The 57,671-nt window shown below is 40.8% G+C and carries 52 protein-coding genes, 1 pseudogene and 1 riboswitch (1 of these 54 running past the window's edge); of the genes and pseudogenes, 45 read left to right on the plus strand and 8 right to left on the minus strand.

The features are described from left to right. The coding region (locus BLT15_RS07475; RefSeq protein WP_143423039.1) for a hypothetical protein at positions 1-181 on the minus strand (181 nt) is incomplete at its 3' end. A gap of 265 nt (positions 182-446) precedes the next feature. On the opposite strand from BLT15_RS07475, the gene recD2 reads away from it, so the two are divergent. Next, on the plus strand, positions 447-2,642 hold the full coding sequence (gene recD2, locus BLT15_RS07480; RefSeq protein ID WP_089760325.1) for an SF1B family DNA helicase RecD2: 2,196 nt from the start codon (positions 447-449) through the stop codon (positions 2,640-2,642). 33 nt (positions 2,643-2,675) lie between these two features. Then, positions 2,676-4,001 carry a mechanosensitive ion channel family protein gene (locus tag BLT15_RS07485; RefSeq protein ID WP_159429863.1) on the plus strand — a complete coding sequence of 442 codons (1,326 nt, stop codon included), beginning with the start codon at positions 2,676-2,678 and terminating at the stop codon, positions 3,999-4,001. 120 nt (positions 4,002-4,121) lie between these two features. Here the strand turns inward: BLT15_RS07485 and tatC are convergent, their stop codons facing one another. Together tatC and tatA are read right to left on the minus strand one after the other, a co-directional pair. Next, the gene (tatC, locus tag BLT15_RS07490; RefSeq protein ID WP_089760329.1) at positions 4,122-4,829 is read right to left on the minus strand and encodes a twin-arginine translocase subunit TatC; all 708 of its coding nucleotides are present in this window, start codon (positions 4,827-4,829) and stop codon (positions 4,122-4,124) included. An 83-nt stretch (positions 4,830-4,912) separates the two neighbouring features. Next, a complete protein-coding gene (gene tatA / locus BLT15_RS07495) occupies positions 4,913-5,107 on the minus strand; it encodes a twin-arginine translocase TatA/TatE family subunit (protein WP_089760331.1) in 195 nt (64 codons plus the stop codon). A gap of 238 nt (positions 5,108-5,345) precedes the next feature. Between tatA and mtrB the strand changes: the two genes are divergently transcribed. The 7 genes from mtrB to BLT15_RS07530 are packed head-to-tail and all read left to right on the plus strand — an operon-like array spanning position 5,346 to position 11,934. Next, positions 5,346-5,564 (plus strand): trp RNA-binding attenuation protein MtrB, encoded by a 219-nt coding sequence (gene mtrB, locus BLT15_RS07500; protein ID WP_089760333.1) that lies wholly within the window; start codon positions 5,346-5,348, stop codon positions 5,562-5,564. 16 nt (positions 5,565-5,580) lie between these two features. Further along, a complete protein-coding gene (aroA, locus tag BLT15_RS07505; protein ID WP_089760335.1) occupies positions 5,581-6,882 on the plus strand; it encodes a 3-phosphoshikimate 1-carboxyvinyltransferase in 1,302 nt (433 codons plus the stop codon). Positions 6,883-6,884: 2 nt separating this feature from the next. Then, positions 6,885-7,925, plus strand: coding sequence for a 3-deoxy-7-phosphoheptulonate synthase (gene aroF, locus BLT15_RS07510; protein ID WP_089760336.1), 1,041 nt, complete (start codon positions 6,885-6,887; stop codon positions 7,923-7,925). A 39-nt stretch (positions 7,926-7,964) separates the two neighbouring features. After that, the gene (locus BLT15_RS07515) at positions 7,965-8,894 is read left to right on the plus strand and encodes a prephenate dehydrogenase (protein ID WP_089760338.1); all 930 of its coding nucleotides are present in this window, start codon (positions 7,965-7,967) and stop codon (positions 8,892-8,894) included. A gap of 6 nt (positions 8,895-8,900) precedes the next feature. Next, positions 8,901-10,070, plus strand: coding sequence for a chorismate synthase (gene aroC, locus BLT15_RS07520; RefSeq protein ID WP_089760340.1), 1,170 nt, complete (start codon positions 8,901-8,903; stop codon positions 10,068-10,070). A gap of 17 nt (positions 10,071-10,087) precedes the next feature. Then, on the plus strand, positions 10,088-11,185 hold the full coding sequence (aroB, locus tag BLT15_RS07525) for a 3-dehydroquinate synthase (protein WP_089760342.1): 1,098 nt from the start codon (positions 10,088-10,090) through the stop codon (positions 11,183-11,185). An 8-nt stretch (positions 11,186-11,193) separates the two neighbouring features. Next, positions 11,194-11,934: a hypothetical protein gene (locus tag BLT15_RS07530; RefSeq protein ID WP_234985547.1), complete on the plus strand. Its 741-nt coding sequence runs from the start codon at positions 11,194-11,196 to the stop codon at positions 11,932-11,934. A gap of 4 nt (positions 11,935-11,938) precedes the next feature. Here the strand turns inward: BLT15_RS07530 and BLT15_RS07535 are convergent, their stop codons facing one another. After that, positions 11,939-12,601: an HD domain-containing protein gene (locus BLT15_RS07535; RefSeq protein WP_159429864.1), complete on the minus strand. Its 663-nt coding sequence runs from the start codon at positions 12,599-12,601 to the stop codon at positions 11,939-11,941. Positions 12,602-12,722: 121 nt separating this feature from the next. On the opposite strand from BLT15_RS07535, the gene BLT15_RS07540 reads away from it, so the two are divergent. The 3 genes from BLT15_RS07540 to BLT15_RS07550 all read left to right on the plus strand — a co-directional run bounded on the left by BLT15_RS07540 (position 12,723) and on the right by BLT15_RS07550 (position 15,326). Then, positions 12,723-13,502: a YdcF family protein gene (locus tag BLT15_RS07540; RefSeq protein WP_089760346.1), complete on the plus strand. Its 780-nt coding sequence runs from the start codon at positions 12,723-12,725 to the stop codon at positions 13,500-13,502. A gap of 23 nt (positions 13,503-13,525) precedes the next feature. Then, positions 13,526-14,578 (plus strand): nicotinate-nucleotide--dimethylbenzimidazole phosphoribosyltransferase, encoded by a 1,053-nt coding sequence (gene cobT, locus BLT15_RS07545; RefSeq protein ID WP_234985548.1) that lies wholly within the window; start codon positions 13,526-13,528, stop codon positions 14,576-14,578. A gap of 79 nt (positions 14,579-14,657) precedes the next feature. Further along, positions 14,658-15,326, plus strand: a complete 669-nt coding sequence (locus BLT15_RS07550; RefSeq protein WP_089760348.1) for a hypothetical protein — start codon at positions 14,658-14,660, stop codon at positions 15,324-15,326. Positions 15,327-15,605: 279 nt separating this feature from the next. On the opposite strand, the gene BLT15_RS07555 is transcribed toward BLT15_RS07550, so the two are convergent. Next, positions 15,606-16,748 (minus strand): baeRF3 domain-containing protein, encoded by a 1,143-nt coding sequence (locus tag BLT15_RS07555; protein ID WP_089760351.1) that lies wholly within the window; start codon positions 16,746-16,748, stop codon positions 15,606-15,608. 273 nt (positions 16,749-17,021) lie between these two features. On the opposite strand from BLT15_RS07555, the gene BLT15_RS07560 reads away from it, so the two are divergent. The 10 genes and pseudogenes from BLT15_RS07560 (at position 17,022) to BLT15_RS07605 (ending at position 29,863) form a co-directional block, all read left to right on the plus strand. Then, positions 17,022-17,825, plus strand: a complete 804-nt coding sequence (locus tag BLT15_RS07560; RefSeq protein ID WP_089760353.1) for a methyltetrahydrofolate cobalamin methyltransferase — start codon at positions 17,022-17,024, stop codon at positions 17,823-17,825. Positions 17,826-18,039: 214 nt separating this feature from the next. Then, positions 18,040-19,428 (plus strand): TldD/PmbA family protein, encoded by a 1,389-nt coding sequence (locus tag BLT15_RS07565; RefSeq protein ID WP_089760355.1) that lies wholly within the window; start codon positions 18,040-18,042, stop codon positions 19,426-19,428. Continuing rightward, positions 19,421-20,767, plus strand: a complete 1,347-nt coding sequence (locus BLT15_RS07570; protein WP_159429865.1) for a TldD/PmbA family protein — start codon at positions 19,421-19,423, stop codon at positions 20,765-20,767. Before BLT15_RS07565 ends, BLT15_RS07570 begins: the two co-directional genes overlap by 8 nt. An 80-nt stretch (positions 20,768-20,847) precedes the next feature. Next, entirely contained in the window at positions 20,848-23,016 is a 2,169-nt protein-coding gene (locus BLT15_RS07575; protein ID WP_089760359.1) for an InlB B-repeat-containing protein, read from the plus strand. A 79-nt stretch (positions 23,017-23,095) separates the two neighbouring features. Continuing rightward, positions 23,096-23,461, plus strand: coding sequence for an ArsR/SmtB family transcription factor (locus BLT15_RS07580; RefSeq protein ID WP_089760361.1), 366 nt, complete (start codon positions 23,096-23,098; stop codon positions 23,459-23,461). A gap of 189 nt (positions 23,462-23,650) precedes the next feature. Then, a complete protein-coding gene (gene polA / locus BLT15_RS07585) occupies positions 23,651-26,278 on the plus strand; it encodes a DNA polymerase I (protein WP_089760363.1) in 2,628 nt (875 codons plus the stop codon). Next, positions 26,271-27,098 (plus strand): bifunctional DNA-formamidopyrimidine glycosylase/DNA-(apurinic or apyrimidinic site) lyase, encoded by an 828-nt coding sequence (gene mutM, locus BLT15_RS07590; protein ID WP_089760366.1) that lies wholly within the window; start codon positions 26,271-26,273, stop codon positions 27,096-27,098. Before polA ends, mutM begins: the two co-directional genes overlap by 8 nt. Before the next feature lie 18 nt (positions 27,099-27,116). Then, positions 27,117-27,716, plus strand: coding sequence for a dephospho-CoA kinase (coaE, locus tag BLT15_RS07595; protein ID WP_089760368.1), 600 nt, complete (start codon positions 27,117-27,119; stop codon positions 27,714-27,716). Between the two features lie 120 nt (positions 27,717-27,836). Further along, positions 27,837-28,848: pseudogene (locus BLT15_RS07600) on the plus strand (ABC transporter ATP-binding protein). Between the two features lie 25 nt (positions 28,849-28,873). Continuing rightward, positions 28,874-29,863 carry an ABC transporter ATP-binding protein gene (locus BLT15_RS07605; protein WP_089760370.1) on the plus strand — a complete coding sequence of 330 codons (990 nt, stop codon included), beginning with the start codon at positions 28,874-28,876 and terminating at the stop codon, positions 29,861-29,863. Position 29,864: 1 nt separating this feature from the next. On the opposite strand, the gene hflX is transcribed toward BLT15_RS07605, so the two are convergent. Next, entirely contained in the window at positions 29,865-31,055 is a 1,191-nt protein-coding gene (hflX, locus tag BLT15_RS07610) for a GTPase HflX (protein ID WP_234985549.1), read from the minus strand. 137 nt (positions 31,056-31,192) lie between these two features. Here hflX and BLT15_RS07615 point away from each other — a divergent pair, with 137 nt between their 5' ends. The 7 genes from BLT15_RS07615 (at position 31,193) to BLT15_RS07645 (ending at position 37,827) form a co-directional block, all read left to right on the plus strand. Further along, positions 31,193-31,531, plus strand: coding sequence for a metal-sensitive transcriptional regulator (locus BLT15_RS07615; protein ID WP_345788689.1), 339 nt, complete (start codon positions 31,193-31,195; stop codon positions 31,529-31,531). A gap of 49 nt (positions 31,532-31,580) precedes the next feature. Next, complete coding sequence (locus BLT15_RS07620; protein ID WP_089760375.1) at positions 31,581-32,582, plus strand: M23 family metallopeptidase; 1,002 nt, start codon at positions 31,581-31,583, stop codon at positions 32,580-32,582. A 95-nt stretch (positions 32,583-32,677) separates the two neighbouring features. Continuing rightward, on the plus strand, positions 32,678-33,367 hold the full coding sequence (locus tag BLT15_RS07625; RefSeq protein ID WP_089760377.1) for a response regulator transcription factor: 690 nt from the start codon (positions 32,678-32,680) through the stop codon (positions 33,365-33,367). After that, a complete protein-coding gene (locus BLT15_RS07630; protein WP_234985555.1) occupies positions 33,351-35,189 on the plus strand; it encodes an ATP-binding protein in 1,839 nt (612 codons plus the stop codon). Before BLT15_RS07625 ends, BLT15_RS07630 begins: the two co-directional genes overlap by 17 nt. A gap of 26 nt (positions 35,190-35,215) precedes the next feature. Then, positions 35,216-37,006 carry a chloride channel protein gene (locus BLT15_RS07635; RefSeq protein ID WP_089760381.1) on the plus strand — a complete coding sequence of 597 codons (1,791 nt, stop codon included), beginning with the start codon at positions 35,216-35,218 and terminating at the stop codon, positions 37,004-37,006. A gap of 125 nt (positions 37,007-37,131) precedes the next feature. Further along, positions 37,132-37,569 carry an OmpH/Skp family outer membrane protein gene (locus BLT15_RS07640; RefSeq protein ID WP_159429866.1) on the plus strand — a complete coding sequence of 146 codons (438 nt, stop codon included), beginning with the start codon at positions 37,132-37,134 and terminating at the stop codon, positions 37,567-37,569. Positions 37,570-37,626: 57 nt separating this feature from the next. Continuing rightward, entirely contained in the window at positions 37,627-37,827 is a 201-nt protein-coding gene (locus BLT15_RS07645; protein ID WP_089760385.1) for a DUF6485 family protein, read from the plus strand. A 298-nt stretch (positions 37,828-38,125) separates the two neighbouring features. On the opposite strand, the gene BLT15_RS07650 is transcribed toward BLT15_RS07645, so the two are convergent. Further along, entirely contained in the window at positions 38,126-39,691 is a 1,566-nt protein-coding gene (locus tag BLT15_RS07650) for an aldehyde dehydrogenase family protein (RefSeq protein WP_089760387.1), read from the minus strand. A 213-nt stretch (positions 39,692-39,904) separates the two neighbouring features. Continuing rightward, a riboswitch (molybdenum cofactor riboswitch) is annotated at positions 39,905-40,018 on the plus strand. Positions 40,019-40,089: 71 nt separating this feature from the next. On the opposite strand from BLT15_RS07650, the gene BLT15_RS07655 reads away from it, so the two are divergent. Genes BLT15_RS07655 through BLT15_RS07700 form a run of 10 tightly spaced genes read left to right on the plus strand, consistent with a single transcriptional unit; the run spans position 40,090 to position 51,743 of the window. Then, positions 40,090-40,689: a hypothetical protein gene (locus BLT15_RS07655; RefSeq protein WP_089760389.1), complete on the plus strand. Its 600-nt coding sequence runs from the start codon at positions 40,090-40,092 to the stop codon at positions 40,687-40,689. A gap of 39 nt (positions 40,690-40,728) precedes the next feature. Next, entirely contained in the window at positions 40,729-42,024 is a 1,296-nt protein-coding gene (locus BLT15_RS07660; protein ID WP_089760392.1) for a molybdopterin molybdotransferase MoeA, read from the plus strand. Further along, a complete protein-coding gene (locus BLT15_RS07665) occupies positions 42,014-43,960 on the plus strand; it encodes a molybdopterin biosynthesis protein (protein WP_089760395.1) in 1,947 nt (648 codons plus the stop codon). The genes BLT15_RS07660 and BLT15_RS07665 overlap by 11 nt, the downstream gene beginning before the upstream one ends. After that, the gene (gene moaA / locus BLT15_RS07670) at positions 43,953-44,954 is read left to right on the plus strand and encodes a GTP 3',8-cyclase MoaA (protein ID WP_234985550.1); all 1,002 of its coding nucleotides are present in this window, start codon (positions 43,953-43,955) and stop codon (positions 44,952-44,954) included. The genes BLT15_RS07665 and moaA overlap by 8 nt, the downstream gene beginning before the upstream one ends. Positions 44,955-44,958: 4 nt before the next feature. After that, positions 44,959-45,909: a cyclic pyranopterin monophosphate synthase MoaC gene (gene moaC / locus BLT15_RS07675; RefSeq protein WP_089760397.1), complete on the plus strand. Its 951-nt coding sequence runs from the start codon at positions 44,959-44,961 to the stop codon at positions 45,907-45,909. Then, entirely contained in the window at positions 45,906-46,385 is a 480-nt protein-coding gene (locus tag BLT15_RS07680; RefSeq protein WP_089760398.1) for a MogA/MoaB family molybdenum cofactor biosynthesis protein, read from the plus strand. Before moaC ends, BLT15_RS07680 begins: the two co-directional genes overlap by 4 nt. A gap of 17 nt (positions 46,386-46,402) precedes the next feature. Beyond that, entirely contained in the window at positions 46,403-48,211 is a 1,809-nt protein-coding gene (locus BLT15_RS07685; protein ID WP_159429867.1) for an aldehyde ferredoxin oxidoreductase family protein, read from the plus strand. 33 nt (positions 48,212-48,244) lie between these two features. Beyond that, complete coding sequence (locus BLT15_RS07690; protein ID WP_268762235.1) at positions 48,245-48,475, plus strand: MoaD/ThiS family protein; 231 nt, start codon at positions 48,245-48,247, stop codon at positions 48,473-48,475. 19 nt (positions 48,476-48,494) lie between these two features. Continuing rightward, a complete protein-coding gene (locus BLT15_RS07695) occupies positions 48,495-50,861 on the plus strand; it encodes a glycoside hydrolase family 65 protein (RefSeq protein WP_089760405.1) in 2,367 nt (788 codons plus the stop codon). Positions 50,862-50,864: 3 nt separating this feature from the next. Then, positions 50,865-51,743 (plus strand): DMT family transporter, encoded by an 879-nt coding sequence (locus tag BLT15_RS07700; RefSeq protein WP_089760407.1) that lies wholly within the window; start codon positions 50,865-50,867, stop codon positions 51,741-51,743. Between the two features lie 168 nt (positions 51,744-51,911). On the opposite strand, the gene BLT15_RS07705 is transcribed toward BLT15_RS07700, so the two are convergent. Then, the gene (locus BLT15_RS07705) at positions 51,912-52,331 is read right to left on the minus strand and encodes a divergent PAP2 family protein (protein ID WP_089760409.1); all 420 of its coding nucleotides are present in this window, start codon (positions 52,329-52,331) and stop codon (positions 51,912-51,914) included. 149 nt (positions 52,332-52,480) lie between these two features. Here BLT15_RS07705 and BLT15_RS07710 point away from each other — a divergent pair, with 149 nt between their 5' ends. The 6 genes in view from BLT15_RS07710 to rsxE are tightly spaced (at most 59 nt apart) and all read left to right on the plus strand, a layout consistent with a single transcriptional unit that may run on beyond the window. Beyond that, positions 52,481-53,818 (plus strand): bifunctional folylpolyglutamate synthase/dihydrofolate synthase, encoded by a 1,338-nt coding sequence (locus BLT15_RS07710; protein ID WP_089760410.1) that lies wholly within the window; start codon positions 52,481-52,483, stop codon positions 53,816-53,818. Further along, a complete protein-coding gene (locus tag BLT15_RS07715) occupies positions 53,819-54,343 on the plus strand; it encodes an SPOR domain-containing protein (RefSeq protein ID WP_089760412.1) in 525 nt (174 codons plus the stop codon). A 59-nt stretch (positions 54,344-54,402) separates the two neighbouring features. Then, complete coding sequence (gene rsxC, locus BLT15_RS07720; RefSeq protein ID WP_089760414.1) at positions 54,403-55,740, plus strand: electron transport complex subunit RsxC; 1,338 nt, start codon at positions 54,403-54,405, stop codon at positions 55,738-55,740. Positions 55,741-55,755: 15 nt separating this feature from the next. Then, positions 55,756-56,664, plus strand: coding sequence for an RnfABCDGE type electron transport complex subunit D (locus BLT15_RS07725; protein WP_089760416.1), 909 nt, complete (start codon positions 55,756-55,758; stop codon positions 56,662-56,664). After that, positions 56,664-57,227, plus strand: a complete 564-nt coding sequence (locus BLT15_RS07730; RefSeq protein ID WP_089760418.1) for an RnfABCDGE type electron transport complex subunit G — start codon at positions 56,664-56,666, stop codon at positions 57,225-57,227. Before BLT15_RS07725 ends, BLT15_RS07730 begins: the two co-directional genes overlap by 1 nt. Beyond that, positions 57,227-57,671, plus strand: the 5' portion of a protein-coding gene (gene rsxE / locus BLT15_RS07735; protein WP_089760420.1) for an electron transport complex subunit RsxE. Its footprint extends 164 nt past the window's final position; 445 of the gene's 609 nt are visible here — the first part of the coding sequence; the start codon lies at positions 57,227-57,229; the stop codon falls past the right edge of the window. Before BLT15_RS07730 ends, rsxE begins: the two co-directional genes overlap by 1 nt.

A 57,671-nucleotide genomic window follows, 5' to 3' on the forward strand; every position in this document is an offset into this window, starting at 1 on the left:
GAAAAAACTTTTCTATAATTTTTCTACCATACCTGTTAAAAATCTTTTGCAATTCCGCTGAAAGCTCAGAAATGTCTGTTTCAGAATCATTCATAATTATTTCTTCAAACTTTTCAATTAAAACAAAAATGTCTTCACCAAACTGGTCAATTAGTTCTTCATATGTTATACTTTTTGACAAGAGGACTCCCTCCTTAATTTTGTTTTGGGTGAATCTAAAACAATTATATCAGGGGGAGTCCTCTTTTTTAATGCCAGATACTTTTTTCAGACAATTATAACTTTGACCCTACAACTATTTTACACTAAGGAGAAGTTCATAATCAGGGTCAGTATATGTTTTGATGAAGGTATGACCTGGTTTTTCCAGAAATAGATAACATGGCTCAAATATAATTTTTGGGAAAAATATTTTTCTGAGGGAAACTCAAATCCAGGGTGATTTCATGTCTTTGAACAGCACTGAAATAACAGGTCAAATTGAGACAATTACCTATACAAATCCGGAAAATAGTTATACTGTTGCCAGAATTAATGTCGAAGATGAGGATGATATGGTCACAGCGGTGGGTTATCTTCCCTCGGCAGAAGTCGGTCAGGTGGTGACTCTTGAGGGAAAATGGGTCATACATCCTAAGTACGGTCATCAATTTGAATTTAATTCTTACAGCTACGATGTACCGACCTCAAAAGAAGGCATACAGAAATACCTGAGCTCCGGACTCGTCGAAGGAATTGGTCCGGTTATGTCGGAGAGAATTGTAGATGAATTTGGGAAAAATGCCCTGGAAGTTATTGATGAAGACCCCGATAGATTACTGGAAGTTGAAGGAATAGGAAAAAAGCGTTATCAGGAGATCAAAAGCTCCTGGGAAGAGCAAAAAGAGATAAGAGATATTATGGTTTTCCTGCTCTCCTGTGGTATCAGTCCGACTTATGCTGCCCGTATTTTTGAGAAGTATGGCCAGGAAGCGGTTAAAAAAGTGGAAAGAAACCCTTATAGATTGGCTCGTGATATTCGGGGAATTGGATTTAAAAGAGTTGATGAAATAGCCAAAAATATGGGCATTGAGGGGGATAATCCTGAAAGAATCAAAGCAGGCATAAGTCATGTTCTCGACGAGGCAATTGATGAGGGGCATGTTTTCCTGCCCAAAGAGGAACTGGAAGAAAGAGCTTTCCAGGCACTGCAGGTAGAAAAAAACAAAGTTGAAAATGTTCTGAATCGAATGTTTAAAAATGATGAACTCGAGATAGAAACCTTATCAGAAAAAAATTTACAGGCGGTGTACTTACCTGCTCTTTATCGAGCAGAAAAAGGTATTGCCGATAAATTATCGAGATTACTTCATTTTCCTTCTCAAGACATAAATTCATCTTTTTCAGATATTCTCAAAGTTGTTGAAAAAAATTCTAATATCATTATTTCTGATGAACAGCGCCGGGCAATAAAAAAATCGATGAGAGAAAAAGTGAATGTTATAACCGGCGGTCCGGGCACGGGCAAGACCACAATTCTAAAAGTGATGATTGCCATCTTTTCCAGGGCTGGTTATAAAGTCAGGCTGGCAGCTCCTACAGGAAGAGCAGCTAAAAAAATGGAAAGTTCAACCGGTCATCCAGCCGAAACTATTCATAGGCTGCTTGATTTTAATCATCATCAGGGAGGCTTTCAAAAGGACGAGGAGGATCAGATTGAAGGAGATATTATAATAATTGATGAAGCTTCAATGCTCGATAGTCGTTTGATGTATAATCTGATGAATGCTGTACCGGAAAAATCTAGTTTGATCCTGGTTGGAGATGTTAATCAACTTCCACCGGTTGGTCCTGGCTATGTGTTGAGAGATATTCTGGATTCAGATGTTATTCCAAAATCCAGATTGACCAAAATATACAGACAGGCGGATGAAAGTCTAATTGTATTGAATTCTCATAGAATAAATTCCGGTTATATGCCTGTGATGGATTCTGCTGATGATGGTTCCAACCTGAGAGATTTTTATTTTGTACAGGAAAAAGATAAAAACAGAATTCTCAATATGATGCTTAAAATAGTCACTGAAAGAATACCCGGTCGCTTTGGGTTTGATCCAATTGATGAAGTGCAGGTATTAAGCCCAATGCGCAGAGGGATTTTAGGTGTTGACAATTTAAACAAAAAGCTGAAAGAAATTTTAAATTCCGGCAAAGACAATGATAGGAAAGATTTGAAATCTGGAAACAACGTATTTCACAACGGCGATAAGGTTATGCAGATAAAAAATAATTATGAGCTGGAAGTTTTTAACGGCGATATTGGTCGAATTCACTTCGTTGATCGGGATAATAAAAAGCTCCAGGTCGATTATTCGGGCAGAAAGGTTACATACTCCCATAAACAACTGCAGGAGTTGACACTGGCCTATGCCATCACCGTTCATAAATCTCAAGGTTCAGAATACCCTGCTATGGTGATGCCCGTCAGCACCCAGCATTATGTTATGCTGCAGAGAAAATTGATATATACCGCTTTAACTCGAGCTGAAAATCTTGCAGTAATGGTGGGATCCAAAAAGGCTCTGGGAATGGCTGTGAACAATAATAAAGATGAGAAGAGGTTTTCTTATCTGGATGGTCGTTTAAAAAATTTGCTGGCCTGACTGCTGTCATTATTCTGCAAAGGGGGTATTATGATGGTCGAGATGGAAGGTACGGAAGTAGAGGGGCTTATCAGTTCTCTTGAAACCTGGTTTTTTAACGATATATTGATTCTGGATAATTTAATATCATTTTTGGTATTTTTGTTACTAATAGCCCTGACATTTTTTCTTAAAAAGAAGCTTTTAATGCAGGGAGAGAGAGTTCTACAGTTTTTGCCCGAGAGGCTTTTTGAAACGGCCAAAGAGTTTTGGGAAGAAATTTATCTGGCCTTCACCCTGGCATTTCTGGTGGGACTTTTTAATATATTGGCCGCAATATTGGAGCTGCCAGCAGCCATCACTTACATAGCCGGATATCTGCTGGCGGCATGGTTGATAATCAAATTTATCACCTGGTTTTTACCTGATACGATCTTGGTCCAGATAATTTATTATCTTGTCTGGATTGTGGCAGCTTTAAATATTCTGGGAATTTACGACATGGTTATAAATTTTCTGGAAGGAATTGAACTCAACCTGGGTGAACTGCAGCTTTCAGTCATGTTGGTTATCAGGGGGACCCTTGTTTTTGCTCTTTTATTCTGGATAGCCAGCTGGTTTGAAAAATATTTAAGAAAAAACCTTGATCAAAGTGATAATTTAACCCCTTCTGTCAGAGTTCTTCTGCAGAAAATATTGCGAATGTTAGTTTATATAGTGGCCTTTTTTATTGGCTTAACCAGCGTAGGGATTGATCTTGGAGCCTTTGCATTTATTGGCGGTGCTATTGGTGTTGGCCTGGGTTTTGGTCTGCAAAAGATAGTATCTAATTTTATAAGTGGTATCATAATAATCCTTGATAAATCTATTAAACCAGGAGATGTGGTGGAAATAGATGAGGTTTTTGGAGAGGTGAGATCTTTAAACTCGCGCTTTGTCTCAGTAGTAACTCGCTCGGGCAAAGAATTTTTGATTCCCAATGAGCATTTTATCACCAACCGGGTAATAAATTGGTCCTACAGCAACGATCTTGTCAGAATAGATCTCGATCTGGGAGTTGGCTACAACAGCAATTTAAATCAGGTTAGAGAATTAGTGTTACAGGCAGCAGAGGAGAACAGCAGGATTCTGAAAAGACCGAAACCTGTGTGTCTGGTTAAAGATTTTGGCGATAACACTGTTGATTTTCAGCTGAGATTCTGGATTAAAGACCCCGAAAACGGGGTGGACAACATAAAAAGTGAAGTGATGTATGAAGTCTGGGATTTATTTCATGAACATGACATAAATATTGCTTTTCCTCAGAGGGATCTTCATATGTCCTCTATATCAAGTGATGCTGCCAAGACCATGAAGGAAATATGGAGTAAGGATGAATAATTGAGAGATGTAGACAAAAACTCAAATAAGAAATATTTTGTGAGCCATTAAAAATCCCCCTTCCACTCAACATGAAGGGGGATGAAAATTATGGCTTTGTTGGGTTTTAATTTGCAGATATTAATTTATTATTCGGGCAATTAATAGGCTTCCTTCGAATAGAACTATTAATGGGCCGGCCAGCAAACTCTGAGTTATTATATCCGGAGGTGTTAGCAAAGCTCCGGTGACAAAAATCAGTACAATCACGTATTTCCTCATCGATGTCATGGTCTCGACTGAAACAATACCCAGTTTTATCATTAGGTTGAGAATCAAAGGCAGTTGAAATATCAGACCGAAAGGCAGAAGTAATGTCATCAGAAAGGATATATAAAAATCAAGTGAAATCATTGCTTCCAGTTCAGCTCCCCCAAAATCCAGGAGAAAATTGAGTCCGAGAGGAAGCACAACAAAAAAGCAAAATAAAACTCCCGCATAGAACAGAAGCAGAGAAGAGGGCATTAAAATTAAAAAAAACTTTTTTTCATTTTTCTTTAAAGCCGGCAGAAGAAATCTCCAGAACTGATAGATAACAACGGGCAGAGCTAAAAGCACTCCTGCCAGTAAAGACACTTTAATATGAGTGATAAATGCTTCAGCAGGACTGAGAAAAACCAGTTCGCCGACCGGTCGTGAAAGATAATCTATAATTTCATCTGAGAACACATAAGAGATTACTGAAAAAATCAAAATTGCCAGCAGAGCTTTGATTAATCTGCTGCGTAATTCTGTTAAGTGTTCTACTAGAGTCATTTCTAAATTCTTTTCTGTCTGTGTATCAGCCATCCGAATATACTCCTCCTGAAGTCATCTCTATTCATGATAATTATTGCAGGTTCCAGGCAGATAATTGAGAAGGACCACCGGGTTTACTCCAGCTTATTTTCGGAGTCTTCTTCCTCTTCTTCAAATTTGGTGGCCTCTTCTACTTCCTTGCTGGCATCTTTTAGCTCTCTTATTCCTGAGCCTATTGCTCTGCCGATTTCTGGCAGTCTGCTGGGGCCAAAAATGACAAGCACAATGACGAGCACAATTGCAAGTTCCGGGGCTCCCAATCCAAACATTCTTTATCCTCCTTGAGGTTATTTTTACTTGACTAATGCATCTGAAGACATTTTAGACATTTTGCATTCTGGAAAATCATCAAGTTTATTCACCTTTATTATACATATTGTTGAGAAAAAATGAAAGTCCTGTTTAGTATATTCTAAAATTAGTTTTCTGTACCTTGACCTCAAAAGAAAAATAAGTTATCATGTCTTTAACTAACTAAATGATCAAATACAAAGAAAGGGGAAAAATATGGACGTAATAGCAGGGGAATATATTATGGTAAAAGCTCTTGAAGACGGGGTTACTTTAATAGGTTTAACAAGAGGAGAAAAAACCAAATTTCATCATACTGAAAAACTGGATAGCGGAGAAGTGATGATAGCTCAATTTACCGAACATACTTCAGCTATCAAAATACAGGGCAAAGCAAAGATAGTTACAGAGTACGGAGAGCTTGAATCCGAATAAATTTGAGGAGGATTTTATGAATCTCACTATAAGGTCTTCAAAATCTGCTGAAGAGCAGCTGGAAGTGCCAGGAGATAAATCGATCTCTCACAGGAGTTTGATTTTGAGTTCAATAGCTGAGGGTGAGAGCAGCATCAGAGGGCTTTTAGAAGCAGATGACTGCTTGAAAACGCTAAATATCATGAGAGCACTGGGAGTAAGCATTAACAAGCATGCCCCCGGAGAATATACAGTTTATGGAAAAGGACTCGACAGCCTGGAAGAGCCGGAGAATGTACTCGACTGCGGCAACTCTGGCACCGGCATGAGATTGATCGCCGGTCTGCTCTCCGGTCAGGATTTTTATTCTATACTTACCGGTGATCAATCTTTGAGAAGCCGCCCTATGAACAGAATTATAGAGCCCCTTTCCATGATGGGAGTAAAGATTTGGTCACGAGCCGGGGGATATGCCCCCCTGAGTATTCAGGGGGGAGAATTAAACTCAATTCATTTTGCTCAGAAAATAGCCAGCGCTCAGGTTAAATCATGTCTGCTTCTCGCGGGTCTTTATGCTGAGGGTAACACTGTAATCGAAGAGCCTGCTCCATCGCGTGATCATACGGAAAGGATGCTTGCTTCAGCCGGGGTAGAAATTGAAAAAAGCGATGGTACGATTGCTTTAAAAGATGACAACCCACAAATTGAACCGTTTGATATTAAAATTCCTGGTGATATTTCTTCGGCTTCTTTCCTTCTGGCGGCTGGATTGCTGGTGCCTGACAGCTCAATTCTGGTTAAAAATGTGGGCATAAATTCTACCAGAAGCGGTTTTCTGGAAGTTCTTGATGATATGGGAGCTGAGCTGGTAATAAAAAATAAAAGAAAGATGGGAGGAGAGCCGGCGGCAGATCTTAAGGTTGAAACTTCTGATTTGAGATCTGTAACTGTGGAAGGCGAAATAATTCCCAGAATGATAGATGAAATTCCCATACTTGCCGTGCTGGCTACCCAGGCAGAAGGTAGAACAGTTATAAATGATGCCGAAGAACTGCGGGTAAAAGAAACCGATAGATTATCTGCCATAACTGAAAACTTGAATAAGATGGGAGCAGACGTAGAAGAAAAAGAAGACGGATTGATTATTGAAGGACCTGTAGATTTAAAGGGAGAAATTGCACTTGAATCTTTTCACGATCATAGAATTGCTATGGCTTCCGCTGTAGCTGGCTTAATCGCAGATGGTCCGGTGGAAATTCTGGAGAGTGAAATAATAAACACCTCCTTTCCAGAATTCCCAAAAATTATCAAAAATAAATTTTTGCAGGAGGCAGAATAAAGATGATTGTAGTTATGGATGCTGATTGTAATGAAAAGGAACTGCAGGAGATTCTGGATTTGATAGATGAAGAGGGTTTTGAGGCACATCTTTCTCAGGGAATAGATAAACAGATTGTCGGTTTGATAGGAGACAGCGCGGGCAAAGAGCAGCTGCAGGAGAGAATAAACTCATATAATCAGGTCGATAAAGTAATACCCGTTATGGAGCCCTATAAATTAACAGGCTGGAAGTTCGCCCCGGAGAAGACGGTTATAGATGTTGATGGTGTAAAAATTGGCGGTGAAAATCCGGTTGTTATGGCCGGTCCCTGTTCGGTTGAGAGCAAGGAGCAGATCCTGGAAACCGCCAGAGTTGTCAAAGAAGCCGGTGCTGAAGTGCTTAGGGGCGGCGCTTTTAAACCCAGAACTTCGCCTTATTCTTTTCAGGGCCTGGGTGAAAGAGGTCTTGAACTTCTATCTCTGGCCCGGGAGAAAACAGGCTTAAAAATTATTACCGAATTGATGGATACGGAGCATATAGAGATGGTGACTTCTCATACTGATATAATTCAGATAGGTTCACGAAATATGAAAAATTATGCTCTTTTAAAGGAAATCGGTCGGCTGGATAAACCCGTAATGCTCAAAAGAGGTATGGCCTCAACTGTCAAAGATTGGCTGCTCGCTGCTGAGTATATTATGAGTGAAGGCAATCAAGATGTCATGCTTTGTGAGCGAGGCATAAAAACTTTCTGTGATGATACCCGCTATACTATGGATTTGAGTGCTATACCTCTGGTCAGAGAGAAAAGTCATCTGCCGGTAATAGCTGATCCCAGTCACGGAACAGGTCGCTGGGAACTGGTAGCACCTATGTCCAGGGCAGCTGTTGCTGGTGGAGCTGACGGACTTTTAATTGAGGTTCATCCCGAACCAAAAAATGCCCTTTCCGATGGACCGCAGTCGTTAAAACCTGAAAAATTCGAGAAGTTGATGAATGAACTGGAAAAATTGAATCATGCGCTCAGCGACATCGATGATTCAGTATCTCCAGCAGTTTAATTGTGATGATTCAATGTTGTAATTTCGGGAGCGACTTATATGAGTGAAGATAAAAAATTTCCGTCAAATAAAAAGTGTTGTTCCGGGCAGATTTATAGTAGTATTGCTGTAGTGGGATTGGGATTGATTGGAGCTTCTTTGGGAGCAGCTGTAAGCAAAAACAATCTGGCTGCCGAAGTTCGCGGCTATGATATTGATAGGGAGACGGTGGAAATGGCAGAAGATGGGTATTATTTTGATTCAGCCCATCTTCTGCCTGATTCCTGTTATACTGGTATTGGATCAGCGGAGCTGGTAATTATATCAGTGCCGGTCATAGATATACCGGTTGTTATGGAGGACATTTCAGAAAAAATCGGTCCGAAGACTACTATTATCGATACTGGCAGCTGCAAAGGTTTTGTTATGGAAAAAGCAGCGGAGATTTTTACCGATCAGGCCAGGTTTATTGGTGGTCATCCGCTTGCTGGATCTGAAAAATCGGGGATTAAAAACCTCGATCCCGAGCTTTTTATCGGGAGTGATTTTGTGTTGACTCCTCGTGAACAAGAGATTAGATCAGATAAGTTAGAAAAGCTTTTGAAATTAATTGGAGGGTTGGATGCACGGGTAAAAATAATGGATTGTGAAAAACACGACAGGTATTTGGCTTTGGTCAGCCATCTTCCTCAAATCGCTTCCTCTGGATTGGCTGGATTTATCGGGGATGAAGAAAATTTAATTGAACTTCTCGAGCTGGCCAGCAGTGGTTTTTCTGACACCACCAGGCTGGCAGCCAGCAATTCCAACATGTGGACAGATATAACTCTGGCCAATAAAGACCGGATCCTCGAGGCTATGGAAGATTATTTGAAACAAATAGAAACTCTGGTTGATGCCATCCAATCTGAAAATAGAGAAGAAGTCAAGAGATTTTTTGAAAAAGGTATTGATGTTAGAAAAAGATTTGAAGAGCTGAAAGGAGAATAAATTTAAATGTTTAATTACATTACAGCTGGAGAATCTCACGGTCCAGCTTTAACTGCTGTTATTAAAGATCCGCCTGCAGGACTGGAGCTGGATGTTGACGAAATCAATTATCAGCTCAGAAGGCGCCAGGGGGGTTATGGACGCGGAGGAAGGATGAGTATTGAATCGGATAGTGTTGAGATAACCTCCGGTGTGCGTTTTGGTAAAACTCTGGGCAGTCCTTTAACGATGACTATAAAAAATAAAGACTGGGAGAACTGGCAGGATACTATGAAAATAGAAGAGAAACCTGATGATTTTCAAAAAGAAGATAGAGTCGAAAAACCACGGCCTGGACATGCCGATCTTCCCGGTGCTATAAAATATAATTTCGATGATATGAGAAATGTGCTCGAAAGAGCCAGCGCTCGAGAAACTGCCGCCAGGACAGCTGTGGCTGCAGTTTGTCGACAGTTTTTGTCTGAATTTGATATAAAAATTTTCAGTCACGTGATTCAAATTGGAGAGGTTGAAGCTCCCGGTTTTTCTGACGAAAATGTTGAGGACTTTTTTAGTTCCGTGGATAAATCAGAATTCAGATGTGCGGATAAAAATAGCGAAAAAAAGATGAAGCAGCTTATAGATGATTGGCGCGAAAAAGGAGATTCAGCCGGGGGGGTTTTTGAAGTTGTAGCAGCCGGTGTTCCTGTTGGTCTGGGAAGTCATATCCACTGGGACAGTAAACTGGATGCAAAATTAGCCCGGGCTTTCATGAGCATACAGGCCATAAAAGGAGTAGAATTTGGTCTGGGTTTTGAGGCGGCAGGTCGTCCCGGTTCCGAAGTTCATGACGAGATAGATTTTAAGGATTCTCGAGGGTTTTATCGACGGAGCAATAATTCTGGAGGGTTTGAAGGCGGCATCACAATTGGAGAAAATATTAAAATCAGAGCGGCAATGAAACCAATTCCTACTCTTGCAACTCCACTCAAAACAGTTGATTATCATACAAAAGAAGACGCAAGTGCTGCCAAAGAAAGGTCAGATATTTGTGCTGTTCCTGCTGCCAGTATTGTAGGAGAAGCCGTTACAGCAATCCAACTGGCACAGAGTTTTGGCCAAAAATTTGGAGGGGACAGTTTTGGTGAAATAAGAAGAAATTTCAATAGCTATAAAAAATATTTGCAACATATTTAAATGTGGAGGATAATGAATTGAAAAATCTGCAGATGAAATTGGGGGAAAGAAGTTATCCCATCGATATCTCTTCCGGTGGACTTGCTGAATTAGGAAGTAGAATAAAGGAAATTCTGCCCGAATCCAGAAAAATTTTAATAGCCACTGACAAAAATGTCAACAAAATTTATTCGAGTGACATAGAGAATGTTCTCACTGATTGTGGATTTTCTGTAGAAAAAAAAGTAGTGGAAGCGGGAGAAAAATCTAAATCTATTAAAATTGCTTCAGCATTTTATGATTTTATGCTCAATAATAAGTTTGAGAGGAGCTCGGTGGTTGTAGGTCTGGGAGGTGGGGTGGTTGGAGATCTGGCCGGATTTGTTGCTTCTACTTATATGCGGGGAATTAAATTTGTTCAGGTTCCTACCAGCCTTCTTGCTCAGGTCGATAGCAGCATCGGCGGCAAAGTAGCCGTCAATCACCCTGAGGCAAAAAATGTTATAGGGGCTTTTTATCAACCGGAGTATGTTATGATCGATGTTGAAACCTTGAAAACACTGCCAGACCGGGAGTTCAAAGGAGGTTTGGCCGAGATAATAAAACACGGTTATGGATTTGATCCCGCTTTTTTTGAATTTTTATCGGAAAACAAAAATGCCATCAAAAATAAAGAGGAAAAGCCTCTCAAAGAAATGATTTACAGGTCCTGCTTGATCAAAAAAAGAGTTGTCCAGCGTGATGAAAGAGAAACAGGTGAAAGAGCAAAACTCAATCTTGGTCACACGGTAGCCCATGCTCTGGAAGCTGCAGGTGAATTTTCCGGACTCAATCATGGAGAGGCTGTTGCGGTTGGGATGGTGGCGGAATCGATTCTTGCTGAGAAAGAAGGTTTAATATACAGGCGAAATCGGGATGAATTAATCGATCTTTTAAAATCCTATTCTCTGCCAATTTCTGTTCCAGAAGAAATAGACATTTCTTCTTTGATCGCTGCTATGTCCAAGGATAAGAAAATATATCATGGTCGAGTCAATTTTTCTCTGCCGGCCGGAACTGGCCAAACAAAAATATATAGAAACTGGAGCAAAGAAAATCTGATTGATGCTCTGGAAAAGACTAAAAAAATCGATTAAATGAGGAGGTGATCATATTCGGCGAGGAAAAAGCCGGGATTAAAAACGAGAGAACTTGCGAACGAATCGGCAGCAACAGAAAAATCCCTTTCCTGATAACTAGTTCATATTTCCTCTCTTTTCTGTTTATCAGAATAGCCGTAATAATTGCTGGATCCGTACAGAGCCCGGCCTCACAGGCAGCTAAATCGGGCGAACTGAGATTTTACATCGGAACCAATATAATCCTTTTTGGTTATCATATCCATCATCTTGTAATTGGGATATTTTTGATAGCGCTGGCAGGCTGGTTTGCCATTGTTGGCTCCCAAAAAATCTCGAGATCGGAACTGGCCATTATGTATGGAATAGGAATGGGACTTTTTATGGATGAGGTAGGCATGCTGTTATCCTGGGGAGATTACTGGTCAACCACCACCTATGTTTTAAGCCTGCTGCTGGCCGGAATATTTCTAAACGTGATTTATTTCCCTGATTTCTGGGCTGAAGTTAGAGGTCAGCTAAAACACACAAATCCACAGCATTTTATTTCCGTGAGAGATACCAGCAGAAATTTTGTCATCAGGGGGGTTGATATAGTGGCGGAAGAAGCCAGTGATACAAACAAAATTACAGGAACATTTTCTGGAATTATTTATATAGGTGTAGGCCTTTTGGTAATTGCTTATCCCGATCTTGTTTATTACTGGGTTGCTGGGGGTTTTCTGCTTCAGGGTATTTCAGCCCTGGTCCAGACCTGGAAAGCTTAAATATTTAGAGATTTCCAGCCATCCAATTGCAGCGATCTACTCTTAATTTTTGGGCATCTATATCGCTGTTTTCAGGGTAAATTTCAAACATTTTATTGCCATAATTGATCAAATCTTTTAAATAAATCGGTTCGTAAGCAGCTCTTCCTCTACCATGAGCATCGGCCAGTAATATCTGGCAAAATTGTTCAAAACTAAGGGGAGAATTATTTATATCCACCAGCAGGTCGACTTTTGTACCGGGTCTTAACTTGGGAAAGTAATGTCCCTTCATGTGAAGTCTGGCTGCGGTCAGGGCGGCTTTTTCCCAGGCAGGCAGGACTCCCAGTCGCCGGGATAACCTGATGATATATGTGTCTGCTTTTTTTTCGTGATCATAATGATGAGGCCTGGCCTTTAAAGGAGTGGCCTGCTTGCCAAAATCATGCAGCAAAGCAGCATATCTAACCATTGCCGACAGGGTAAGCTGGGCTGCTTTATTTACTACCAGAAGCGAATGACGCCAGGCGTCCCCTTCGGGATGTCCATCTTCAGGTTGAGATACTTCTTTTAAATTGTACAGTTCTTCAAGGCAATCATAATATTTTTGTTCATTTAATTCTGCCAGTTTTTTACCCGGCCTATCAGAATGAATTATTGCTTTGAACTTGCTGCCTGAACAATCCACTCTTTCTCCCCCTATTTTGTGCTCTTTATTTATTTTTTTCTTTCTTGCTGGCAGATATTCCTTCTATCACAGCTGATTTTATTTTAAAAGAGATGGGTATTTTGGTGGGGGGGATTTTTTAATGATAAAAACTCTGGTTTCACCTATTTTTACTCTTTTGGTTTTTATGATCTTATCGATAATTATATCGGAAAAAAAATCATCCAGATATCACCGCAGAAATACTGGCGGCTGGAAATTTCTTTTGGTTCCTGTTTTACTTCTGTGGATTTTAAGCACTCCTATTTTTGTTGATTTTACAGCTGAAATTTGGGAAAAACCCTACAGTTCTCCGGAAATGATTAAACCTGGAGAAACTGATGAGGTTGAGGCAGTGACAGTTTTAAGCGGAGGAATTAATAAAGGTCTTTATCCCGAGCAGGATCTTCCCGGAGACGGCACTATTCACAGAACTTATCGCGGGACAAAATATTTCCAGAAGACTGTTAACGCTGATCATTTAGTCTTTCAGGGCCGGATGTCCGGCGAAAATCCTGAAGCAGGGGTTAAACTTATGAGAGATCAGGCTAAAAATATGGGTGTTAACCCCGAAAAAATTTTATTGGAAGCTAAATCTCGTAACACCAGGGAGCATCCTCTTGAGCTTCTCAATAAAAGTGAAATTAAAGCTGAAACCTCCATAGCTATTGTTACTTCAGCCTGGCATATGCGTCGATCCGAAAGAGAATTTTCGCTTTATTTTGAAGATGTTACTCCGGTTCCTGCTGAATTTATTTCCGGAGATCTGCCGGGCGGCTTAAAAAACTATTTTCCCAGAGCTTCGAGTCTTAGAAATAACACCAGATTATTACATGAGATCATAGGCTGCTTATGGTATCGATTTCTTAATTTTATAAACTGAAAGGAAAGAGGAGGAAGCGGTATATGATGAAAAGAATCAATGAAATTTCTTCGCAAATTGATGAGCCTGACATCGAGGCTATGAAAAAAGCGGGCAAAAGATTGGACTCCCTGACCAAACCACCGGGGAGTCTGGGAAAGTTAGAAGATATAGTACAAAAACTGGCCGGCATAACAGGCAATATAAAACCAGCTGTAAAAAACCGTACTCATCTGCTCATGGCGGCTGACCACGGCGTAGCAGATGAAGGAGTGAGCGCTGTTCCTTCTGAAGTGACAGAATTTATGGTTTATAATTTTTTAGAAGGAGGTGCAGCTATAAACGTTCTCTGCAGACAGGCTGAAACAGAATTAAAAGTTTTTGATCTGGGGATTAATAATGACATCGAGCATGAAGATATTATAGATAGAAAAATTAAATACGGTACTGATAATATTGTCAATGGACCGGCTATGAGCAGGAGTGAAGCAATTTCTTCGATTGAGACGGGCATTGAGGCTGCCTGTAAGTGCGCAGAATCGGGCGCAGACATCATCAGCACTGGAGAGATGGGTATTGCCAATACTACTCCCAGCAGCGCCATAGCTGCCGTAATGACGTCTCGAAGCGTGGAAGATGTCGTGGGCAGAGGGTCGGGTATCGATCAAAAAACTTTTGAAAAAAAGAAAGAGATTGTAAAGAAGGCGATAAAGGTAAATGATCCTGATCCTCAGAACAGCATTGAAGTTCTGGCTGATCTGGGAGGACTGGAAATTGGCGGTATGACGGGGGTGATACTGGGATCGGCAGCATCTTCTCTGCCGGTTTTGCTGGACGGCTTTATCTGTGGAGTGGCGGCTTTGCTGGCCTGCAATATTAACTCCGGTGTGAAAGATTATTTAATCCCTTCTCATAAATCAGTTGAACCCGGACATGTAAAAATTTATCAAGAAATGGGACTTGAACCCATGCTCGACCTCGATATGCGGCTGGGAGAAGGCACCGGGGCTGTTTTAAATATAAATCAGATAGAGGCTGCCTGCAGAATGATCGATGAGATGGCCACATTTGCAGAAGCCGGTATGGACTTAGATTAGATAATGTTGTAATGACAGGAATATAAATATATTTTTAATAGTATTTTTTGAATTATATCAAAAAAAGGGGATATATAAAATGTGGCAGCCCGTAACTTTCGAAGAAAGACTTATAAATAAATATTTTAAGGATTTAAAGGGTGATCTATATCTAAAGGTTGAACTGGGCGAAACCGAGGGCAAAAGCGAACCCATTGCGATTAGTGCCCTGTTGATTTCGTCTGCTGGAAATAATGTGCACCTTCCCGAGGATTACAGCAACCCTCTTCTGGCTGAAGCTGCAGAAGGAAAGGATATCAACATTATAGAAAGCTGTCATACAGCCGATGGGGAGATGTTAGGAAAGCTTCTGGTCGGAACGGATCTGGTCAAAAAAAGATTATCTCCAGCAAGTATAAATAGGGTGCTCTTATGCGGTCAGAAAAATGTCAATATAGAAGATTTTGCCAGAGAACGGAATATAAAAATTATAGAGTATGAGAACTTAAATTTTGCGGAGATAAGTGCTGCTGACTCCAAAAGAAGCCAGAAATTTGTTGATATAAGAAAAAAACCTGATGAAAGCAGAAAGCGGGCATTTTTGAAGGGGTGGAAGGATGCCGTTTCGGGGGATATTTATTCCGGGGCTTATGATTACAAGACTCATGCCAATATGGGCAATCTATTTGGCTGGATTTATGGTGATGTCAATAAAAGTTTTAGGAAAAAAACCTGGGAAAGGTATATTGATAAAAGTGAAGGAATATAAATAAGGATCTTCCTTTCTTCAGCTGGTAAATAGGTGTGTTAAAAAATTGCGCCCCCTTCGCATAAGCTCGTCCCTGAGCTCACGTCAGCCCAACACATCCAGAGCCGGGCCATTATTTTTGGCCATGGACTTAATCAGAGTTTCGAAAAATTTCGAGTATCATTTTGCTTTATAAAATATATGCGCGCTGAAAAGATTGGTTTTGGTGCCGGCATTTGTTGTGGCCGGCACCTAAGATTTTCCATCTGTAAAGTTAGATTCAGTTTTAACTGTTCCAGCTTAATATCTGTATATTGCGCAAATATCAGCATTATCCGGCATTTCTTCTTGAGTCATAAGAAAAATTTGACCGCCTGTTTTAAGTGTGTTAATTGCAGCTAAATTGGGCAGGCTATAGCCTGTGGTAGAGCTTTGATTGTTCTTAATTCTATTTTCCTCCTGATCAAAAATTCCTGCAGGTTCATCTAACTCATTGAGGAGGAGAGTGTCCACTCTTCCCTGGTGAGAAGCTGAAAGTATTTCTTCCAGTTCCGCTGACGTTTTTTTGGTATTTTTTAATTCCCTGTACTGATCGCTTATTTCCTGATGCGGTTTTTTGAAATGGGGCTGAATAACATCCAGGGATTTATCCAAAATTTCTTCTCGGGCCAATCTGTCGGGGCTGCCCTGAATAAATTTTTCCTGCAGACCCTTGTAATCAAAAACTTTCTTAATGTGGGGAAAAAGTTCTTTTACACACATCACGAATAAAGGGAAATCTTGTTCCTGAAGATGATCATTTAGAGAGTCGTGCACTTCGTTCAAATATTTGATCAATCTTGCGGGAACTTTTTGATCGCGTTCATCATGGCCGTGGTGAATTACCGATGTTCCTCCTCTGGAAGCAGAGTGTTGTTGAGTGGAGGACTGCCGGTCGTCGTCAGCTATTACTTCATCAAGGTTCTCGGGCATGTCAGGGATTTCAACCAACTCTATTTCTTGAGGAGTTCCCTGAAAAAATCGGCAGCTTTTTCGGCTTACAGCCAGAAGAAAGAATCTTTTCTCGGAGAAAATTTCAGGAATTAAAGGAGAAATATAAAAATATTTTTCGAGCTTTATTTTAGGCTCAAATTTTAGAGGGAGCCTGTAAATTTTGAAATCTCTTTGGCTTTTCAGGATTGCCAGCCCCCTGCTCTGCTCAAGCCAGAAGTCCCTATCATTTAACAAATTTTCCAGAGGATGGAGAAATTCATCTGCTTCTTCCCCTTCGATATCCCAGGCCCTGAGTTTATTTCGGGCTTCCCTGTAAAGGTTTTTGAATTGAATTTTCATCTTTTCAACTGCCTCTCCAGCAGAAGATTCCGCGGGCATAAACATTGTCAGGCAGGGCCTATTGTTCTCATTAAGGAGATCTTTGATCTCTGCTTTTGTGATTTTATCCATAATATCTCCTCCCAAATAATTTAGATTTCTCGGAATTTAAAGTTTGACTTTTCTGATATTAATTATTATGTGCTGTCAATAAGATGAATCCGACTGTGCTTTTAATGATATCAGGAGCCTAACCGGTTTGCAACAGAAATTTTAATCACTGTTTCACTTTAATTTTTTTCAAAAAAAGATTATAATATTATAGTGAGGGTGTATACTAACATTTTACAGAAACATTGAGATTAATGGATTAAAATTACATTTAACTACAAGGGGGTTAAATTAATGATTGTTATTGGAGAACTGATAAACACCAGCCGGGAAGGCTTGGAGGAGGCCGTAAAGGAAAGAGATGCTGAATTTATTCAGGATCTGGCCAAAAATCAGGAAGAAGCTGGTGCTGCTTACGTGGATGTAAACTGCGGTACTCTCATAAAAGAAGAGGAGGAAGCAATTGAGTGGCTGGTAGAAACTGCCCAGGAGGTTGTCGATGTTCCTCTGAGCATTGACAGCCCCAATCCAGAAGCGGTCAAACGCGGTCTTGAGAAACATGAAAATGAGAGTCCTCCGCTTATTAACTCCATAACTGATGAAGAAGAGCGTTATGATGAGCTGCTGCCCTTGATACAGGAATATGAAGCTAATGTAATAGCTCTGTGTATGGAAGATGAGGGTATGCCAGATGATTGTGATGATAGAATTAGGATTGCCAGCAATCTTGTTGATAATTTGAAGGAAGATGGTATAGAAGAGGACAGGATTTTTGTCGATCCCATCATTCAGCCGATTGGAACAGATCAGGAAATGGGTCTGCATATATTAAATGCTATTGAGGCAATAACTGAAAAATATCCAGAGGTACATATAACCTGTGGGCTAAGCAATATTTCTCATGGCATGCCTCAGCGTCCCCTGTTAAACAGAGCATTTTTGGTTTTAGCAATGAGCAGAGGAATGGACAGCGCAATTATCGACCCTCTGGATGAACACTTAATGTCCCTGGCTACAGCTTCAGAAACGCTGCTCGGCAACGATGAAGGCTGCATGAACTATCTGCAGGAATCCAGAGCCGATAATCTCGTCGTCTGATAAATATCCCTGAAGGCGCATGTTAAAATTTTTGATAATCACTAAGATCCTGACGGTTTAATTTTTTGCCCCGGTGCTTTAATGAGCGCCGGGCTTTTCATTTGAATATAATTATCCCTAAAAAAGGAGGAGGATTTTTTCTCGCAGATAAGAATTAAAGTATACAGTTATGATTGTGGGCGCTGGCGGAAAATAAAAATAGGAGGAGTATTTCATGTTCGAGAAATTTAAAGATCTGGTTGATCTGGTTGATTTTCATTTAGAATTGAGATTCCATAGAAGGGAAATAAGCAATTTAAGCATAAAAAACGGTAGTTTGAGAGATGCCAGCAGTTCTGAGCTGAGAGGAGTGGGGATCAGAGCTTTGAAGAACGGCAGCTGGGGATTTGCTGCTACATCAGATTTGTCCTACCAAAGTCTCAAGACTTCAGCTTTAGAAGCTGGAAAGGCTGCCCAAAAGGCGGCAGCAGCCAGTTCAGACAAGATTGAAGGTCTGGCATCTGCTGAAATGGCCAGAGGCGATTTTAAAACCTATTCAGAATCAGCTGAATATGAGCCTGAACTGGCAGAGAAAATTGATACTCTGTTGACATGCGATAAAAAAATTCGGGAAAGCGATGAGCTTGTTGAGGGAAGTGCAGTAGGCTTCACCGAACAAATAAACAAAAAGTATATTTTTACCTCTGACGGTGCAAAAGCAGAGGTGCAGGACAAAAAAGCAGATATCTCCCTCAATGCTTTCGGCGGGAGGTCAGGAAGACAGGAAAAGGCTAAAGTCAGCAAATCTATAACCGGTGACTGGAACAGGCTATTTTCCAATAAGAGTCTGAGGCAGATGAGGGTTGATGTTATAAAGATTCTTAAAGAAAAATTTAAGGCTGAAAAAATTGAGGGGGGAATATATAAGGTTATACTGGACCCTGCCCTGGTGGGGGTATTAGCACATGAAGCTATCGGCCACACTGTCGAAGCTGACTTTGTTAAATCGGGATCTGCAGCCAGGGGAAAAATAGGTGAAGTAGTGGCCAGCGATTTGATCACCATGGTAGATGATGGAGGTTTATGCGATGCTTCGGGGAAAATTCTGGTGGATGATGAAGGTGTGAAAGCCGGAGAGACAGTAATCATCGAGAACGGTGTTATGAAAAATTATCTTCATAATCGTGAAACGGCGTATGAATTTTCAGCTGAACCGGGTGGAAATGCCCGTGCTTATAATTACAACGATGAACCTTTAATCAGAATGACCAATACATATATAAAACCGGGAAATGATGAGCTGGAGAATATGATTTCAGAAATTGACGAAGGGCTTTATCTCAAGGGACTGGGAGAAGGAGGACAGGCGGATTCCACGGCTGAATTCATGTTTGATGTCGAACGGGCCTATAAAATTGAGGATGGGGAAATAGACAGACCGGTGAAAGGAGTTACTATAACGGGACAGGCTTATGATGTTCTTAAAAGCGTTGATGCTATAAGCGAGGAGTTTGAAATCGGTCTGGGAAGGGGTTATTGTGGCAAATGGCAGCGGGCTAAAGTAGATGCTGGAGGCCCGTACCTGAGATGTCAAGTCAAAGTTGGAGGCAAAAACAGTGGATGATATCAGCGAATTAAAAGGCGAAAAAATATGCCGGGAAATTCTGGAGCGCGGATTGGAACTAAAAGGAATTGATGAGATTGAAGTTTTTTTTCAGAGCAATAAAACTAATGAAATAAAAATTGAGCAAAATGATATAGGAGTTCCCAAGACGAATTATTATAGAGGAGTGGGGATCAGAGTTTTTCAGAATGGAGGCCAGGGTTTTTCCTCAACCAATGTCATGGGGGAAGAAGAGATAGAAAAAGCTTTGAAAAATGCCGCTTCTATTGCTAAGAAATCTCCTGCTGATCCCGATAATAAACTTCCTGAGCCTGGCAAAATCGCAGGTGTGGAGGATATTTACGACGAAACCATAGAGGACATCAAACTGGAAAATTTGATTGAAAACGCCAGCGATTTTAAAAACGAATTTTTGATGGACAGCAGAGGTATTATCGATTCAGCCAGCTTTAAAAGCAGCAGATCGGTGAGAGCTATAGCGAATTCCAGAGGAATTTCTGCTGAAGAAAAGAGCACTCATTTTCAAAGTTCTGCGATTGGATTTGCCCGGGAAGACGATGATATCTCATCATTTGACATTGAAACTCAGGCGGCCTGTCAGTATAAAGACTTTAAACCGGTGGTAAGCGCGGAGAATCTCAGAGAAAAAGTTATTTCTTCTCTGGGAGCCAGAAAAATAGAAGGTTTTACAGGGAAGATTTTATTGGCTCCTGAGGCTGCGGCAAAATTAATAGTCAATCCTATAATTTCTGCGATTAATGCTAAAAATGTTGCTGATGGACTTTCACCCTGGAAGAATAAACTCAATGAAAAAGTGACTTCAGAAAAAATAACATTATCCGATAGAAGCTCTCTGCCGGGAGGAGTAGGATCGAAAAGTTTTGATCGGGAGGGAGTTCCGCCTGTAGATATGGAGATTATTGAAAATGGAGTCCTGAAAAACCTGCTGCACAATTCCTATTCAGCTTCATATTTTGATACAAAGTCCAACGGCCATGCCCGTGGGGGAGCTCAAAGTACTCCCGGAGTAGGTACTACCAATGTACTTTTGAGAAAAGGCGATCTGCCGGTATCAGAAATTTGCCGATCTATAAAAAAGGGATTGCTGGTAAATCGTTATTCTGGCAGTGCCGACCATTTGAGCGGAAGCTTTTCTGGAGCAGTTAAGGGTGGATACCTGATTTCCAGCGGCGACAAAAAGCCCGTGCGAGAAGCTATGATTTCAGGCAACATTTATGAGCTGCTGAATAAAGTGGAGGCTGTTTCAAGAGATACCAGTCAGGTAGGCAGCTTCAGGCTGCCATATTTGCTCTTTAAAAATGTTGATATTACCGGATGATTGAGGAAGCCGGGAAGGATTATAGGACATGATGAAGAATTTAATAAACACAGTATTTTAACAGGAGAGAGGTGGGGAATATGAAAGGCAAGAAGAAAATTATACTTATACTATTGCTGCTTTTGATTCTTGGGACGGGAGTTCTCCACTTTAGCGATTTATTATTAGAATATCATGAGCTTGAGATTGAGCTGGATGGAGAAGGGCATACAAATCCTGAACCCGGCATACATGAGTATGAAGATGGAGAGGAGATAGAGATCACAGCCGAACCGGAGCAGGGGTGGCGATTTGTTGAATGGACAGGCGATATAGATTCAGATCACAGAAATTTAGAGCTTAATATTGAAGAAGATATATATTTAAAGGCGAACTTTGTCAGAGAGGAGTTCAGCCTGGATCTTGATTTTTCAGCAGAACGCGGAGAAATAAAACTTTCTCCAGATCAGGAGTATTACAAATATGGAGAGCAGGTGACGCTGGAGGCGATGCCAGAAGAAGGTTATGAATTTACTCGCTGGCAGGGAGATCTGGAAGGAGAGGAAAAGGAAAAAAAGATTGAAATTTCCAGAGATCTTGAGATAGCAGCAGTTTTTGAGCACAAAAGCTATACGCTCAAAGCCCATGTGAGAGGTGAAGGTGAGATAAACTGGGAAGTTATTGATATTCCTGAAGATAAAGATATAGAAAACGAACAGGGTACAATAATCGATAAAACCGGGTTAGAATTCCCCGCTGGAACCCGATTGAGTCTGGAGGCAGTTCCGGGAGAGGACTGGGAATTCGCCGGCTGGCGTGGAGATTTTGAGCAAGAAGACAGGGAATTTGAAATTGAGCTGCATGATGATACAGAAATCAGCGCCCTGATGATTCATGATGATTATATTGCCAGACCGGATATCTCTGCTGAGCATGGCGAGATCAAAATTCAACCTGAAGAAGATATTTATGAAAAAGGGCAGGAAGTAGAAATTAAAGCAGTTCCTGATACTGGTTTTAAATTTGAACGCTGGCAGGGAGACCTGGAAGGAGATGAGCCCGAAAAGTTATTTGAAATACATGATGAAAAATTTATAGAAGCTATTTTTGAGCGAGCATTCTATGATGTCCTGGTAACAATTGAGGGAAATGGCGATGTAGAATGGGAGCTTGTAGAGATACCTGAAGATGTAATTAGAGATGAAACAGAAGATATGATCGAATCTCATACAGAATTATCAGTTCCTCATAATGCTTTACTGAGATTTGAGGCTTTTCCTGATCCGGGTAATAAATTCGTGGGCTGGGGAGAAGACATCGAGAGTGAAGACGAAATTTTGGAAGTTGATATAAAAGAAGATCTTGAAATAACTGCAGAATTTGAGAGCCAGCAGTATACTATAGAACTCGATTATGATACAGACAGGGGTGAAGTTTTATCAGAACCTGATAGAGATTATTACCATTATGGAGATGAAGTTCAGATTGAAGCTGTGCCAGAAGAAGGTTTTCAGTTTACTGGCTGGGATGGAGATTTAGAAGGAGAAGATCCGGTTAAGACTGTGGTTATAGATGAGAATATCGCTGTAGATGCGGGATTTGACTGGAAAAGATACAGTCTTGAGGTTTCATATGACGAAGAGAGGGGTCGCATAGATTCATTCCCGGATAGAACGACCTATCACCATGGAGAAAGCGTAACTGTTGAGGCTAAACCTGAATCCGGATGGGAATTCAGAGAGTGGAGAGGAGATTTAGAGGGAGAAGAGCCGGAAATGGATTTTGAAATGAGAGATGATATGAAAATTGAAGCAGCATTTGTTCCTGAAGATTATGAGTTTCTGCTGGAATTTGACGAAGATAAAGGGGAGATAAATATAGACCCGGAAAAAGATCACTATCAAAAAGGGGATCAGATCTTTTTGACAGCTGAAGCCAGAGAGGGTTACACTTTTGAGCGCTGGTATGGTGATATCGAGGGCGAGGATCCAGAAATAAGTCTCGAGGTGAAAGAGGAGATGAAAATCGGAGCCGAATTTGTGCCGGCCCGGTATGAATTGGATGTGATTGTTTTGGGGGATGGAGTGGTAAATTACGAACCAGAGAAAGATGATTATGAATATGGTGAAGAAATAAAAATCGAAGCCCGACCTGAACTGAGCTGGGAGTTTTTAAGGTGGTCAGGAGATCTAACCGGCAGAGAGAACCCCAAAACATTTGTAATAAAAGATGATATGACAGTAGAAGTTAGATTCAGATTTGAAAAGTAATATTGAAAATCAAAGATAAAAGTTTGTTGAAAATCAGACCTGTTCTATCTCTAGAAATGCTTCTGAGGAGGCAGGCAAAATGGAAATAGAGGCTTTATTTAAGGCCTTATCGCATAGAAACAGGCTGAGAATAATAAATCTTTTACACGAGAGCGAGCTATGTGTTTGTGAGCTGAAACATATCATGGAGACCACGCAGTCCAATGTATCTCGTCATCTCGGAAAGCTCAAAAATACGGGATTGATTACATTCAGAAGGGATGCTCAATGGATTTATTACAGTATAGATGATGAATTTGTCAGTTCTCACCCTTTTATGGAAATGGTTTTAAATGACGAGCTTGATGAGGGAATTTTTGAAGAGGATGACGAGAAATTGAAATGCTATCTTAACAGCGATCTAGACTGCAGCGATCTCAGGGAAGGAAACTGCATAGATTTTTAGCGTAGAATATATTTTCTGCAAGGAGGAAAAGGCGTGTTCAGTGAGTCTTTGTTTTCTGGTCTTGTTCCTGCAATTAAATTTACTCTGGCGATATTGATTTTAATAGTAGCAGTGGATTTCAGCAGATAAAACATATAGATCTGGATTTTACGGAAATTAGTAAACTGGAAGGAGAGTGCAAGTTTTAATATGGGTATTGATGAAAAAATATATCTCTTAGATGGCCACAGCCTTGCTCACCGGGCTTTTTATGCTCTCCCTATGCTAACCAATTCAGATGGGGAGTATACCAATTCGGTCTTTGGTTTCACAAAAATGCTTTTGAGTCTTATAGATGAAAAATCGCCGGAATATCTGGCTGTGGCCATGGATAAAGAGGGTAAGACTTTTAGACATGAAGAGTATGAAGAATATAAAGCTGACAGGAAGGAAACTCCTGCTGAGCTCAAGCCGCAGTTTGATAAAATCAAGAAAGTGCTTGAACTTCTGAAGATTCCTCTTTATGAGAAAAAAGGATTTGAAGCCGATGATTTGATTGGTACCATAGCAAATAAAGCTGCCGGTGAAAGTTTAAAGGTGGTTATTGTGAGCGGAGACAGGGATGTTCTGCAGCTTGTCGATAAAAACATATCAGTACTTTACACCAGTGGCGGTATCAAAGATAGGACATTTTATGATCTGGAAAAGGTCAGGGAGGAGTACGAGTTAGAACCTGAACAGCTAGTGGATATGAAAGGCTTGATGGGGGATAGTTCTGATAATATTCCGGGAGTTCCTTTGATCGGAGAAAAAACTGCCACAAAACTGCTGAAGAAATTTTCGGACTTAGAGACGATTTTGGATAACATTGACAAGGTTTCAGGCGAAAAGCGAAGTGAAAATCTCAAAAATTTTGCTGATCAGGCTCGGATGAGCAAAAAACTAGGATTAATTGATACCAGTGTCCCCCTGGAGTTTAAACTGGAAGATTGTCGCAGAGGAGAATTTGATGAGGCAGAGGTTTATGAGTATTTTTCCAGCCTTGGTTTTGACAGTCTGCTGGGCAGGTTTGAATCGGGAAGAAAAAAATTAGATGGTTCAGATATCAATTTGATTGAAAAGCCGGATATCAATAATATGATTCAAAATGTGACTCAGAAGGCAGCTGAAGATGGAGTTTTAAAAATTTCAGTGCTTTATTCCGGGGAGAAATCGCCTGTAGAAAATTTCGAAGAAGGGAAAATTTTACTTGCTGGAGAAGATGGGATCTATCAGATCAAACCCGGCACTTTAACTGAAATATGGAATGAAATTTATGATTCAGATAATACGAAACTAAAAATTTGCCAGGGAAAAGAATTGCTGCTGGTTTTGAGAAGTGCCGGCATTCCTCTGCCAGATATTGATTTTGAGCCTCAGCTGGCCAGTTATCTCTTAAATCCTTCTGATAGCCTTCCTGATCATCAGGATATTTTGAAAAAACATCTGAAGCTGGATGTGTCAGAGGAGATAGAACTCCGGGTAATTCAAGCTCATTTTCTAAACAAAATTGATCGAATAGAAGAGAAACTTCAAAATCGCCTGCAAGAAAAAAACCTTTTAAAACTTTATCATCAGGTCGAGCTTCCTCTGCTCGCTCCGCTTGCAGAAATGGAATACAATGGCATAAAAGTTGATACCGCTTGTCTGAACGATCTTTCCGAAAAATGGCAGGGTAAAATCGAAGAAATCGAAGAGAGAGCTTATGATCTGGCTGGCGAGGAATTTAACTTGAATTCCCCTCAGCAGGTCGGTGAGATTTTATTCGAAAAGTTAGAACTCCCTGTCATTAAAAAAACTAAAACTGGTTATTCCACCAGCATGTCCGTTCTTGAAAAAATTGAAGACGAACATCCGATAGTTCCTGTGATAAAAGAATTCAGACACTGGTCAAAGCTGAAATCCACCTATCTTGACGCACTGCCACCTCTCGTAAATGATGAAACAGGCAGAATTCATACGAGCTTTAACCAGATGGTTACGGCAACCGGTAGACTCAGCAGTACCGACCCCAATCTGCAGAATATTCCCATCAGGAGCGAAGAAGGAAGAGAAATCAGAAAAGCTTTTGTGCCTGGCTCAAAGGATTGGAAATTGCTCACTGCAGATTATTCACAGATCGAACTTAGAATTCTGGCCCATATCAGTGGAGATCAAAACTTGATTGAGACATTCAATAATAAAGGAGACATTCATAACGAAACTGCCAGGCGCATTTTTAACGTTGAATCGGAAGATGTGACCGGCAATATGCGCAGAAAGGCAAAAGTTATTAATTTTGGAATTGCCTATGGCATGAGTGCTTACAGTTTGAGTGAAGATCTGGATATACCTCATAATGAAGCAGAAGAGTACATCGAAAGGTATTTTTCCAGATTTTCAGGAGTAAAAAAGTACATGGATGAAATTGTTGAACGGGCAGGAGAACAGGGCTATGTCACAACGCTTTTGGACAGGCGTAGATATATCGCTGATATAAATAGCTCAAACTATCATCGCAGATCTTTTGCTGAAAGAACGGCTATTAATACTCCTATTCAGGGCAGCGCTGCTGATATTATGAAATTGGCTATGCTTGATGTTCATAAATTATTACAGGAAATGAAAGCCAGAATGCTGCTGCAGGTACATGACGAGCTGGTTTTAGAGGTCCCCGAGAGTGAGCTTGAAGATACAGCAGCCAGGGTGAAGCAGAAGATGGAAAATTGTTATGAATTGAAAGTACCAGTGATTGTGGATCTGGAAGCGGGAGATAACTGGAGAGACAAAGAAAAGCTGGGAGTGTCAGAGGATGCCTGAACTGCCAGAGGTTGAAACAGTAGTCAGAGGCCTCCGTGATGAGCTTTGCGGCAGCAAGATAGTTTCTGTCAGAATTAAAGAGGCTACTATTCTGGGCTATCCCCATGACAAAGATGAGTTTGCAAATGCTCTGGAAAACAAAAATATAACCGGTATGAGCAGAAGGGGTAAGTATATAGTAATTGAGCTTTCTGATGAAAAATTCCTGATAGTACATCTGAGAATGACAGGCAAACTTCTTATCAGAAATTCCGAATCTATTTTGAAAAAGCATACTCATGCTATTTTCAGTCTCGATGATTGCAGAGATTTGAGGTTTAATAATGTCAGGAAATTTGGCCGTCTATACCTGGTAGACCAGAATGAGATCGAAAAAGCCGGAAGTTTTTCAAAATTGGGTCCGGAACCTCTTTCAGACGAGTTTGACGAATCTGTCCTTGAAGAAATATTTGCGGGCAGAAAAGCTCCTGTTAAATCCGTTCTGCTTGATCAAAAAAAATTGGCCGGAATGGGAAACATATACTCAGATGAGGCATTATTTAGAGCAGGTATTAAACCTGATAAACCGGCTGGCGAGCTTGGTTTCTCAGAGATAAAAAAGCTTTATAACTCGATTATCACGGTTTTGAAAGCGGGAATCAAATATAGAGGCACCACATTTAGTGATTATGTTGATGCACTCGGAGAATCAGGTGATTTTCAGGATGAACTGAGAGTTTACGGGAGAGAAGAGGATAGCTGTCCTAATTGTGGATGTAAAATAGAAAAAGAAAAAATTTCTGGTCGTTCTTCTCATTATTGTCCTTCCTGTCAGGAGTGATTTTCGGAGGTGTAAATCATGGCTTTGGGGTTAACAGGTGGAATCGCTACCGGAAAAAGTACAGCTGCTTCGATACTTGAGAGATTTGGCGCCCATGTCATTGAGGCTGATGAAATTTCGCGAAAATTACTTGAAAAAGATGGAAATGCATATGAGGAGGTTGTTGCAGCTTTTGGCGGTGAAATATTAACTGAGGAAGGCAGAATCAATAGAAATAAGCTCGGTGAAATAATCTTTAATGATTCCCGTCGAAGACAAAAGCTTGAAAAAATCACTCATCCGTATATAATTAAAAAGCTTAAGAAAAGGCTTGCAGCCAGAAATTACAGCAGGGATACTGTCGCAGAGGTACCTCTGTTGTATGAAACGCAGCTGCAGCATTTGTTTGAGGAAGTCTGGGTTATTTCCTGCAGTGAAGAAGAGCAGATCTCCAGATTGAAAAACCGGGACGGTCTTGATAGTGCAGAAGCCTGCAGCCGTCTTTCAGCTCAAATGAGTCTTAAAGACAAAGAAGCCAAAGCTGATCAAGTCATAAAAAATGAGGGTTCTTTAGAAGAACTGGAAGATGAATTAAAAAAAGTCTGGGAGAATTGGATGGACAAGAATAAATTTGATTGAAAGATAACATGATATTATACATAGATTTATTCTTTTTTGGAGGAATTATCCGATATATTATTGAATTTATGAATATGATTATACCGCAAAAATATCAACAATTAGGGTGGGTGAGACTTCTTGAAGGAACAGGAAAGTCTGGTTCAGGTGAAAAATCTTAAGACTCATTTTTTCACAGAAGAGGGTGTAGTTAAAGCCGTTGATGGAGTTGATTTTGAGATTTTTTCCGGAGAAACCCTGGGAATTGTGGGAGAATCAGGTTGTGGTAAAAGTGTTACAGCTCTGTCAATAATGGGGCTGGTAGAGTCACCTCCTGGGGAAATTGTTGAAGGGGAAATAAATTTTGCAGGCCAGGATCTCACTGAATTATCAGAAGATGAGATGAGAAAAATCAGAGGAAACGATATTGCCATGATATTTCAGGAGCCAATGACTTCATTAAATCCTGTTTATACAGTCGGTGATCAGATAAGCGAATCCTTAATACTTCATGAAAACCTGAGCAAAAAAGAAGCGAGAGATAGGGCTATTGAGCTTCTTGAAAGAGTTGGCATTCCTCTCCCGGGGCAGAGAGTTGAATGAATACCCACATCAATTGAGCGGCGGCATGCGCCAGCGAGTAATGATAGCTATGGCACTCTCATGTGATCCCAAACTTTTAATTGCTGATGAACCAACCACAGCTCTTGATGTAACTATCCAGGCTCAAATTCTGGAACTTCTGGAGGATCTCGAAAAAGATTTTGGCATGTCTATAATGATGATCACTCATGATCTAGGAGTCATAGCAGAAATATCACATCGCATTGCAGTGATGTATGCCGGCAAAGTTATGGAATATACCACCGTAGAAAATTTATATAATAATCCTTCCCATCCCTATACGTGGGGTTTGATGCGCTCAATACCGAAAATCCATAAAAAGGTTGAAGAGCTTGAAGCAATTCCGGGTGTTGTGCCCAGTCCGCTTGATTTTCCTGAAGGGTGTAAATTTAATTCCAGGTGTTTTATGGCTGAAGATAAGTGTTTTGAGAAAGAGCCTCCTTTGAGGGAGTTAAACGGAGAACATAAGTCTCGATGCTGGTATATAGATGAATTAAAGAAAAAACAAAGCAAATTCCAATCTGCATAGAAAATTTGTCCGGAGGTGAGATGTTTTGCCCGAGACTGATGAAGCACTTCTCAGGCTAAAAAATGTAAAGAAATACTTTCCGGTGAAGGCCGGGGTTCTTAAGCGGACAGTTGGTTACGTAAAAGCTGTGGATGATATTAGTTTTTCCATACAAGAAGGAGAGACTTTAGGATTGGTAGGAGAGTCCGGCTGCGGCAAATCAACTACAGGCAGGACAATTCTGCGCTTGCTGGAGGCCAATGAAGGTGAAATTTATTTTAAAGGGGAAAATATACTGGAGCTAGGGAAAAAAGAGATGAGAGAATTAAGAAGAGAAATGCAGATAATCTTTCAGGATCCATATGCCTCTTTGAATCCGCGCATGAAAGTGGCCAATATTGTGGGGGAGCCACTTGATGTTCATAATCTGGTGGACAATAAAAAGGAAAGAGAGCGGAGAGTAAAAGAGCTTTTAGAGGCTGTGGGGCTTCTGCCAGATCATATGCAAAGATATCCTCATGAATTCTCAGGAGGGCAGAGACAGAGGATTGGAGTTGCAAGAGCTCTGGCTGTCAATCCGAGTTTAATTATAGCTGACGAACCGGTTTCTGCACTCGATGTTTCAATTCAGGCTCAGGTAATAAATTTAATCGAAGATTTACAGGAACAGTTTAACCTGACTTATTTGTTCATAGCCCACGATTTGAGTGTGGTTAAGCATATCAGCGACAGGATAGCTGTTATGTATCTTGGTAAAATTGTCGAGCTGGCCGAGGAAAAAGAGTTATTTGAAAACACACTTCATCCATACAGCAGGTCACTGCTCTCTGCTATTCCTGTAGCTGATCCAGGTCACGATAAGGACAGGATAATATTAGAGGGAAGTGTACCCAGCCCGGTAGATCCTCCCACCGGCTGCAGATTTCATCCCAGATGTCCTGAGTCGCTGGACATTTGCAGCCAGCAGGAGCCAGAGTTCAAAGAATATAGAGAGGGACACTGGTCTGCCTGTCACCTGACTGATAAAGAGTTGTGATTTAATTTCCACCTGATATTCTATGGGTTTTTTTGGCCAGGTCTTCGGGGACCAGGGCTGTTATAGATATTCCTTCTTGAGAATATTCTTCTTCTTCAACCTGTCCTCTATTATGAATTTTTTCGACCAGTCCAGCCTGGTTATAGGGAATAGTAGATGAGACCCTGCTTAATCTTTGATTTATCGAGGAGTTTATCAGTTCCAGCAGCTCATCAACGCTATCTCCTGTCCTGGCTGAGATAAAGCAGGCGTCAGGATGTCTGGTTTTTAAATTTTCCAGCTTGTTACCAGATATTTTATCGATTTTGTTTATAATCAAAAATTCTTCATGAGGATCTGCTTCCAGATCATTAAGAACATCCTCTACTACGTTTATTCTTTGGTCGACACCTTCGGTGCTGCCGTCGACAATATGAAGAATTATATCAGCTCTGGTTATCTCTTCCAGAGTGGCCCTAAAAGAGGCTATCAGTTGATGGGGCAGATTGCGGATAAAACCCACTGTGTCAGTTATAATTGCCCTCTTTCCACTGGGGAGATTGAATTTATGCAGAGTGGAATCAAGAGTTGCAAAAAGTTGATCTGCAACCATATTATCTCCGCCGGTGATCTGATTTAATAGAGTTGATTTACCAGCATTTGTATAGCCCGTTAAAGCTATTACCGGATCTTCTCTATCCTGTCTCTGGACCTCTCTCGTTCGTGAGATATCTTTGAGTTCCTGTTTTAACCTATGAATTCTATCACTAATGCGTCTTCTATCTGTTTCCAGCTTGGTTTCACCCGGACCTCTGGTGCCTATACCGCCTGCCAGTCGGGACATTTCTTCACCCTTGCCGGTCAGGCGGGAAAAAAGGTATTCAAGTTGAGCTTTTTCAACCTGAAGTTTACTTTCTTTTGTGCGGGCATGCAGGGAGAATATATCAAGAATAAGCTGGTTTCTATCTATCACCCTGGTTTCCAGCTCTTCCTCCAGATTGCGATGTTGAGCCGGAGAAAGTTTGCCGTCAATGATGACCAGATTTATGCTGGAGTTTTCTAGTTCAGCCTTGACTTCAAAAAGTTTGCCCCTGCCAATGTAAAAAGCTGGATTTACGTTGTCAGGGCTGTGGGTGGTTTTCTTTTCTACCTCACCTCCAGCTGTACGAGTTAACTCTGCCAGTTCCTCCAGTGAATTTTTCCTGTTTCCCACCAACAGAACCTTTTCACGAGGTACAGCTGTGGAAAAGAATCGATCTTTAATAATATTAATCCCTCCAGTAAATCTTCTTGATTTCATTATAGCAAAACCAGCTCAAAAAGCAAAATCGCTTCGAGAGGAGGATAATTATGGAAGATGTGGAGCTCAACTCCGATAGTGCAGATGATGATAAACCTTTGAACAAAAGCGAGATGAGTTCGCTGGAAGAAGAAGATAAGCAGGCTTTGTTGAATCGTTTAAACAGAATTGAAGGTCAGGTGCGGGGTATCAAGAAAATGATTAGAAATGAGAAATATTGTATTGATATTCTTACACAAATTACGGCTACCAGAGGAGCACTTAAAAATGCTGGATTAAAAGTTTTGAACAGACATATTGAAGGCTGTGTTAGTGACGCAATAGAAAAAGGAGAGAGCAAAGAAGTTGTCCCTGAACTTATCGATATAGTGAATAGATTTATGGATTGAAATAATTTTTTCCGGGGTTATATACCCGTTAAAAAAGGGGGCTAAAAATTTGCGGCGGATAAGTATATTAGCAGTAGTGGTTTTATTTATCTCAGCCCTCTGGATCAGAACCGGTCCTGTTCCAGCTGATCTGAGGGGGTTGGCGGAGGAGCAGGCGAAAGAAAAATATTCCTTTTCCGGCAGTAACATAGAATTAATAGAAACAAAGTATACTGGATTAGATCAGTTTATGGGCGAGAAAAGTTTAGAGTCGTTTGCTGAGGAAGAACATTTTGGTCCTCGTGAGATAAATAGCCAGAATTTTAACAAAGAGGATAATCAAGTTGAAGATTCACAGGAAAATAAATACGAGATAAGAACTCATAAGGTGAAATCAGGCGAAAACTTGTGGACTATAGCCCGCAAATATGATATAAGTATTAATACATTAATCGGAGCCAATGATATTAAAAATATGAATGATATTCGACCCGGCGATGAATTGAGCATTTTACCTGTAGATGGCATAAAATACAATATAGGGCCGGGTGATTGCCCGCAAGAAGTGATTGAAAAATACAGGGTTGATTCTGAAAAACTAAAAAAGTACAATGATATTAAAACTATTGAACTGCTGGATTCGGGGGATTCCCTAATTCTCCCTGGAGCTGAACCAGAATTTGGCTATCAGGACAGATTAAATCAGAGATTCATACGGCCCGTCGACGGAAGGATATCTTCACCTTTTGGCCCTCGCTGGGGATCCCATCACGATGGAAAAGATTATGCAGTTCCGCAGGGTACTCCTGTTAAAGCAGCCGGAGGCGGAAGAGTTGTACATGTTAGTTATACGGGTGGTTATGGCAAAACAATTATAATTGAACATCAGGACGGTATCAAGACTCTCTACGGACATCTGAGCTCTTATCGGGTAAGAAGGGGACAGAGAGTTAATAGAGGACAAATTATTGGTGAATCGGGAAATACAGGACGCTCTACCGGTCCTCATCTTCATTTTGAAGTCAGGGTCAATGGAAGGCCCGTCAACCCGGCTAATTACCTGCGAGACTAGCAAATATATACTGAAGTTTCTGCCCGGGCATTAAATAAAGTTTTAAACCATCTAAAAATGTTTTGTCTGACAGCGAAGGCGGTGAGAGTTAAGATATGCAGCAATATGAAATTCTTATTATAGATGACGATGACCATATACTGGAAATTCTTACTGAATATTTTGAGTATGAAAATTTCTCAGTGGAAACGGCCAGCACCGGCAGGGAAGCTCTGGAAAAAATTGATGATTTGAATCCTGATTTAATAGTTCTTGATATTATGCTGCCGGAGATGGATGGATGGGAAGTATGTCAGCAGCTTCGACCCTCCAATCAGATCCCCATAATAATTTTGAGTGCCAAAACCAAAGATTCGGATAGAATCATGGGACTTGAACTGGGAGCTGATGATTATGTAACGAAGCCATTCAGTCCGAGGGAGATAGTTGCTAGAGCTAAAGCAGTACTGCGTAGAATCAGCAGAGAAAATGACAGGGAAAAAGAAATGATCGATTTCGACACATTAAAAATTAACAAAAACCAGCGCATCGTTATTGTAGAAGATGAAGAAGTAGATTTAACCCCCAAAGAATTTGATTTGCTCTGGACTCTGGCCTCTTTTCCCTTGAGAGTATTTGAGCGTGAAAAGCTGCTGGAAAAAGTCTGGGGATACGATTATTTTGGTGATATTAGAACAGTCGACACTCACATTAAATCACTCAGAAAAAAACTGGGAAAGGCTGGAGAGTGTATAAAAACTGTTTGGGGAGTGGGATATAAGTTTGATTGTGAAGAAGATGGCTGATCTATTCAACAAAATTAAAAGCATATATAAGGATAGATTGAATAGTCTTTTTAACCGCATTTTTGTGCGGTTTATGCTCCTCTCATTGATTATAATACTGGTCCTGGGATTTTCTATGATTTATTTCTTTTATGAATTTCATTTTTCCAGCACCGAAAACGAAATCGTAAATAATACTCAGGTGTTTAACGATTCTCTTTATGAAGCGGTTAGAGAAGATGACGAAGAGGAGACAGAGAAGCTTTTGAGCAGAATTGCTGAAGTTAATTCTGGACAGGCCTGGTTAATTAATGAAGAAGGTTATTTGATCAATGCTTATCCTTTCTTGGAAGCAGAAGCATCTCAGGTGCAATTTTTAAACTCTGAGCCTATTTTTGCCGGAAATATTATTTCACAGGAAGTAGAACCCAGATATTTCGACCGACCTATGTTATTAATTGGCATTCCGATTAGACAGCAGGATGATACGGCTGCCGGATTGCTTGTATTTACTTCAGTAGCGGGAATAAATTCCACTATCGCCCAGGTTAGAAGCCTGATGATTTATTCATCATTTCTTGCTATCATGCTGGGAGTTATTCTGGCCTACAGCTGGTCCAAATCTCTGGCGAGCCCTTTGAAACACATGAGTAAAGCAGTGATGAATTTAAGTTCGGGTAATTACGGACACACTATTGACCTTGAAGATTCTTATACCACCCAGGAAATTACCAGGCTCCAGCAAAGCTATAATAATCTTTCCAAAGAACTTGAAAACAGCATGAATGAGCTCACCCGGGAAAGAAACAAACTGAAATATATTTTAACGGGTATGCAGGAAGGCGTTCTGGTGGTAAATCGGGAGAGAGAGGTAATTGTCACAAATAATTCTGCGGCCGATCTCCTGGGACATTCCATTTCACTGGAAGAAAAAAAATTAAATTCATTATCTATCAATGAAGATGTAATAAAAACATTTGAAAAAGTTTTTGAAGAACAGGATTCGCAGTCTGAAGAATTTACATTAAAAAAATCCAGGAAAGATATTAGAGTTTTGATAAGATGTATTCCTATTAGAGTAGCAGAAGAATTTTGGGGGGTTGCTGGATTACTTCATGATGTTAGTGAGCGCTGGCGTTTTGAAAAATTGCAGCAGGATTTTGTAGCCAATGTTTCTCATGAATTAAAAGCCCCGCTATCGTCAATAAAGGGTTCTTCGGAAATTTTGCTTGATGGTATAGTTGAAGATAGAGATAAAGAAAAAAAATATTTAAATATAATTTTGAATGAAAGTGATAGGTTGTCCCAGCTTGTCGATGAAATTTTAAATATGGCAAAGTATGAGAACAGCGATTTTTCTTCGGAGAGTTCCAGAGTAGAAATGAATAGTCTTCTGTATGATGTAGGCTCCATATTTGTCAATTCGCTGGACAACGAAAAAAGATTTAAGGTGAATTATCTTGATGAAGAAACAATGATTCAGGGAAGCAAACCGAGATTAAAACAGGTTCTTTATAATCTTCTGGAAAATGCCAGAAAGTTTTCCGATGAAGAAGCAGAGATAGAACTGGGCGCTGATATTCTTGATGATAGAGAGGACTGTGTTGAAGTTTACGTTAAAGATCAGGGTATAGGAATACCAGGGGAAGAACAGGAAAATGTATGGGAGAGATTTTATAAGGTTGATAAAGCCAGAACCCCCGGAAAAGAAGAAGGTAGCGGTCTGGGATTGGCTATTTCAAAACAGATCATTGAACAGCATGATGGGGAAGTTTTTGTTGAGAGCGAGCCGGGAAAAGGATCAACATTTGGATTTAAAATACCTGTTTCGAAAAGAAAATAATTTTTAAAAATGAGAGGTAAATATTTATGGCGGCAGGAGATGGTCAAGAAAATGATTTCTTCAGCTTTATAACTGACTTTAAGGGTCGTTTAAAAAATCTCGAAAGTATGTTTAGAACTCCTTATATGCCGAAAATTATGGTCCTGGCTGCTTTAGTGGGAGTAGTGGGCGGACTGGGAGCGGTGGTGTTTTATAATCTGATTTTGCTATTCAAATATATCTTTTATGGCGCTTCTGATACCGCTGTTTATCTGGATCACGTCCGGGCTCTGCCCTGGTATTACAGGCTGGTCGCCCCGGCCTTAGGCGGCCTTATAGTTGGTCCTATGGTTACATATATCGTGCCTGAGGCTAAAGGTCACGGTGTGCCGGAAGTAATGGAAGCTTTGGTTTTAAAGGCCGGTGAGATCCGCTTTATAGTTGCTCCGCTTAAAGCCCTTATATCTGCTATTTGCATCGGTTCGGGAGGATCTGCCGGCCGTGAGGGTCCTATAGTACAAATAGGGGCTTCTTTTGGATCATCACTGGGTGAGTATTTCAATCTTCCTCCAGATAAGGTAAAGACGCTTTTGGGATCAGGGGCAGCAGCAGGTATTGCCGGCACTTTCAATGCTCCTCTGGCCGGAGTTGTTTTCAGTATGGAGGTGATTTTAAGAAAGTTTGAGATGGAGGATTTTTCTCCTCTTGTGGTTTCTGCTGTTATCGGAACGGCGGTGGCCAATATTCTCTTCGGTGAGGCGGATCCCGTCTTTCAAATTCCCGAACATGAGCTGGTCAATTATTTTGAACTGATTTTATACATGGGCCTGGGAATAGCCGGAGGCATTACGGCTTTGATATACGGAAATTTTCTTTATAAAATGGAACATATATTTGAGAAACTGCCGATACCCACCGCCTCTAAAGCAGCCCTGGGTGGGCTCTGTCTGGGTATACTGGCTCTGGCTTTGCCCCAGGTACAGGCTACAGGTTATCCGGTGATGGAGGATGCCCTCTACGGAAGATTGCCAATTTATACGGCTTTACTGCTCATGTTAGCTAAAATACTGGCTACCTGGTTTACACTGGGCAGCGGCGGATCCGGAGGCATTTTTGCCCCGGCTCTTTTTATCGGTGCCATGCTGGGAAGCAGTTATGGTCATATTGTTGGAACTATTTTTCCGACGCTTACTGCCGGTTCGGGTTCTTATGCCATGGTCGGTCTGGGAACAGTATTTGCAGGAGCCACACATGCTCCCCTCACGGCGATAATCATTCTTTTTGAGATGACCCACGATCCATTAATTATTCTACCTATGATGTTTGCCTGTAAATTCAGTTCGCTTTTTACCCGCTGGTGGCAGCGCAGAAATATCTACACCACCAAACTGGTTTTGAGGGGGATTGATCTAGATACAATAGAGGGGAGAAATGTTCTCAGTGAAATACCGGCCGCGGAAGTTATGAGTACCGACCTGATTACCGTGCGGAAGGATACCACAATGGAGGAAGCAAGAGATATCTTTCGCAATACACTTTATAACTTTCTGCCGGTCATCTGTGATGATAAGAGGCATCTTTGCGGTTTGCTCGGTTATAATTATACCATGGATTATTTTGCTGAAGGTGGAGATATGGATAGTGAAGTAAGTGAACTGGCTTATGACTCTCCCCCGACTGTAAATGAGAATGAAACTCTGCTTAGAGCTCTTAAACTTATCGATGAATATGGCATTACCCTGATTCCAGTTGTTTCAGAAGAGGACGAGAATAAACTGATAGGAATTTTAACCAGAAGCGATATACTTGAAGCCTATCATCACTGGGAGATTAAATAATTAATGTTTAGAGTAAGCAGTAACTCTTGATAGATTGGAGTAAAGATGTTAAATTAAAAGAAGCCCTTGAGAGATTTATCCTCAAAAAATATTAATTAGCTGGAATTTTTCGGGAGGCTATAAAAGTGAAATACTGGTTAAAATTAGGAATTGTTGTTTTTATCTTTTTGCTGACCCTGGCGTTTGTATCGCAGCCGGCTGCGGCTGTAGTTGACGTAAATGTGGGTACGGTTAATCTTCAGGAAGTAATAGATGCTCATCCAGAAGCGGAAGAATTAGAGGAGGAAATGCAGGGTGAATTAGCTCAGCTGGAACAGGAATTTCAAAGTCAGGTTCAGTCTATGGAGGAAGAAGATCCTCAGGCAATACAGCAGATGCAGCAGCAGATGCAGCAGCAGGCTGAGATTATACAGCAGCAAAAAATGGAGGAAATGATGAATATTATACAGCCGGAGATGGATGAATTCAGGCAAGAAGAGGAGCTTGACCTAATATTGATGAATGAATCTGTGCTCAGCGGAGGGGAAGATATAACTGAAGAACTGATAGATTTTATTCAGTAAATCCAGAAAAAATTACAGTGGACAATAAAATTATTAATATAAGGGAGGTTTATCCGTATGTCGAATACATGCACCAATCTGGATAAAAATAAAGAGGAATGCTCCTGTACTTATGAACCCTGTCCTCGCAAAGGCAAATGTTGTGAGTGCATAATTTATCATAAACGCAAAGATGAGCTGCCGGGCTGTTTATTTCCGTCTGAAGCAGAAAAAACTTACGATCGTTCGATAAGTCATTACGTTAAGTGTATGAGCTAAATTATAAATTGTGAACTAGCACCAATTTCCTCATCCCCGCAATGGGGGTATTTTTTTCTAATTGTTAGTCAGTTGATAGATATCGTATAAGATAGTTATCAAAATAATAATGGCTGGAAGATATAAAGCGAGGGGATACTCGAAAATTTTTCAAAACTCAGATTAAGTCCATGGCCAAAAAATAATGTCCCCGGCTCAGGATGTGCCGGGCTGAGCGTAAACTCAGGGATATGTTTTTGCGAAGGGAGCACAATTTTTTGACAAACCTATTTACCAGCTGAAATCAAAAAGAACTTTTTTATTTATCATCGAAAAATTTTGTTTTTATAAACCTTTTCATAATTTTATAACCGGAAGACAGTACCTTGAGGAAGCTGTTTTCAGCATAAAAATTGCTTATGAAATCTTTTAAATCTTGATATATGCCTTCAGAGAAGGGAAACCAGTTTAATTCTCGGTCATTGTCATTTTTATTTATCATAATTGAGCGGGTGTTGGAGAAATTTTTTAGCCCCTCCGGACCATGATACCGCCCTGTGCCGCTGTTTTTTACTCCGCCGAAAGGAAGTTCGGGATTGGCGACATTTTTTAACACATCATTTATTATACAGTTACCGGTCTCCAGTTTTGAGGCTATATCTTTGGCTTTATCGATGTTTCTGCAAAAAACACTTGCATTTAAACCAAATCTGCTTGAATTTGCCATATTGATAGCTTCTTCTTCAGTTGAAAAAGTGCTTAGCGTCAAAACGGGTCCAAAAATTTCCTCCTGCATAATTTTCATCTCTTCATTGACTCCGGTAAGTATCAGGGGAGGGAAATATACTGATTGATCTTCAGAGGGCATATCACCTATTAAATTTGCTCCTCTGGAGAGAGCACTATTAACCAGGTTTCGAACTTTCTTGCTTTGTTGAGGATGAATGAAAGGACCATAGTCACCAGATCTGTCCGAACGATTCCAGCGGATTGTATCTTTATGATCAGCAAGGATGTCGATAAAATTTTCATAAACCTCTTCTGCCACATAGACTCTTTCTACAGAAACGCAAAGTTGACCTGCATTCGTAAATCCCCCGTAAGCTGCTGCTCTGGCTGCTCTTTCTATATTTGCTTCTTTTAATACCAGCATTGGATCTTTACCACCGAGTTCTAACTCTACGGGAATGGTATAATCTGCTGCCTGTTTCATAACTCTGCGGCCTGTCTCAACACTTCCTGTAAAAAATATCATATCGGGTTTATTTTCAATCATTGTACTTCCAACTTCACCCCCGCCCTGAAAAACATTCACCAGATTTTCTGGGATAGAATCGAGAGAATTAAAAATATTTTTCAGAAGATTTCCGGTCAAAGGGGTCAGCTCTGAAGGTTTGATAACCACCGCATTTCCTGCGGTAAGAGCGGTGATAGCAGGAATAGCAGTCAGCTGGAAGGGATAATTCCAGGGAGAAATGATAGCTATAATTCCTCTGGGAAAGTATTCAACGTAAGAAGTGCTGCCTGGAGCTAAAAGAGGTGTGTTTCTTTTCTGTCTTTTGAGAATTTTGGCAGCATTATTTTTATAGTAACGAAGCATCCTTAACACAGGCAATATATCTGCTGTTATTGTTTCCTGAGGTTTTTTGCCTGTATCTTTATAGACTGTGTCTATTATTTTTTCAGTGTTATCCACTATATTATGCTGGAGCTCATCCAAAAATATCAATCTATCTTTTAATTTTAATTCTCCCCATTTTTTTTGACTCTTATAAGCTCTGACATATGAATTCTTAATCTCGTTGTCATCGGCAACCTTATGTCTGCTGATTTCTTTTTTGGTGACAGGATTTTTGTTTATAAGAATTCCATTTTTAATATCCATTATTTTATCACCGCATTCCTGAATTTTTTAAAGTTCGTACTTATATTAAATTCTGTATATTAAAAAAATTTCCTGCAAAAATTACTCTATCCTGCCAAACAAAATTTTCTTGAAAATTTTTGCGACAGCACTGCCTGCTGTAAAAATTAAATTTATAATTTATGCAGGCATTTGCATAGAAATATACAATACTAATAAATGATGAAAACTTGATATCTTTTTAGTCTTCGAGCTGTAAAAACCAATAAGATGGTTTTGCAGCCGGCAGGGTATGAGGGGAAACTTTCATGCCTCCCAAATAAGGAAAGGAGACATTACTCCATACAGGTGTCTCCGGACACCTTTTTTTGTTTGGCTTGAATTTTTGGTTTAAATTGTCATACAGGAGGGTTAATCATATGGAAGTCATTGGTTTAACAGGTTCAGCAGGAGAAGGTGGGAAAACAGATCTGGGTTTGATGATACTGGAAAATATTCGCAGGAAAACTGGAGTGTTGAAGGGGAGAGTAAATAAAGATTCTTCCAGAATAGTGACTGAAGATCCTCAGATTATGAGAGCAGAGTCGCCGGGAATATCACCATATTTGAACTCTGTTGCTGAAAATGTGGTTTTACTTCAATCATCTCCTGCTGATTTAAAATCTGCTATAGATGAAGCCTATAGATGCTTTAGTGATTTAGATTATCTGCTTGTTGAGGGGGACCGTTTGATTCTTTCTCTGGATCCGGGGTTAATAATACAGATAATGGAAGAAGGAGTTGAAAACGAAAGCCTTCCGGAAGTAAAACAAAATCCTGATTTAATTGTAAAAAATTATGAGATATACAGGAGCACTGATTTGAATGATATAAACATTGAACTTCCTGCCGATGAGATCTCCTGCTATAGAGCTCAGCTTATAAGTGATCTGCTGGGGCGCGGTTACGGCGAATTTGGAAGGAAGTTAAATCGAGAAGGGATTCAGGTTAGAAGATGTCAGCTGGGTTTATTCAAATAAGCACCTAATATGCAAAAAATAAGAAAGGAAGATTAACCAATGAACTCGGAGTTTCTCGATCTAAAAAATCTGAAGGACCTTGAAGAAAATCTATTTGGCCTGGTTTCTGATTTGAAAACTGGATCCAGTTTTACTTCAATACATGAGGCTGTTGACAAATTTTTAGCTTCCAATATATACGCACCCGAGTCGTTACCGCCTTTCACCCGATCTGCAGTCGATGGTTATGCTGTCAGAGCCCGGGATACATTCGGGGCCAGCGAGATTCAGCCGGCTTTATTTGAAATAAAAGGGGAAGTATCTATGGGAGAAAAAGCGAAAATATCACCCGGAAGAGGAGAAGCAGTATATATACCAACCGGAGCTATGCTGCCTGCTGATGCTGATAGCTGTATTATGATAGAAGAAACTGACAGGATAGCTGAAGATAGAATAGAAGTTTTTACCGATGTATCTCCAGGCGAAAATGTAATAAAACAAGGTGATGATATAGAAGAGGATGAGCTTTTGCTTAAATCGGGACACAGACTCAGGGCTCAGGATATTGGTGCTCTGGCTGGTCTGGGAATCACAGAGGTAGAAGTTTTTGATCAGCCGGAAATATCCTTAATTTCTACCGGGGATGAAATAGTTCCTCCGGGAAATAAGAAAAAAGACGGTGAGATCAGAGATATTAATACACCTGCTCTGGCAGCCCTCTTTGAAAAATGGGGGGCTCAGACCAAAAACTACGGGATTGTGCCTGATAGAAAAAGAGATCTCAAAAAATCAATCAGCGATTGTTTGTCCAGCGATTTAATTGTTGTTTCTGGTGGTAGTTCAGTAGGTCATAGAGATTTTACCCTGGATGCTATAAATGAAATAGGTAGTCCGGGAATTATACAGCACGGTCTGGCTGTCAAACCGGGAAAACCTACTGTAGTCGGAAAAATAGATGACACCCTTGTGCTGGGCCTGCCGGGAAATCCTGCTTCTGCCTGGGTCGTCAGCTGTTTGATCGTTCCCTTTGTTTTTAAAACTATGTTAGAACGAAAAACATCTGCTCTGGAAACAAGATTTCAGGTCGCCCGGGGCAAACTCAAAAATCAAATAGCATCAGCACGCGGGCGCAGCGAATACATTCCGGTGAAATTTTTATCGCCTCATGAATCCAACCTTATTAAACCTATTTTCGGAAAATCAAATTTAATTACCACGCTGGTTGAAGCTGACGGTTTTATCAATATCGAAGCTGAAAAAGAAGGGCTGGAGGCTGGAACAGGTATTGAGGTTTATTCTGTGGATAGAGACCTAGGACTTCACTCTGAAGAAAGGGTGGTGAAAAATGAGCGGTGATTTTGACAGCGGCAGGAAGATTTATTTAAATAAAAAGTCCTTAAAGGAAGCTATAGATATATTTAAGCAGTATTTGTCAGGGAAAAAATTGAAAACTGAAATTATATCGACATGTTCTGCAGTTGGTAGAATTACTGCTGAAGAACATGTGGCGAATCGTTCAGCCCCCCACTTTTATGCCTCAGCTATGGATGGGTTTGCTGTTAAATCTCAGGAAACAGAAGAAGCTAACGAAAGAAATCCTGTCAAGCTAAAAATTTCCCGGGATGCATTAGAGGTTAACACGGGAAGCCCGATTCCTGAAGATTTTGATGCGGTAATAAAGATTGAAAACGTTGAGTTTGTTGAAGATGAATTTATTAAAATATACGAGAGCGTCTCTCCCTGGAATAATCTGAGATCCATTGGCGAAAGTATTTTGAAGGGAGAACAGGTGGTTACATCTCATACCAGGCTCAATGCGGCGCAAACAGGAGCTTTGCTTGAAGCGGGAATAACAGAAGTTGAAGTTTTTCAAAAACCCTTCCTAAAAATTTTGCCAACGGGAGACGAGATTGTACCTCCTGAAAAGGAGCCAGAGATAGGTGAAATAGTAGAATTTAACTCTCAAATGATTTCATCTCGGGCTGAAGAGGTCGGAGCTCAAGTTGAAATAGCAGACATATGTCCTGACGATCCAGAACTGCTTCGAGATGAGCTCAAAAAGGCGGCTGCAGGCACCGACATGGTGGCCACTATTGCAGGTTCATCAGCCGGCTCCCGGGATCATATGGTAGAGGTATTGGCTGAAATGGGAGAAGTCAAAATTCACGGTGTCGATATAATGCCTGGCAAGCCTTTGCTCTTGGGAGATGTGGATGGGACACCCATTATAGGTCTGCCAGGTTATCCCCTGTCCTGTCTTCTGGATGTCAATTTGTTTTTGGAGCCGGCTTTGAAACAGCTTCAGGGTGAAATATCCTATTCTGAAAAAACTGAGAAAGCAGTACTAAAACGCAAGGTCAGTTCTTCGCCCGGTCGGGATGAATTTTTAAGGGTAAATTTGAAGCTTGAAGGTGATGATTATGCTGCTGTTCCCAGGAGAAGAGGGGCATCTTCTATGAAATCATTAACTCAAGCTGATGGATATTTGAAAATCTCTGCTGAAAAAGAAGGGCTTACAGCCGGCGATATAGGAGAAGTCAGGTTGCTAAAAGACAGAAAAAAACTTGAGGACGGATTGGTGCTTGTTGGCAGCAATGATCCAGCTCTGGAAAAATTGAAAAATTATCTGGCCGGCAGGGAGCAGGGTATTGATCTCAAGCTGCAATCCCGGGGGAGTCAGGCAGGAATTCATTCTTTATTAAGAGGAGAAGCTGATCTGGCTGCTGCTCATTTGATTGATAGTGATTCCGGCAGATACAATATTCCTTATCTTGAGCAGGTTTCCGACAAAGAGCTTCTCCTTATTACTTTAGCCTTAAGGGAGCAGGGATTTATTTTTCGCAAAGATAGTGATTTGAGCGGTATTGATAATATCGAGGATCTGGCCAAAACTGATTTAAGATTCATCAACAGACAGCGGGGAGCTGGCACCAGAGTACTTCTGGACTATAAACTCGATCAAAAAGGTATTTCCGGACAAAATATCGAAAGTTATACAAGGGAAGAATATACTCATGCAGCTGTGGCTCAGGCGGTATCTGTCGAAAAAGCAGATATAACTCTTGGTATCAGGGCAGCTGCAGAGGCTTTTGATCTGGAATTTAAGCCGGTTTTACAGGAAAGATTCGAGCTGATATATCCTGCTTCTTCTGAGAACGACTGGCGGTTTGAAATGCTCATTGAAGCGGTGAAGTCTGAAGAATTCAATAGTATTTTGCAGGGGATGAAGGGTTATAATTCGGAGAAAACAGGCGAAGAAAGAACCTTTTTAAGCTCGGAAAGAGGTGATTGAATTGTCTTTAAAGTCCAGCGGAGATAGAAAAATTAATTATATGCGTATATCAGTCACTGATCGCTGTAATTTTCGCTGTAATTACTGCTTGCCTGATGAAGGTGTTGAATGGAAACCCAGAGATGAAATCATGAGTTATGAAAAGATAATAAAAGTTGCTGCAGCAGCTGTGGAAGATGGGATTAAATACTTCCGCTTAACAGGCGGAGAGCCTCTGGTAAGACTGGGAATTGAAAAGTTGATAGATCGTTTGGATAATTTAAGCGGCTGCGAAGAGATAAGTTTAACGACAAATGGTTACCTGCTGGCAGAAAAAGCTGAAACATTATCTGATTCAGGGCTGGAAAGGGTTAATATAAGTCTGGATACTCTGGACCCGGATAAATTCAGGGATATAACCGGCATCGATGGATTGAACCAGGTTTTTGAAGGCATCAAAGCGGCTAAAAGTGCGGGCCTGGATCCGGTTAAGTTAAACGTTGTGGCCCTGAAAGATATAAATACTGATGAAATCGAAAGTTTTGCTGAGTTCGCCCGCGATGAGTCTTTGAATCTGAGATTTATAGAATATATGCCGTTTTATGATACAGAACAATGTGATTTTGGTGGAAATGGTGATGATCTATTTTATCCTCTTTCAAAAATTTATAATAGGATCGAACAGGAATTTGATTTGATTCCTGATCAGGATATAAAAGGCAGAGGACCTGCTAAAAATTATCAGTTTTCCAGTGGTGGTGGCTCTCTGGGCTTTATTTCGCCGATATCCGGTGATATTTGTAAAAAATGTAATAGATTGAGGCTAACTGCGGATGGATATATAAGACCCTGTCTTGCCAGCGAGATTGAATTTGATTTATTCGAAGAGGGAGAATTGATTTCCAGGAAAAAAATCAAGAAAATATTGAGCGATGCCGCATCCAATAAAAATCTGGAGAATGGATTTAAAGGGTCAAATTTAAAAAAACGCAACATGTCACAGATTGGAGGCTGAAAATTTGAATAACGAAGAATTATCTCATCTGGACAGCAACGGCAGAACTGAAATGGTCGATGTAAGCGGCAAGGAGGTAACTGATAGAGAAGCCACAGCATCCTGTACGGTTAATATGAGTCAAAACACCCTGAAGAAAATATCTGAGGGCGGCGTGGCCAAGGGGCCTGTACTGGAGACTGCCAGACTGGCAGGAATCATGGCAGCCAAGCGAACCTCGGACTTGATTCCGCTCTGTCATCAAATCCCCCTCACAAGTGTTGATATAGAGTTTGAACTCTCAGAACCTGATTGTATAGAAATATTTTGCCAGGCAAAAACCTCTTTCAGAACCGGTGTCGAAATGGAGGTACTGCAGGGGGCCGCACAGGCTGCTCTGACCATCTATGATATGAGTAAGGCTTTAGAAAAGGAGATCATTATCAGTGATCTCCGATTGCTTGAAAAAAAAGGAGGAAAATCAGGTCATTACAAAAGTCCCAGTGGCCATGTTAAAAGCGGTGAAGTTACCGCTGTATCAGTCAGCCAGGAAAAGGGTACCAGAAAAAAAGCAATTACAGATATCGAATTAAAGCGAGATCATGGTATTATAGGAGATGCTCATGCGGGGGATTGGCACAGGCAGGTCAGTCTGCTTTCTGAAGAGAGCATAAATATCATGCGGGAACAGATGAACTCTGAAAAATTTCTAATCGGTTATGGAGATTTTGCTGAAAATATTGCCACCCGGGGTATAGATCTCCATAATATAGAGGTGGGCAAATATTTGAAGATCGGCAGAGAAGTTGTTCTGGAAGTAACGCAGATAGGAAAAGAATGTCATTCAGGCTGCGATATAGCTAAAAAGGTGGGAAATTGTATTATGCCTAAGAGGGGTATTTTTGCCAGAGTTATTGATGGAGGTATAGTTAAACCAGGCGATAATATTTTTCAGCTGGAAGGAGATGAAATATGAAGACAACAATAATTACAGTAAGCGATAAAGGAGCAGCTGGTGACAGGGATGATCAAAGCGGACCGATTATCAAAAAAACTGTTGAAGAAGCCGGCGGAGAAATTATCGAATCTATAATAATACCCGACGAAAAAGAACAAATAACATCTGTACTCAGAGAGATGAGTGATAATCCGGAGATAGAATTAATTTTCACCTCCGGAGGCACCGGGTTTTCTCCGCGAGATATTACTCCCGAAGCTACACTTGAAGTGATAGATAGAGAGGTGCCTGGACTGCCAGAGAAGATGAGGGATGATACATCGAAATATACTGAAATGTCATATTTGTCGCGGGCTAGATCCGGAATAAGAAATCAGACATTGATAATAAATTTACCCGGCAGCCCCGAAGCTGTTGAGCAGTGCCTTGAAAGTATAATGAATCTAATACCACACGGTTTGGAAATACTTCTGGGGCAGGTGACTGAACATTGAGTACTTAAACTCAAAAGGTGGTTTTAAAAATGTATGGCTGGATGGGAAAAATTTTATATATCGATCTCAACAGTGGTAAAATTGAAAAGAAAATGCTCACTGATTATCAAAGGAAAAAATTTTTAGGAGGTAGAGGTCTGGGAGTTAATATTTTGGCTGAAGAGATCGATCCGGATGTAGATCCATTCTCTCACCGCAATAGGATCGTATTTTCAGCTGGCCCTTTGACCGCTACTGAAGTACCGACAACGGGACGGATGGCGGTGGCAACAAAATCTCCTCTCACTGGGACTATTTTTGATTCAAATGCCGGTGGTCACTGGGGTCCTGAGCTCAAAAGAGCCGGATATGATGCTCTGGTTATATCTGGCGGGTTAGAAAAATTGAGCCGAATTAAAATCTTTGATGATAGAGTTGAAATTCTGTCCTGTAATGATCTAAAAGAAGAAAAAACCTCCTCAGCCTGGAAAAAATTAAAAGATAATGAGTCTGCTTATAAACATTTAGTGATCGGTCCTGCCGGGGAAAATGCTGTTAGATTTGCCTCCATAGCTGTGGGAAAAAACAGGACTCTGGGGCGCGGAGGCACCGGAGGGGTTCTCGGCTGTAAAAATATCAAAGCAATATCCGTTAGAGGGTCTCAATCGCCTGAAATAGCTGATCCGGTTAAGATAGATGATGTTAAGAAAAAATCTTCAGCCTGGCTTAAGGAAAGTTCTCTTACCGAAAATAGGCTCAATGAACTGGGAACGGCAATGTTAATGAATTTAATTAACGAAGCGGGTGTGCTGCCAACTCATAATTTTCAGCGGACCCAATTTTCAGAAGCAGACAGTATTTCTGGAGAAAATTTGTCTGACCGCTTAACTTCCAGCAAATCCAGCTGTTATAACTGTCCAATTGCCTGTTCAAAAACAGTAATGATTGATGGAGAGGAAAAGTCCGGTCCGGAATATGAATCTTTGGGGCTGCTGGGAGCTAATCTGGGGCTGGGAGATCCAGATATAGTGACTGAGCTGAATAATCTTTGCGATGAGCTGGGACTGGATACTATTTCTACTGGATCTGTTATAAGCTGTTTGATGGAAATGAATGAGAAGAATATTGTTGATTCACCCGTCAGTTTTGGTCAAAGAGAAGGTATATTAACTCTTATCGAAAAAATTGCTCGCAGAAAGGGACTGGGCGACGAACTGGCAGAAGGATCTCTGCGCTTTGCTCAAAAAAACTCAGCTCCTGAACTGGCCATGCAGGTTAAAGGTCTTGATATACCTGCTTTTGATCCCAGAGGAATGAAAGGTCAGGCTCTGGGGTATATTACTTCCAACAGGGGGGCCTGTCATCAAAGAGCCAATATGATGACTGTTGAGCTTTTAGGGCTGCCTGAGCAGGTTGATAGATTTAGCGAGGAGGATAAGGCTCCTCTCGTAGTTCATCAACAGAATTTGAACTGTATTCTGGATTCTCTCATAGTATGCAAGTTCACGCTTTTCGCTCTCGCAGAGGGTTTTTATAAAGAAATGCTCTCAGCTGTAACCGGTGAGGATTATTCTCGCGATGATTTTTTTAGAATTGGAGAACGGATATGGAATCTGGAAAGACTTTTTAATACTGCAGCCGGTTTTTCCAGAGAAAATGATAGGCTGCCCGCAAGATTTGGTCGTGAGAGTGGCAGCGGGCCTGCATCGGGTAATTTTGTCAATGAGGAAATTATGCTGGACGAATATTATAAAATTAGAGGCTGGAATGAAAACGGGATTCCAGAAGAAAGCAAATTGAAAGAACTGGAACTGGATAGATACAGAGATTTTCTGCCCGGGAGGTGAAGTTTAATTTCTGAAGATGATTATATCAGGAAAATTTCAGTCAATCTTTATGGGGGGCTGGAAGAGTACAGCCCGAAGGGAAAGAGAAAAAATAATAAAATAGATGCTGATAAGATCGATGATGTTCGTGATTTGGTGAAGCAGTTCGAGATTCCGGAGGAAGAGATTCAGGTCATTTTGATAGATGGAAAACACGCCGATCTTGATTCAGAGGTGAAAAAACAAAGCGTTGTAAGTATTTTCCCTCTTATCGGAGGAGGATGAAAGGAGGGCTTATAAATCATTGCGCGAATTTCATGAAAAAAAACTCGAAAAGGAAAAGCAATTTGCGGTTCATCCCTGGAGAATAATCGAAGAAGATTTTCAGGTGGAAAATAATCATCACAACGAATCAATTTTTTCCATCGGCAATGGATTTTTGGGTTTGAGAGGCACCCTGGAGGAAGATTACACTGGACCCCCGGAGACAACAACTCCGGGATTTTACATAAATGGCATATATGATTCTGAAGAAATAGTTTATGGTGAAGATGCTCCCAATTTGCCCGGATGGAGCCAGACTATTGTAAATCTAATGGACTGGACCAGAATAAACATTTTTTTAGAAGGAGAGAAGTTTGATCTGCTGGAAGGTGAAGTGGAAGAATATCGAAGAGTGCTGGATATGAGAAGTGGAGTTCTTAACAGGAAGGTTGTCTGGTGCAGCCCCCAGGGAAGAAAAGCCAGAATAGAGATTGAGAGACTCATCTCTTTTACTAACAGAAAGCTGGGTCTCATAGATTATAAAATCACTCCTTTAAATTTTAACGGAGAAATAAGATTCGAATCCAGCATAGATGGAGACGTAAAAAACCACCATCACTTTCGCAAGGATAAAGTAATGAAGTTTGAATCTGCAGGTTTTGCCGATGATCGCTGTTATCTTGTGCAGACCACTTCCCGGAGTGATATCAAAGTAGCCGGTGCTGTAAAAAATGAGCTCGATATTCCTGAAAATACCAGGGTTTCTAAAGATCGCTTTGTTTTAGATGAGGAGATAATTGAGAACATCAAAATTTCAGCCAGTCAAGATGAACGTTTTAGCCTGCAAAAGTATGCCGCTTTCCTGACCAGCAGAGATGTACCGGCTGATAGGATTAAAAAGCGAGCTATACTCAATGTGAACGATGGAGCTGAAAAGGGTGTTGAACAGATTAAATCAGAGCAGAAAAAATACCTTGAGGATTTTTGGAGCGATTTTGATGTTTTTTTGAGGGGTCAGGGTTATTTACAGCAGGCTTTGAGATACAACGCTTTTCAGCTGATTCAATCGACAGGAAGAGATGGCAGAACAAATGTACCGGCCAAGGGTTTGACCGGTGAATTTTATGAGGGGCATTATTTTTGGGATTCAGAAACATATATAGTTCCCTTTTACATATTTAATCGACCTCAAATTGCCCGCAAGCTGCTGGAATACAGATACAGCATTCTCGATGAAGCAAGACAGAACGCCAGGCGAGTTAAGCTGGATGGGGCTCTTTTCCCCTGGCGGACCATCGATGGAAAAGAAGCTTCTGGCTTTTTTATGGGGTCTACAGTTCAGTACCATATTGATGCTGATATAGCTTATGCCTTATATCTATATTTAACAGCTACTGAGGATTATGATTTTCTTTACGACAAGGGCGCTGAAATATTGCTGGAAACCGCTCGCATGTGGGTTAGCTGCGGACATTTTAATAAAAGGACCGGGGAATTTTGCTTTAATGAAGTCTGTGGGCCGGATGAATACAAACCCGGGGTGGACAACAATTGTTTTACAAATTATATGGCTAAATTTAACCTGCGTTTTGCCCGGGAAACTCTCGCTAAAATGAAAGAGGAAGCTCCGGAAAGATATACAGCATTAATTGAAAAGACCAACCTTACAGATGATGAGATCGAAGATTGGCATACGGCTGAAAAAAACATGAAACTGCCTTTCGATGAGGAACTGGGAATCCACACTCAGGATGATTCATTTTTATCTAAAGAACCTCTGGATATTGAGGAGATCCCACATGAACAGCTGCCGCTGGTAGCTAACTGGCATCCTTTAACAATATGGCGTTATCAGGTGATTAAGCAAGCTGATGTTATATTACTTATGCTTTTACAGGGAGACAAATTCACCCTGGAAGAAAAAAAGGCCAATTACGATTTTTATGAGCCTAAAACAACCCATGATTCTTCTTTATCTCCGGCAGTTTACAGTATAATAGCCTCTGAAATCGGTTATACAGAAGAAGCCTTCAAATATTTCATCCAGATTTCCCGGCTTGATCTTGATGATTTCAATGAAAATACTTATCAGGGTCTGCACACTGCTGGCCTGGGAAGTGCCTGGATGACTCTTGTTTATGGCTTTGCAGGAATGCGAAATTATCACGGCAATCTGTCCTTTCGTCCCTATCTGCCGGAAAAATTAGAGGGCTATCAGTTTTCTATTTATTTTAAATCCAGAGAACTCAGAGTTAGAGTTACTGAAAAGGGGGCCAGTTACAGGGTCATTTCTGATCAGGAACTCGAACTTGAACACTGTGATAAAGAGGTTATTTTGAGACCTGGTGAAGAAAAAGTTTTACCGCTGCGAGATTTTAGCAGACTGCCCTGGAGAAATGAGGAGTAATATATGGTGGAAAAAGAAACTTACCTGAAAGGAGCAGGGGTTTACTACGTATTATTGCTGGGGGTGGTTACTCTTTCATTTGCCGGAGTTTTCGTGGCTATGTCAGATGCTCCGGCAATAACGATAGCTTTTTATAGAATGTCATTAAGTGTGATATTGTTGACTCCGATATTTTTCCGGAGAAATGACTGCAGGCTGGAAAAACTCTTAAATTTCCGTCAGACAGTCGTAGGTTTTTTTCTGGCCATACATTTTATATTGTGGGTTACAGCTTTTGATTATACAGCAGTTGCTAATGCTGTTATATTTATTGCGCTTCAGCCCATTTTCACTTTATTGCTTGAATTTATCTGGGCAAGAGAAGATTTGCAGCCTGATATTATTGCGGGAGTATTTATAACAATTTTAGGAAGTCTGGTGGTCGGGGCAGGTGAAATTGGCAATTTATTTGCCAATATTAAAGGAGATTTTCTGGCAGTTATGGCAGCATTTTTTGCCGCCATTTATCTATTTTCCGGACGCAGTTTGAGAAAAAAGATGAATTATTTCCCCTATATATTTTCTGTTTATTTTTACGCTTCAATCTTTTTGTTTCTGGGTTTGTTTATTTTTGGGCATTCTTTTACGGGTTATGGCTCCAGAAACTGGCTGCTTTTTTTTGGTCTGGCTTTAGGACCGACAGTTATAGGCCACTCTATTTTAAATTTATCTGTTAGATATGTGCCCACAACGATAGTTTCAGTGGCTGTAATAGGGGAGCCAGTTTTGACCACATTATTTGCCTGGCTGCTTCTGGGGGAAAGCATTCCGCAGTTGACATTTCCCGGAGGGTTATTGATTTTACTGGGGGTGGTTTTCACGATGACCAGAAAATCAGGTTAGTAGTGATCCGTAAAGGGCTTGTGATGATTTGAATTTATATCACAATTCAGGTTATAATTTTACTGACAGATATTTTGGCGAATTTAGGTTTGGGGGAGGAAATTAACAGGATTTATAGAATATTTAAGTTAGTGTAAGCATGATTAGAAATTCAAATATGTTTAGATTCTAGACGGCCAGCAATGCCATTGTAAAACCCAGCATTATTCCTGCGAGTATTTCGAAGGGAGTATGACCTACCAGCTCATGAAGATTTTTTCTTATTTGATCTTTATCTTCTTCCAGACGGGCAGGATCGAATTCTTTCAGCAGTTTATTTAGAATTTTGGCCTGCTCACCAACTGATCTTCTAACCCCGCCTGAATCGTAAATGGTAATCAATGAAAAAACCGCGGATACAGCAAAAATATCTGAATTGAATCCCTGCTGCAGACCTACCAGGACTGATAAGCAGGTAACGAAAGCTGAATGAGAGCTGGGCATACCTCCTGATTCAAAAAATCTGCTTATGCTGGGGGGAAAAACTGTGAAGATTTTAATGAACTGAGCTAAAATCAATGTTAATAGTGAAATAGTTAGTATATACATTATCCTAAGGTCCCTCCCATTTTAAAATTATTTTAGCATTTTCAGGTGAGTTGAACTTTTCTTGAGGGAAAGCTATTTTTACTTTATTATAACTGCTTAAAAAAAGCAAGCCATGTTAATAAATTTAAGAAGGTGCAGGTGTAACAAAGATGAGGCCAGCTGATCCCATAGAGTATTTTAATTCATTTCCATTGTTTGGGCAGGAAGAAGGATTCAAACCCGGACTTGAGAGGGTTGAATTGCTCTTAAGAGAACTTGATTACAATTACAGGTCTGTAAATTATATTCATGTGGCCGGCAGCAATGGTAAAGGCTCAACGATTGCCATGCTGGAAAGCATTTATTTATCTTCAGGATATTCAGTTGGCAGATTTATTTCGCCTCATATCGAAGATTTTGAGGAGAGAATTAGATTCGATGGTGAGAATATATCTAGCAGTGAACTTTCGCTGCTGGCGGAAAAAATAGATGAAGTTGTCTCCTGTGAGAGGTTTTGGAAGGATATTGGCAGGCCTACTTTTTTTGAAGTGCTCACAGCAGCAGCTTTGTTACATTTTTCTTATAAACAGCCGGATATTGCTATCCTGGAGACAGGTTTGGGGGGCAGGCTTGATGCAACAAATGTCATTAAATCTCCGCTTGCCTGTGTCATAACAAATATAGATTATGAACATACAGAACACCTGGGTGAAACTTTGCAGGAAATAGCAGCTGAAAAAGCAGGTATCATAAAGCCTGGGGCTGTGGTTATAACAGGAGAGTCAAAAAAAGGAGCTTTAGATACGATTACAGAAAAATCTTCGAAAGAGGGGGCTCCGCTTTTTTTAAGCGAAGACTATTTTGAAATCAGTAACTGGCAGGAAAATCTTAATCATCAAAAATTTGATCTGATTCGAGGCGGAGACAGCTATTCTTTTGAGCTGGAACTGATGGGGAAATATCAGTTAAAAAATGCTTCTGTGGCCTGTACTACCGTCAAAGCACTCGATTTTGTTTTTCCTGTTACAGCTGATGAGATGGAGGAGGGACTGAGAGAAGTTAGCTGGCCCGGGCGATTGGAAGTGCTGAGGTCTGATCCTCCTTTGATAGTTGATGGCAGTCATACACCTGCCGGAATTAGATTTCTCAAAGGATTCATCAACAGAAATTTTTCGAGTTTAGAGCAGGCTACCATTATTTTATCGGTTCTGCAGGACAAGAGAATAATGGAAATGCTGGAAGTGATCAGGAATATTGATATTAATCTTAAAATAGTCATGACCTCTAGTTCTTCTCAAAGAGCTTTACAGGCAGAGGACTTCATTGAAAAACCCTATGATAAATTGACTGTATCTGAACATGAAAGCCTTATTGAAACTATTGAGGAACATTTGAAACAGCAGGGAAATCATGAGCTTGTATGTATTACAGGTTCTCTTTACAGCGTTCTTGAGATCAAAAATGCTTTTCGAAAAAATTTAATCCAGATTGATGAGGGGGCTCAATAAATGAGATTTCTCCCCGGCCAGGAAGAAGGAGCTTTAAAATTTGTCGCACTTTTATTGATAGTTTCACTCGCAGCTGTATATGCAGGTTTCAGAATTGGAAACACATTTTTTGCCAGACGGATGGGCGGCGAGGAGACAGTAGAGGTTGAAGAGGGCACTGTACCTCCAGAGGAAGACTTTGAAGAAGATGTCATGGAGCAGACTGAGGACGAAGATTTGATCGATCTGGAAGAGGCTCCTGAAACAGAAGAAGATATTCAGGAAGGTATAGAGGAAGATGATGCTCCAGAAGATATCGAAATAGATAGAGAAGCCAATTTTCTCGTGCAGGTGGGAGCATTTGGTTATGAAGAAAGCGCTGAAGAAAAGGCAGAGGAGTTGAGAGAAAATGGGTATCCTGCCTTTGTATCCAGCAGGGAACCTTATAGAGTTCAGGTCGTAGGTGGAGATACTCGAGAGGAGGCTGAAGAATTGGCCGATCAATTGATCGAAGAGGGATATGAAGCCTTCGTGCACGGACAGTAAATACACTGAATTTCAATCGAGGATTTAGTTTTTAATTCATTATTTAAAGAGGTGATAGGATGCTCGGCTTATTTAAAAATAAGACAAAAGGTGTTCATCCTCCAGAAAATAAGCATCTCAGTGCCGACAGTCAGCTGGAAAAGCCATCGCCGCCAGAAGAAGTAGCTGTGCCGATTCAGCAGCATATAGGGGCGCCTTTAGAACTCATGATTGAGAAAGGTGATGAAGTTAAAAAGGGCCAGAAATTGGCTGATAGTGAAGCTTTTGTGTCCGCCCCAGTTCACGCAACAATCAGTGGAGAAGTTAAATCAATAGAAAAAGTAGCCACTCCCTCAGGGGAAAAAGTTACTGCTGTAAGAATTACAGCTTCAGATTCAGATCAGCAGGAGGGCTTCTCCAAAATTGAGGTTGATGATTTTGATTCTGAAAACCCTTCCCCGTCAGCAATAAGAAATTGTGTTAGGGAAGCAGGCATCGCGGGGATGGGAGGAGCAATGTTTCCCACACATGTAAAATTATCTGTTCCTGAGGATAAGGAAATCGATCATTTCATCCTTAATGGAGCTGAATGTGAACCTTATTTGACTGTGGATCACCGCATGATGGTTGAAAAAAGCAAAAAAATACTCAGAGGTTTTGAACTTCTGATGAAAGCAGTAGAAGTTGAGAAGGGCATAATAGCTATAGAAGAAAACAAGCCTGATGCGATAAAGACCATGAGAAACCTGGTATCTGATAAAAAAGAGATAAAGGTGGAAGTTTTACCCAGCAAATATCCTCAGGGCGGAGAAACAGTATTAATAAAAACCCTCCTGAACCGGGAGGTCCCTGTTGATGGTCTGCCTTTAGATGTGGGAGTTATTGTTAACAATGTAGCAACAGCCTCTGCAGTTGCAGATGCAGTAGATCGAAGAAAACCCATGATAGAAAGACCACTAACTGTCACCGGAAAAGGAGTGAATAATCCCGGCAACTACATTGTCCCCATAGGTACCCCCATAAATGAGATCATCAGTCTGGCCGGAGTCTATGCTGAAGGCCCGGGGAAAGTTATAGCCGGAGGTCCTATGCTGGGAAAATCCATAGCTGAAATACAGGCTCCTGTAGTTAAGGGAACAAGTGGTGTTTTGGTTCTTCGAAAAGAAGAGGTAGAAAAATACGATCCTGATCCCTGTATAAAGTGTGCAAGGTGCGTAGATGCCTGTCCCTGTGATTTGATGCCGCTAAACCTGTCCAAATATGCCAGAAAAGAAAAAGTGGAAAAACTGGATGAATATAAGGTGAGCAACTGTATAGAATGTGGCTCCTGTTCCTATATATGTCCAGCTCAAAGACCACTGGTTCATTACATCAGACTGGGTAAAGCACAGTTAAACGAACAACAACAGTCGGAATAAGGAGGATTTTGTGAAATGAATTCCGAAGATCTCGTTATTTCATCTTCACCTCATGTAAGGGATGAAGAAACTGTTCTGGGAATAATGTGGAAAGTTGTGCTGGCCTTGATACCAGCCACTGCCTGGGCTTCTTACTTTTTTGGGACTCAAACGCTGTCTATTGTGGGAGTTTGCATAGTTGTTTGTACCGCATCAGAGTACGTGTTTCAAAAAATTAGAGGGACCGAGATAACTATTAGTGATGGCAGTGCGGTGCTTACCGGTTTACTTCTGGCGCTGACCCTTCCCCCTGCTATACCCCTCTGGACAGCTGCTATTGGCGCTTTTGTTTCTATAATACTGGGCAAGCAGGTTTTTGGAGGGCTGGGTAGCAATCCTTTCAATCCAGCTCTTGTGGGAAGAGCTTTTATTACTGCTTCATATCCGGTTATCATGACCACCTGGACTGTAGATGGCGAAACAATGGCGACTCCGCTGGCTCAGTATGCTGATGGTGTGAGGCCTGAATACTGGGATCTATTTATTGGAAATGTGGCCGGTTCTCTGGGGGAGACTTCAGCCTTTTTCCTGCTATTGGGAGCTGCCTATCTGATATATTCCGGAGTGCTTAACTGGCGAATACCTGCAGGAATGATAGTCACTGTGATGGTCTTTACAGGCATTATCGGCCATGATCCTTTATTTCATCTGCTGGCCGGCAGTTTGATATTGGGAGCGTTTTATATGGCTACAGATATGGTAACGACTCCGGTAACACCCCGGGGGCGCTGGATTTTTGGCATAGGAGCAGGTTTTTTGGTTGTGCTTATACGAGTCTGGGGCGGGTACGAAGAGGGAGTTATGTATGCGATTCTCTTGATGAATATGACAGTTCCTCTTGTAGATAGATTCTCCAGACCTAAAAGCTTAGGGGAGGTGGAATAATGGCTGATAAAAGAGCGTCTATAAAAAGGTTGATCATTACTTTAACCTTTATTGGTGCTTTTGGTTCTTTGTTCCTGGCCTTTGTTTTTAGTTGGACTAACCCTTATATCCTCGAGCATGAAGCTCGAGCCAGAGAGGAAGCAATTTTTACTTGTCTTCCAGGGTCAGTCGACTATGAAGAGGAAGAGATAGATGATCATACTTTTTATACAGGAATCGATGAGCATGAACAAAGAGTGGGTATAGCAGTCGAGTACAGTGTGGCTGGGTATCAGGGGTTTGTAGATGTTATGGTCGGAGTTGATCCTGAAGCAGGAGAAGTAATAGGAGCTCATGTATTAAATCACGAAGAAACTCCCGGGTTGGGAGCGCGAATTACTGAAGATGAATTTTTGGATAATTTCCGCGATCTGCCCGTAGGAGATTACGAGGTTGTAGACAGCCCAGAAGAAGAACGTGAAATAGAAGGAATTGCTGGAGCTACGATCTCGGCAGAGGCAGTTAAAGAAGCAGTTTCCGAAGCCGGTGAACTTATTATGGAAAATTACGGGGGTGGGAATTAGTGAAAGGCTTAATATCTATATTTCGCAACGGGCTTTGGGCCGAGAACCCTGTTTTTAAGCTTGTTTTAGGCCTGTGCCCTGCTCTGGCAGTTACAAATACTGTTGAAAACGGTTTTGCCATGGGGCTTGCTACCTCTTTTGTGTTGATATCTTCAGAAATTGTAATTTCTTTAATTCGAGACTATATACCGGATGACGTAAGAATACCGAGTTTTATTTTAGTTATAGTAATTTTTGTTACATTTACCGATTATTTTTTGGCCGCGTTTTTCCCTGGAATTTCAGATGCTCTTTCACTTTTTATCCCCCTGATTGTAACCAATTGTCTAATAATGGGTAGATCAGAGGCTTTTGCATCCAGAAATCCTCTTCACAAATCAATAACTGATGGCATAGGAATGGGTATAGGCTTTACCTGGGTTCTGGTAGTTCTCAGTGCGATCA

Source organism: Halarsenatibacter silvermanii (assembly GCF_900103135.1).
GTDB classification, from domain to species: Bacteria; Bacillota; Halanaerobiia; order Halanaerobiales; family Halarsenatibacteraceae; genus Halarsenatibacter; species Halarsenatibacter silvermanii.

Excerpts from the sequence above, each read along its gene's own strand:
- BLT15_RS07660 (WP_089760392.1), top strand. The coding sequence starts at position 40,729 with ATGAACTCGGAGTTTCTCGATCTAAAAAATCTGAAGGACCTTGAAGAA.
- BLT15_RS07625 (WP_089760377.1), top strand. The coding sequence starts at position 32,678 with ATGCAGCAATATGAAATTCTTATTATAGATGACGATGACCATATACTG.
- BLT15_RS07645 (WP_089760385.1), top strand. The coding sequence starts at position 37,627 with ATGTCGAATACATGCACCAATCTGGATAAAAATAAAGAGGAATGCTCC.
- mutM (WP_089760366.1), top strand. The coding sequence starts at position 26,271 with ATGCCTGAACTGCCAGAGGTTGAAACAGTAGTCAGAGGCCTCCGTGAT.
- tatC (WP_089760329.1), bottom strand. The coding sequence starts at position 4,829 with ATGGCTGATACACAGACAGAAAAGAATTTAGAAATGACTCTAGTAGAA.
- mtrB (WP_089760333.1), top strand. The coding sequence starts at position 5,346 with ATGGACGTAATAGCAGGGGAATATATTATGGTAAAAGCTCTTGAAGAC.
- BLT15_RS07710 (WP_089760410.1), top strand. The coding sequence starts at position 52,481 with ATGAGGCCAGCTGATCCCATAGAGTATTTTAATTCATTTCCATTGTTT.
- rsxC (WP_089760414.1), top strand. The coding sequence starts at position 54,403 with ATGCTCGGCTTATTTAAAAATAAGACAAAAGGTGTTCATCCTCCAGAA.
- aroC (WP_089760340.1), top strand. The coding sequence starts at position 8,901 with ATGTTTAATTACATTACAGCTGGAGAATCTCACGGTCCAGCTTTAACT.
- aroA (WP_089760335.1), top strand. The coding sequence starts at position 5,581 with ATGAATCTCACTATAAGGTCTTCAAAATCTGCTGAAGAGCAGCTGGAA.
- recD2 (WP_089760325.1), top strand. The coding sequence starts at position 447 with ATGTCTTTGAACAGCACTGAAATAACAGGTCAAATTGAGACAATTACC.
- BLT15_RS07555 (WP_089760351.1), bottom strand. The coding sequence starts at position 16,748 with ATGGATAAAATCACAAAAGCAGAGATCAAAGATCTCCTTAATGAGAAC.
- BLT15_RS07730 (WP_089760418.1), top strand. The coding sequence starts at position 56,664 with ATGGCTGATAAAAGAGCGTCTATAAAAAGGTTGATCATTACTTTAACC.
- BLT15_RS07560 (WP_089760353.1), top strand. The coding sequence starts at position 17,022 with ATGATTGTTATTGGAGAACTGATAAACACCAGCCGGGAAGGCTTGGAG.
- BLT15_RS07705 (WP_089760409.1), bottom strand. The coding sequence starts at position 52,331 with ATGTATATACTAACTATTTCACTATTAACATTGATTTTAGCTCAGTTC.
- BLT15_RS07580 (WP_089760361.1), top strand. The coding sequence starts at position 23,096 with ATGGAAATAGAGGCTTTATTTAAGGCCTTATCGCATAGAAACAGGCTG.
- polA (WP_089760363.1), top strand. The coding sequence starts at position 23,651 with ATGGGTATTGATGAAAAAATATATCTCTTAGATGGCCACAGCCTTGCT.
- BLT15_RS07715 (WP_089760412.1), top strand. The coding sequence starts at position 53,819 with ATGAGATTTCTCCCCGGCCAGGAAGAAGGAGCTTTAAAATTTGTCGCA.
- BLT15_RS07725 (WP_089760416.1), top strand. The coding sequence starts at position 55,756 with ATGAATTCCGAAGATCTCGTTATTTCATCTTCACCTCATGTAAGGGAT.
- BLT15_RS07650 (WP_089760387.1), bottom strand. The coding sequence starts at position 39,691 with ATGGATATTAAAAATGGAATTCTTATAAACAAAAATCCTGTCACCAAA.
- BLT15_RS07550 (WP_089760348.1), top strand. The coding sequence starts at position 14,658 with ATGTGGCAGCCCGTAACTTTCGAAGAAAGACTTATAAATAAATATTTT.
- BLT15_RS07575 (WP_089760359.1), top strand. The coding sequence starts at position 20,848 with ATGAAAGGCAAGAAGAAAATTATACTTATACTATTGCTGCTTTTGATT.
- BLT15_RS07540 (WP_089760346.1), top strand. The coding sequence starts at position 12,723 with ATGATAAAAACTCTGGTTTCACCTATTTTTACTCTTTTGGTTTTTATG.
- BLT15_RS07655 (WP_089760389.1), top strand. The coding sequence starts at position 40,090 with ATGGAAGTCATTGGTTTAACAGGTTCAGCAGGAGAAGGTGGGAAAACA.
- BLT15_RS07665 (WP_089760395.1), top strand. The coding sequence starts at position 42,014 with ATGAGCGGTGATTTTGACAGCGGCAGGAAGATTTATTTAAATAAAAAG.
- BLT15_RS07515 (WP_089760338.1), top strand. The coding sequence starts at position 7,965 with ATGAGTGAAGATAAAAAATTTCCGTCAAATAAAAAGTGTTGTTCCGGG.
- BLT15_RS07615 (WP_345788689.1), top strand. The coding sequence starts at position 31,193 with ATGGAAGATGTGGAGCTCAACTCCGATAGTGCAGATGATGATAAACCT.
- BLT15_RS07680 (WP_089760398.1), top strand. The coding sequence starts at position 45,906 with ATGAAGACAACAATAATTACAGTAAGCGATAAAGGAGCAGCTGGTGAC.
- BLT15_RS07565 (WP_089760355.1), top strand. The coding sequence starts at position 18,040 with ATGTTCGAGAAATTTAAAGATCTGGTTGATCTGGTTGATTTTCATTTA.
- cobT (WP_234985548.1), top strand. The coding sequence starts at position 13,526 with ATGATGAAAAGAATCAATGAAATTTCTTCGCAAATTGATGAGCCTGAC.
- coaE (WP_089760368.1), top strand. The coding sequence starts at position 27,117 with ATGGCTTTGGGGTTAACAGGTGGAATCGCTACCGGAAAAAGTACAGCT.
- BLT15_RS07485 (WP_159429863.1), top strand. The coding sequence starts at position 2,676 with ATGGTCGAGATGGAAGGTACGGAAGTAGAGGGGCTTATCAGTTCTCTT.
- tatA (WP_089760331.1), bottom strand. The coding sequence starts at position 5,107 with ATGTTTGGATTGGGAGCCCCGGAACTTGCAATTGTGCTCGTCATTGTG.
- BLT15_RS07700 (WP_089760407.1), top strand. The coding sequence starts at position 50,865 with ATGGTGGAAAAAGAAACTTACCTGAAAGGAGCAGGGGTTTACTACGTA.
- aroF (WP_089760336.1), top strand. The coding sequence starts at position 6,885 with ATGATTGTAGTTATGGATGCTGATTGTAATGAAAAGGAACTGCAGGAG.
- BLT15_RS07635 (WP_089760381.1), top strand. The coding sequence starts at position 35,216 with ATGGCGGCAGGAGATGGTCAAGAAAATGATTTCTTCAGCTTTATAACT.